57 protein-coding genes (2 of these 57 only partly in view) are annotated in these 54982 nt (G+C 69.0%); 41 read left to right on the forward strand and 16 right to left on the reverse strand.

Features of this window, described 5'->3' with window-relative positions; translation table 11 throughout:
• Nucleotides 1–1525, forward strand: the 3' end of a protein-coding gene (locus JQ639_RS27720) for a filamentous hemagglutinin family protein (RefSeq protein WP_211962503.1). Its footprint begins 10583 nt before the window's first position; the window shows 1525 of its 12108 coding nt (coding positions 10584–12108); its start codon lies beyond the left edge, outside the window; its stop codon occupies nt 1523–1525.
• Between the two features lie 31 nt (nt 1526–1556).
• Here the strand turns inward: JQ639_RS27720 and JQ639_RS27725 are convergent, their stop codons facing one another.
• A complete protein-coding gene (locus tag JQ639_RS27725) occupies nt 1557–2420 on the reverse strand; it encodes a class I SAM-dependent methyltransferase (RefSeq protein WP_211962504.1) in 864 nt (287 codons plus the stop codon).
• Nucleotides 2421–2495: 75 nt separating this feature from the next.
• Nucleotides 2496–2675, reverse strand: a complete 180-nt coding sequence (locus tag JQ639_RS27730; RefSeq protein ID WP_211962505.1) for a hypothetical protein — start codon at nt 2673–2675, stop codon at nt 2496–2498.
• On the opposite strand from JQ639_RS27730, the gene JQ639_RS27735 reads away from it, so the two are divergent.
• From JQ639_RS27735 to JQ639_RS27775, 9 genes are read left to right on the forward strand one after another with little or no spacing between them, the layout of a single operon-like run.
• Nucleotides 2674–4104, forward strand: coding sequence for an amidase (locus JQ639_RS27735; protein WP_211962506.1), 1431 nt, complete (start codon nt 2674–2676; stop codon nt 4102–4104). The genes JQ639_RS27730 and JQ639_RS27735 overlap by 2 nt on opposite strands.
• A complete protein-coding gene (gene atzF, locus JQ639_RS27740; protein WP_211962507.1) occupies nt 4101–5537 on the forward strand; it encodes an allophanate hydrolase in 1437 nt (478 codons plus the stop codon). Before JQ639_RS27735 ends, atzF begins: the two co-directional genes overlap by 4 nt.
• A complete protein-coding gene (locus tag JQ639_RS27745; RefSeq protein ID WP_349644646.1) occupies nt 5534–6523 on the forward strand; it encodes an ABC transporter substrate-binding protein in 990 nt (329 codons plus the stop codon). The genes atzF and JQ639_RS27745 overlap by 4 nt, the downstream gene beginning before the upstream one ends.
• Nucleotides 6524–6535: 12 nt before the next feature.
• Nucleotides 6536–7342 carry an ABC transporter ATP-binding protein gene (locus JQ639_RS27750; protein WP_349644647.1) on the forward strand — a complete coding sequence of 269 codons (807 nt, stop codon included), beginning with the start codon at nt 6536–6538 and terminating at the stop codon, nt 7340–7342.
• Nucleotides 7343–7346: 4 nt separating this feature from the next.
• Nucleotides 7347–8165: an ABC transporter permease gene (locus JQ639_RS27755; RefSeq protein ID WP_211962508.1), complete on the forward strand. Its 819-nt coding sequence runs from the start codon at nt 7347–7349 to the stop codon at nt 8163–8165.
• Nucleotides 8166–8187: 22 nt separating this feature from the next.
• Nucleotides 8188–8538 (forward strand): DUF971 domain-containing protein, encoded by a 351-nt coding sequence (locus JQ639_RS27760; protein WP_371744974.1) that lies wholly within the window; start codon nt 8188–8190, stop codon nt 8536–8538.
• Between the two features lie 11 nt (nt 8539–8549).
• Nucleotides 8550–10286, forward strand: a complete 1737-nt coding sequence (locus tag JQ639_RS27765; protein ID WP_211962510.1) for a fumarate reductase/succinate dehydrogenase flavoprotein subunit — start codon at nt 8550–8552, stop codon at nt 10284–10286.
• A 14-nt stretch (nt 10287–10300) separates the two neighbouring features.
• Nucleotides 10301–10534: a 4Fe-4S dicluster domain-containing protein gene (locus JQ639_RS27770; RefSeq protein ID WP_211962511.1), complete on the forward strand. Its 234-nt coding sequence runs from the start codon at nt 10301–10303 to the stop codon at nt 10532–10534.
• Between the two features lie 11 nt (nt 10535–10545).
• Nucleotides 10546–11514, forward strand: coding sequence for a HEAT repeat domain-containing protein (locus JQ639_RS27775; RefSeq protein WP_211962513.1), 969 nt, complete (start codon nt 10546–10548; stop codon nt 11512–11514).
• Nucleotides 11515–11528: 14 nt separating this feature from the next.
• Here JQ639_RS27775 and JQ639_RS27780 read toward each other — a convergent pair whose 3' ends face one another.
• On the reverse strand, nt 11529–12221 hold the full coding sequence (locus JQ639_RS27780; protein ID WP_249122819.1) for a Crp/Fnr family transcriptional regulator: 693 nt from the start codon (nt 12219–12221) through the stop codon (nt 11529–11531).
• A gap of 490 nt (nt 12222–12711) precedes the next feature.
• Here JQ639_RS27780 and JQ639_RS27785 point away from each other — a divergent pair, with 490 nt between their 5' ends.
• From JQ639_RS27785 to JQ639_RS27795, 3 genes are read left to right on the forward strand one after another with little or no spacing between them, the layout of a single operon-like run.
• On the forward strand, nt 12712–14136 hold the full coding sequence (locus tag JQ639_RS27785; RefSeq protein WP_211962517.1) for an ABC transporter substrate-binding protein: 1425 nt from the start codon (nt 12712–12714) through the stop codon (nt 14134–14136).
• Nucleotides 14137–14138: 2 nt separating this feature from the next.
• A complete protein-coding gene (locus JQ639_RS27790) occupies nt 14139–14942 on the forward strand; it encodes an ABC transporter permease (RefSeq protein WP_211962519.1) in 804 nt (267 codons plus the stop codon).
• Complete coding sequence (locus JQ639_RS27795; protein WP_371744975.1) at nt 14915–15781, forward strand: ABC transporter ATP-binding protein; 867 nt, start codon at nt 14915–14917, stop codon at nt 15779–15781. The genes JQ639_RS27790 and JQ639_RS27795 overlap by 28 nt, the downstream gene beginning before the upstream one ends.
• A 41-nt stretch (nt 15782–15822) precedes the next feature.
• Here the strand turns inward: JQ639_RS27795 and JQ639_RS27800 are convergent, their stop codons facing one another.
• Both JQ639_RS27800 and gcvA read right to left on the reverse strand, forming a co-directional pair.
• Nucleotides 15823–16575, reverse strand: coding sequence for a hypothetical protein (locus JQ639_RS27800; RefSeq protein WP_211962522.1), 753 nt, complete (start codon nt 16573–16575; stop codon nt 15823–15825).
• A gap of 92 nt (nt 16576–16667) precedes the next feature.
• Entirely contained in the window at nt 16668–17591 is a 924-nt protein-coding gene (gene gcvA / locus JQ639_RS27805; RefSeq protein ID WP_211962524.1) for a transcriptional regulator GcvA, read from the reverse strand.
• Nucleotides 17592–17713: 122 nt separating this feature from the next.
• Here gcvA and JQ639_RS27810 point away from each other — a divergent pair, with 122 nt between their 5' ends.
• Nucleotides 17714–17959 carry a tautomerase family protein gene (locus JQ639_RS27810; protein WP_211962526.1) on the forward strand — a complete coding sequence of 82 codons (246 nt, stop codon included), beginning with the start codon at nt 17714–17716 and terminating at the stop codon, nt 17957–17959.
• Between the two features lie 4 nt (nt 17960–17963).
• On the opposite strand, the gene JQ639_RS35575 is transcribed toward JQ639_RS27810, so the two are convergent.
• Nucleotides 17964–18098 carry a hypothetical protein gene (locus JQ639_RS35575; RefSeq protein ID WP_256442911.1) on the reverse strand — a complete coding sequence of 45 codons (135 nt, stop codon included), beginning with the start codon at nt 18096–18098 and terminating at the stop codon, nt 17964–17966.
• 54 nt (nt 18099–18152) lie between these two features.
• Here JQ639_RS35575 and JQ639_RS27815 point away from each other — a divergent pair, with 54 nt between their 5' ends.
• Nucleotides 18153–18941: a slipin family protein gene (locus JQ639_RS27815; protein WP_349644648.1), complete on the forward strand. Its 789-nt coding sequence runs from the start codon at nt 18153–18155 to the stop codon at nt 18939–18941.
• A gap of 438 nt (nt 18942–19379) precedes the next feature.
• Here JQ639_RS27815 and JQ639_RS27820 read toward each other — a convergent pair whose 3' ends face one another.
• Nucleotides 19380–19871: a GFA family protein gene (locus tag JQ639_RS27820; protein WP_211962530.1), complete on the reverse strand. Its 492-nt coding sequence runs from the start codon at nt 19869–19871 to the stop codon at nt 19380–19382.
• Nucleotides 19872–20023: 152 nt separating this feature from the next.
• Here JQ639_RS27820 and JQ639_RS27825 point away from each other — a divergent pair, with 152 nt between their 5' ends.
• From JQ639_RS27825 to JQ639_RS27920, 20 genes are all read left to right on the forward strand, one after another.
• Nucleotides 20024–20911, forward strand: a complete 888-nt coding sequence (locus tag JQ639_RS27825; RefSeq protein WP_211962531.1) for a helix-turn-helix domain-containing protein — start codon at nt 20024–20026, stop codon at nt 20909–20911.
• A gap of 152 nt (nt 20912–21063) precedes the next feature.
• Nucleotides 21064–22212, forward strand: coding sequence for a maleylacetate reductase (locus JQ639_RS27830; protein ID WP_211962533.1), 1149 nt, complete (start codon nt 21064–21066; stop codon nt 22210–22212).
• Nucleotides 22209–23111, forward strand: coding sequence for a dioxygenase family protein (locus JQ639_RS27835; RefSeq protein WP_211962535.1), 903 nt, complete (start codon nt 22209–22211; stop codon nt 23109–23111). Before JQ639_RS27830 ends, JQ639_RS27835 begins: the two co-directional genes overlap by 4 nt.
• A gap of 44 nt (nt 23112–23155) precedes the next feature.
• Nucleotides 23156–24958 carry an FAD-dependent oxidoreductase gene (locus JQ639_RS27840; RefSeq protein WP_211962537.1) on the forward strand — a complete coding sequence of 601 codons (1803 nt, stop codon included), beginning with the start codon at nt 23156–23158 and terminating at the stop codon, nt 24956–24958.
• Between the two features lie 196 nt (nt 24959–25154).
• Nucleotides 25155–26483 (forward strand): ABC transporter substrate-binding protein, encoded by a 1329-nt coding sequence (locus tag JQ639_RS27845; protein WP_211962539.1) that lies wholly within the window; start codon nt 25155–25157, stop codon nt 26481–26483.
• Nucleotides 26484–26678: 195 nt separating this feature from the next.
• Complete coding sequence (locus tag JQ639_RS27850) at nt 26679–27392, forward strand: ABC transporter ATP-binding protein (protein WP_249122820.1); 714 nt, start codon at nt 26679–26681, stop codon at nt 27390–27392.
• Nucleotides 27389–28093, forward strand: coding sequence for an ABC transporter ATP-binding protein (locus JQ639_RS27855; protein WP_211962541.1), 705 nt, complete (start codon nt 27389–27391; stop codon nt 28091–28093). The genes JQ639_RS27850 and JQ639_RS27855 overlap by 4 nt, the downstream gene beginning before the upstream one ends.
• A 7-nt stretch (nt 28094–28100) precedes the next feature.
• The gene (locus tag JQ639_RS27860; RefSeq protein ID WP_211962543.1) at nt 28101–28967 is read left to right on the forward strand and encodes a branched-chain amino acid ABC transporter permease; all 867 of its coding nucleotides are present in this window, start codon (nt 28101–28103) and stop codon (nt 28965–28967) included.
• Nucleotides 28964–30064, forward strand: a complete 1101-nt coding sequence (locus JQ639_RS27865; RefSeq protein WP_211962544.1) for a branched-chain amino acid ABC transporter permease — start codon at nt 28964–28966, stop codon at nt 30062–30064. The genes JQ639_RS27860 and JQ639_RS27865 overlap by 4 nt, the downstream gene beginning before the upstream one ends.
• Before the next feature lie 68 nt (nt 30065–30132).
• On the forward strand, nt 30133–30999 hold the full coding sequence (locus JQ639_RS27870) for an isocitrate lyase/PEP mutase family protein (protein ID WP_211962545.1): 867 nt from the start codon (nt 30133–30135) through the stop codon (nt 30997–30999).
• A gap of 360 nt (nt 31000–31359) precedes the next feature.
• Complete coding sequence (locus JQ639_RS27875) at nt 31360–31515, forward strand: hypothetical protein (protein ID WP_211962547.1); 156 nt, start codon at nt 31360–31362, stop codon at nt 31513–31515.
• 334 nt (nt 31516–31849) lie between these two features.
• Entirely contained in the window at nt 31850–32686 is an 837-nt protein-coding gene (locus JQ639_RS27880) for a VOC family protein (protein ID WP_211962549.1), read from the forward strand.
• Nucleotides 32687–32698: 12 nt separating this feature from the next.
• Entirely contained in the window at nt 32699–33559 is an 861-nt protein-coding gene (locus JQ639_RS27885; RefSeq protein WP_211962551.1) for a fumarylacetoacetate hydrolase family protein, read from the forward strand.
• A gap of 2 nt (nt 33560–33561) precedes the next feature.
• Nucleotides 33562–34341: an IclR family transcriptional regulator gene (locus JQ639_RS27890; protein ID WP_211962553.1), complete on the forward strand. Its 780-nt coding sequence runs from the start codon at nt 33562–33564 to the stop codon at nt 34339–34341.
• The gene (locus tag JQ639_RS27895; RefSeq protein ID WP_211962555.1) at nt 34338–35987 is read left to right on the forward strand and encodes a bifunctional 3-(3-hydroxy-phenyl)propionate/3-hydroxycinnamic acid hydroxylase; all 1650 of its coding nucleotides are present in this window, start codon (nt 34338–34340) and stop codon (nt 35985–35987) included. Before JQ639_RS27890 ends, JQ639_RS27895 begins: the two co-directional genes overlap by 4 nt.
• Nucleotides 35980–37269 carry an FAD-dependent oxidoreductase gene (locus JQ639_RS27900; RefSeq protein ID WP_211962558.1) on the forward strand — a complete coding sequence of 430 codons (1290 nt, stop codon included), beginning with the start codon at nt 35980–35982 and terminating at the stop codon, nt 37267–37269. Before JQ639_RS27895 ends, JQ639_RS27900 begins: the two co-directional genes overlap by 8 nt.
• 360 nt (nt 37270–37629) lie before the next feature.
• Complete coding sequence (locus JQ639_RS27905) at nt 37630–37995, forward strand: DUF1330 domain-containing protein (RefSeq protein ID WP_211962560.1); 366 nt, start codon at nt 37630–37632, stop codon at nt 37993–37995.
• Entirely contained in the window at nt 37995–39452 is a 1458-nt protein-coding gene (locus tag JQ639_RS27910; protein WP_211962561.1) for an amidase family protein, read from the forward strand. The genes JQ639_RS27905 and JQ639_RS27910 overlap by 1 nt, the downstream gene beginning before the upstream one ends.
• Nucleotides 39453–39531: 79 nt before the next feature.
• Nucleotides 39532–41148 carry an MFS transporter gene (locus tag JQ639_RS27915; RefSeq protein WP_211962562.1) on the forward strand — a complete coding sequence of 539 codons (1617 nt, stop codon included), beginning with the start codon at nt 39532–39534 and terminating at the stop codon, nt 41146–41148.
• A gap of 50 nt (nt 41149–41198) precedes the next feature.
• Nucleotides 41199–41795, forward strand: a complete 597-nt coding sequence (locus tag JQ639_RS27920) for a TetR/AcrR family transcriptional regulator (protein ID WP_211962563.1) — start codon at nt 41199–41201, stop codon at nt 41793–41795.
• A gap of 12 nt (nt 41796–41807) precedes the next feature.
• Here the strand turns inward: JQ639_RS27920 and JQ639_RS27925 are convergent, their stop codons facing one another.
• On the reverse strand, nt 41808–42842 hold the full coding sequence (locus JQ639_RS27925) for an aldo/keto reductase (RefSeq protein ID WP_211962564.1): 1035 nt from the start codon (nt 42840–42842) through the stop codon (nt 41808–41810).
• Nucleotides 42843–43049: 207 nt separating this feature from the next.
• Here JQ639_RS27925 and JQ639_RS27930 point away from each other — a divergent pair, with 207 nt between their 5' ends.
• The 3 genes from JQ639_RS27930 (at nt 43050) to JQ639_RS27940 (ending at nt 47025) form a co-directional block, all read left to right on the forward strand.
• Nucleotides 43050–44528, forward strand: a complete 1479-nt coding sequence (locus JQ639_RS27930) for an amidase family protein (protein ID WP_211962565.1) — start codon at nt 43050–43052, stop codon at nt 44526–44528.
• 32 nt (nt 44529–44560) lie between these two features.
• Complete coding sequence (locus JQ639_RS27935) at nt 44561–46189, forward strand: FAD-dependent oxidoreductase (protein WP_211962566.1); 1629 nt, start codon at nt 44561–44563, stop codon at nt 46187–46189.
• Nucleotides 46190–46269: 80 nt separating this feature from the next.
• Nucleotides 46270–47025 (forward strand): alpha/beta fold hydrolase, encoded by a 756-nt coding sequence (locus JQ639_RS27940; protein ID WP_211962567.1) that lies wholly within the window; start codon nt 46270–46272, stop codon nt 47023–47025.
• 508 nt (nt 47026–47533) lie between these two features.
• On the opposite strand, the gene JQ639_RS27945 is transcribed toward JQ639_RS27940, so the two are convergent.
• A complete protein-coding gene (locus tag JQ639_RS27945; protein ID WP_211962568.1) occupies nt 47534–48322 on the reverse strand; it encodes an IclR family transcriptional regulator domain-containing protein in 789 nt (262 codons plus the stop codon).
• Between the two features lie 92 nt (nt 48323–48414).
• On the opposite strand from JQ639_RS27945, the gene JQ639_RS27950 reads away from it, so the two are divergent.
• Nucleotides 48415–49314 (forward strand): alpha/beta fold hydrolase, encoded by a 900-nt coding sequence (locus JQ639_RS27950; RefSeq protein WP_211962570.1) that lies wholly within the window; start codon nt 48415–48417, stop codon nt 49312–49314.
• Here JQ639_RS27950 and JQ639_RS27955 read toward each other — a convergent pair.
• The 3 genes from JQ639_RS27955 to JQ639_RS27965 all read right to left on the reverse strand — a co-directional run bounded on the left by JQ639_RS27955 (nt 49271) and on the right by JQ639_RS27965 (nt 51567).
• Nucleotides 49271–50557 carry an MFS transporter gene (locus tag JQ639_RS27955; protein ID WP_211962572.1) on the reverse strand — a complete coding sequence of 429 codons (1287 nt, stop codon included), beginning with the start codon at nt 50555–50557 and terminating at the stop codon, nt 49271–49273. The two genes, JQ639_RS27950 and JQ639_RS27955, sit on opposite strands and share 44 nt — an antisense overlap.
• A gap of 45 nt (nt 50558–50602) precedes the next feature.
• Entirely contained in the window at nt 50603–51283 is a 681-nt protein-coding gene (locus JQ639_RS27960) for an NIPSNAP family protein (RefSeq protein WP_211962574.1), read from the reverse strand.
• Nucleotides 51284–51354: 71 nt separating this feature from the next.
• Nucleotides 51355–51567, reverse strand: a complete 213-nt coding sequence (locus JQ639_RS27965) for a hypothetical protein (RefSeq protein WP_211962576.1) — start codon at nt 51565–51567, stop codon at nt 51355–51357.
• Here JQ639_RS27965 and JQ639_RS27970 point away from each other — a divergent pair.
• Nucleotides 51544–52374, forward strand: coding sequence for a sugar phosphate isomerase/epimerase family protein (locus JQ639_RS27970; protein ID WP_211962578.1), 831 nt, complete (start codon nt 51544–51546; stop codon nt 52372–52374). The two genes, JQ639_RS27965 and JQ639_RS27970, sit on opposite strands and share 24 nt — an antisense overlap.
• Nucleotides 52371–53162: a shikimate dehydrogenase family protein gene (locus JQ639_RS27975; RefSeq protein ID WP_211962580.1), complete on the forward strand. Its 792-nt coding sequence runs from the start codon at nt 52371–52373 to the stop codon at nt 53160–53162. Before JQ639_RS27970 ends, JQ639_RS27975 begins: the two co-directional genes overlap by 4 nt.
• A 3-nt stretch (nt 53163–53165) precedes the next feature.
• Here JQ639_RS27975 and JQ639_RS27980 read toward each other — a convergent pair whose 3' ends face one another.
• From JQ639_RS27980 to JQ639_RS27995, 4 genes are all read right to left on the reverse strand, one after another.
• Nucleotides 53166–53627: a hypothetical protein gene (locus JQ639_RS27980; RefSeq protein ID WP_211962583.1), complete on the reverse strand. Its 462-nt coding sequence runs from the start codon at nt 53625–53627 to the stop codon at nt 53166–53168.
• Nucleotides 53628–53679: 52 nt separating this feature from the next.
• Nucleotides 53680–54090, reverse strand: coding sequence for a hypothetical protein (locus JQ639_RS27985; protein WP_211962585.1), 411 nt, complete (start codon nt 54088–54090; stop codon nt 53680–53682).
• 181 nt (nt 54091–54271) lie between these two features.
• On the reverse strand, nt 54272–54559 hold the full coding sequence (locus JQ639_RS27990) for a hypothetical protein (protein ID WP_249122822.1): 288 nt from the start codon (nt 54557–54559) through the stop codon (nt 54272–54274).
• Nucleotides 54560–54756: 197 nt separating this feature from the next.
• Nucleotides 54757–54982 carry the 3' portion of a hypothetical protein gene (locus JQ639_RS27995; RefSeq protein ID WP_211962587.1) on the reverse strand. It continues 41 nt past the right edge of the window, so only the last 226 of its 267 coding nucleotides appear in the window; the start codon falls outside the window, past its right edge; it ends in the stop codon at nt 54757–54759.

Genomic DNA, 54982 nt, shown 5'->3' on the forward strand with positions numbered 1-54982 from the left:
CCTTCAGGGCATGATCATGCACCAGGCGACGACGGATGTGTCCGTGGTCGCCGCGGGCGGCAGCTTGATCTATGCCGGCGTCAACAATCTCAGTTCCGGGACGAGCGTGGCGGGTCTGCAAATTGCGGGGCCGGGCACGCTCGAGCTGACTGCGGGCAAGGACATCCTGCAGGGCTCGCGCGCGAGCGTCGAGAGCATCGGCTCGCTCATCGGCGGCGACAAGACGCCGGGCGCCGGCGTCGTATTGCAGTCCGGTGTCGGCACCGGCGTGCCCGGCATCGGTCAGGTGAACTGGGATGGTTTTGCCAGTCTCTATCTCGATCCGGCCAATCTCGCCGGCAATGGTTCGCTCGCGGCCCAGCCGGGCAAGGTCGCCAGGACGTATGACCAAGATCTCGCCAACTGGCTGCAGTCGCGTTTCGGCTACAGCGGCGACCCGAAGGGGGCGCTGGCCTACTTCCGGTCGTTGCCCGGTGATCAGCAGCGGATCTTCCTGCGCCAGGTCTACTACGCAGAATTGACGGCCGGCGCGCGCGAGTACAACGATCAGAGCGGGCCGCGCTTCCATAGTTATCTGCGTGGCCGCGAAGCGATCGCGGCGCTGTTCCCCACCGCTGGCGCCGGTGGTCAGCCGACGAACTTTGCCGGCAACATCACCATGTACAGCACGCTGGACAGCCTCGGAAAGACCATCGTCTCCGGCTCCGTGCACACGGACAAGGGCGGCAGCGTGCAACTGCTGGCACCGGGCGGCCAGGTGATCCTCGGCACCGAAGGCCTGTCGCCGGGCGCCGATGCCGGCCTCGTTACGGCGGCCGCCAACAGCGACATCGACATCTATTCGCTCGGCAGCATCCTGCTCGGCCAGAGCCGCATCATGACGATGTTCGGCGGCAACATCCTCGCCTGGTCGGCGCAGGGCGACATCAACGCCGGCCGTGGCGCCAAGACCTCGACCATCTATACCGTGCCGCAGCGCATCACCGATGCCTATGGCAACGTTACGGTGTCCCTGACGGCGCCTGGTAGTGGCGCCGGCATCGCCACGCTCAAGCTGCTGGCCGGCGTGCCGCCGGGCGACGTCGACCTGATCGCCCCGCTCGGTACCATCGACGCGGGCGAGGCTGGTATCCGCGTCTCCGGCAACGTCAACCTCGCGGCGCTGCAGATCGTCAATGCCGCGAACATCGAGGTGAAGGGCACGGCGAGCGGCATTCCCACCGTCCAGGGCCCGCCGACCGCGGCGCTGACCGCCGCCGGCAACACCAGCGCGGCGACCCAGCAGGCGACGCCGCCGCAGCAGGGCAACCGCGATGTTGCCTCCATCATCATGGTCGAGGTGCTGGGCTATGGCGGCGGTGGCGATGGCGCCGGCGACAACGGCGATGCGCGCCGCAAGCGCCCCGACCAGCAGAGCTTCTACGATCCGTCGGGGTCGGTGCAGTATGTCGGTGCCGGCGCACTCACCGCGGACGAGCAGAAGAAGCTGACGCCGGAGGAGCGTCGCAATCTCGCCGCGCGCTGAGCGCGCGGGGGGCGGCGGTTCGGCGTGCGTGTCAGGCCGGCTTTACCGCGGTGACGATCCAGATCGCGGCGGGCAGGTCGACGCGGTCGCCGTGATGGAACGGGCCGAGTGCCTCGCGGATCGACTGCGCGGTGGCCGCGGCCTTCTCCGGCGGCTGGCCTTCGAGCGCCCGCCCCGCGGGGCCGATCGACAGCGCGACAGCGACAGCGTGGTCGAGGCCCTGTCCTCCGGCGAGGTCCAGCGGCGTGTCGAACGGTTCGAGCGCGATCGCGCCGAAGCCGGCGGCATTGAGGATGTGCTCGACGCGCTCGCGCGCAGCGAATGCGAACGGGCCGGGATCGTCGGGCTTCATCTCCGGCAGTTTCGGCACGTGCTTGTAGGCCTGCTGCAGCGGCAGCATGAAGTAGGGATTGTCCCGCGGCTGTCGCCAGCAGGCGAACGCGACGCGGCCGCCGGGCCGTAGCGCCGTGGCGAGGTTGGTGAACGCCGCCACCGGATCGGCGAAGAACATTACGCCGAAACGGGACACCAGCACGTCGAAATGGCCAGCCGCGAAGCGATGCGACGCGGCGTCTGCCTCGAGATAGCTCAGCGGCGCCCCGGTCGGGATGCGCGCGCGGGCGCGCGCCAGCATCTCGCTGGAGATGTCGATGCCGAGCACCTCGCCGGACGCGCCGACGGCCTTCGCCAGCACGACGGAATAGGCGCCGCAGCCACAGCCGACGTCGATGACGCGTTCGCCCGGCCGCACCGTCGCGCGCTCCAGCATGTGCTGCAGCACCGGCGCGAAGGTGGTGTCGAGCGTGTCCTGGAAATCGGTCCACTGCCGGCCCGCCTCGCCGTTCCAGAACGCCAGCTGGTCGATCGGGGCCGGAGTCGGGGACGATGACGTCATGGCGTTCTCCCTGTGGGCTGTCCGTTCGCTGCGGTGGCGCGACGCAGGCGCGGCGGCACGGCGACGGATCATTTGTCAGGTTGCATCCTGCGCGGCACGCGCGGTGACGTCGAGAGATTTATTCTCATGGATGTCGTCGCCGCAGGCGATCTGTTGCTTTTCAGGCCTGCGCCCCTGGCGGCCGCAATTAATTGCTGCATTCCGTCGAAGGCGCGCCGTAGCCACGCTCATCATGCAGGCGAGGGGACGCGACATGCCGACACCATCATCATCCACCATCACGGCGCCCGCAGCGGCGGACGACCTGGCGCGGCTGTCGGCGCTGGAGCTTGTCGCCGGCTATCGCGCCGGACGTTTCTCGCCGGTCGAGGTGACGCAGGCGGTGATCGACCGCGTGCGGCGGCTCGATCCGAAGGTCAACGCGTTCGCGGTGTTCGATCCGGAGACCGCGCTGGAGGCGGCGCGGCAGTCGGAGCAGCGCTGGCGGCGCGGCACGCCGCTCGGTGCGCTCGACGGCGTGCCGGTGACGCTGAAGGATCTCATTCTCGCCAAGGGCTGGCCGACGCTGCGCGGCAGCCGCGCCGTCGATCCGGCGCAGGCCTGGGACGAGGATGCGCCGGCCGCCGCGCGGCTGCGCGAGGACGGCGCGGTGCTGCTCGGCAAGACCACGACCTCCGAATTCGGCTGGAAAGGGCTCGGCGACAGCCCGCTCACCGGCATCACCCGCAATCCCTGGAACACGGCGCATACGCCCGGCGGCAGCAGCGGCGGTGCCGCGGCCGCGGCGGCGTTCGACTTCGGGCCGCTGCATGTCGCGACCGACGGCGGCGGCTCGACCCGCCTGCCGGCGGCGCACAGCGGCGTGTTCGGCTTCAAGCCGAGCTTCGGCCGCGTGCCGGTCTATCCGCCATCGCAGAACGGCACGCTCTATCATGTCACGCCGCTGACGCGCTCGGTGCGCGATGCCGCCGTGCTGCTCAATGTCATCGCGCGGCCCGACGCGCGCGACTGGCACGCGCTGCCGCCATCGGCCACCGCGCTCGACGACGGGCTGGAGCAGGGCGTCAAGGGGCTGCGCATCGCCTTCAGCCCGGCGCTCGGCTATGCGCAGGTCAATCCGCAGGTCGAGCGGCTGGTGGCCGACGGCGCGCGGGTGTTCGCCGATCTCGGCGCCACGGTCGAGTTGGTCGATCCCGGCATCGACGATCCGTTTCCGATCTTCGACACGCTGTGGGCGGCGGGGGCGGCCAAGCTGCTCGCCTCCTTCGCGCCGGAGCGCCGTGGGCTGGTGGAAGCGGGCCTGCAGGAGGTCGCGGCACGCGGGCAGGCGATCGATGTCGTGGCGTATCTGCGCGCGGTCGACGCCCGCGAGGCGCTCGGCCGGCATTTCAACCAGTTTCACCAGACCTGGGACCTGTTGATCACGCCGACCACGGCGCACCCGGCCTCGGCGATCGACGCGACGCAGGCCGATCTCGTCCGCCGCCCGATCCGCTCGCCCTTCACCTATCCCTTCAACCTCACCCAGCAGCCGGCGGCCTCGGTGCCGGTCGGGCTGACGCCCGAGGGCCTGCCGGTTGGCCTGCAGATCGTCGGCGCCAGGTTCGCCGATGCCACCGTGCTGCGCGCGGCGCGTGCCTTCGAAATCGCGCGTCCCTTTGCCCGCCCCGGTGAGCCGCGATGACCGCGACCGTTCCGCTGCATCTCGACCTGCCGAGCCTGCGCGCGGCTTACGCCGATGGCACGCTGACGCCGACGGCGCTGGTCGAAACGATCTTCGACACCATCACCCGGCGCGGTGACGACGCGGTGTGGGTCAGCCTCGCCTCGCGTGACGCGGTCCGCGCCCGTGCCCGTGCGCTCGAGGCACTGCCGGCGCTGGCGCGCGCGAGCCTGCCGCTGTGGGGCGTGCCGTTCAGCGTCAAGGACTGCACCGACGTCGCCGGCGTGCCGACGAGTTCGGCCTGTCCCGGCTTCGCCTACGTGCCGACGGAGAACAATCCGGCGGTCGGGCGATTGCGCGATGCGGGTGCGATCTTCATCGGCAAGACCAACATGGACCAGTTCGCCACCGGGCTCGTCGGCGTGCGCTCGCCCCATGGCGTGGCACGTAATCCGTTCGATGCGCGTTTCATCCCCGGTGGTTCGAGTTCGGGCGCCGCGGTTTCCGTCGCGGCCGGGCTGGTCAGCCTGGCACTCGGCACCGACACCGGTGGCTCCGGGCGGGTGCCGGCGGCGCTCAACAACGTGGTCGGGCTGAAGCCGACCCGCGGCCTCGTCAGCGGTGTCGGCAACGTCGCCGCCTGTCGGTCGATCGAGACGCTGTCGGTGTTCGCGCTGACCGTGCCGGACGCCCAGGCCGCGTTCGAGGTGATCCGTGGCTTCGATGCGCGCGATCCGTTCGCGCGGCAGGCGACGCTGGCGCCGCGGCAGCTCGGCGACACCTTTCGTTTCGGCGTGCCGAGGGCGGACCAGCTCGATTTCTTCGGCAATGCCGATGCGGCCGCGCTGTTCGATGCCGCGGTGCGCCGCCTGGAGGCGCTCGGCGGCACGCGGGTGGACGTCGACTACAGCCCGTTCCTCGAGATCAACGACCTGCTGTTCCAGGGGCCCTGGCTCGCCGAGCGCTATGGCGCGCTGCAGTCGTTCGTCGACGCGCAGCCGGAGGCGATCCTGCCGGTCACCCGCGACATCCTGCGCGGCGGGGCGGGCATCTCCGGCGCGCAGGTATTCGCCGCCCAGCAGCGTCTCAATCTGCTCAAGCGCGAGATCGACGGGCTGTGGCTGGACATCGACGTCTTGGCAGTGCCCACCACGGGCACGGCCTACACCATCGCGGAGCTTGCGGCCGATCCCATCACGTTGAACTTCCGGCTCGGCACCTACACCAATTTCGTCAACCTCGCGGATCTCGCCGCGGTCGCGGTGCCCGCGGGCTTCCTGCCGAATGGGGTGCCGCAGGGCATCAGCCTGATCACGCCAGCGTTCGCCGATCTTGACGCGGCGGCGCTCGCCGAGCGCTTCCATCGCCACCAGAACCTGCCGCTCGGAGCGCGCGCCGTCGCGGCCGCCGACGCGGCAGCACCTTCCCATCGACAAGAGGAGACAACGACGTGACCAGCAGCAAGCGGACCGCAGGCCTGCGGGCGAATGTCCGGCGCATCGGGGTTGCGCTGGCGATGGCCGTCGCGATGGTCGGGGCGGCGACGCCCTCCCGCGCGCAGGACATCACCATCGGCGAGGGCATCGCGCTCGGCTGGGCGCAGTTCTTCGTCGCCGATCACGACAAGACATGGCAGAAGCAGGGCCTCACCCCCAAGGCCACGACGTTCGCCAGCGGCCGGCTCGTGCTCGACGCGCTGGTCGGTGGCGGCGTCGTCATCGGCACCGCGGCGGAGACGCCGGTGGTGTTCGCTGCGCTCAACGGCCTGCCGGTGCGGATCATCGGCACGCTGAACAGGCATGAGCCGTTCGACCTCGTCGCCATCAATGCGATTAAGACGGCCGGGGATATCAAGGGCCGCCGCATCGGCTATTCCCAGGGCACCAACGCCCACTACTACCTGCTCAAGCTGCTGGCGTCGGAAGGCCTGACGCTGTCCGACATCACGCCGGTCAGTCTCAATCCCGGCGACTTCGTCTCCAGCCTGTCGGGCGGCGCCATCGACGCCTTCATCTGGACCGAGCCGCACCTGTCGCAGGCGCTGGCGCAGGGCCCGGACCGCTTCCACGTCATTCGCTCGCCGGGGCTCTATTCCACCTATTCGAGCATCATCACCCTGCAGTCGACCATCGACAGCAAGCCCGATCTGCTGGTGAAGGCGCTCAAAGCCCTGATCGAGGCCGACGACATCATTCGCCGGGATCCCGACGCGGCGGCGGCGCTGACGGCCGAGCGGATCAAGCTCGACCCGGCGGTGGCGCGGGCGTTCTGGCCGCGGGCGAACTTTCGCCTCGCGCTCGACAAGCCGGCGCTGGTCGCCGAGCTCAAGCGGCAGGCCGCCTGGGCGGTCGAGAACAAGCTGGTGCGGCCCGACGCCAAGGTCCCTGACTTCGACACCGTCGTGGTGCAGGACCTGTTCGAGCGCGCACGCGGCAACTAGGCGAGGCTTGACGTGCACGGCACCTCCCAGCAGGCGGCCCGCGCATCATCGCCGGTGTCCGAGCCGCCGCTCATTTCCTGCGTCGAGGTCGGGCATGTCTATGCCTCGGGCCGTGGCGAGACCACGGCGCTCGATCGCGTGTCGCTCCGTGTCGCACGGGGCGAGTTCGTCTGCGTGCTCGGCCCCAGCGGCTGCGGCAAGACCACGCTGCTGAACATTCTCGCCGGCTTCGTCGCGCCGTCCCACGGCACGGTGCGCATCGACGGGCGGGCGATCGATGGTCCCAGTGCCGAGCGTGGTGTCGTGTTCCAGGACTATTCGCTGTTTCCCTGGCTGACGGCCGAGGCCAATGTCGCGTTCGGCCTGCGCATGGCGGGACGGCCGGCGCGGGAGCGCCGCGAGACAGCTCATCGTCTTCTCGACCTCGTCGGATTGCCGGAGGCCGGCGGACGCTATCCGTCGGAGCTGTCCGGCGGCATGAAGCAGCGCGTCGCCATCGCGCGGGCGCTGGCGACGCGGCCGGCGCTGCTCTTGATGGACGAGCCGTTCGCGGCGCTCGATGCCATGACGCGCAGTTCCCTGCAGTCCAAGCTGATCGACATCAGGGCACATGAGGCCCAGACCATCCTGTTCGTGACCCACAATATCGCGGAGGCCATCAGCCTCGGCACGCGCCTCGTGGTGATGTCGGCCCATCCCGGCCGCATCGCCGAGGACATCACCGTCGATCTGCCCTATCCGCGACGCCGGACATCGCCGGCGTTCAATGCGCTGTACGCACGCGTCGCGCGGGCCATCGGGCTTGAGGCGGCGGAGTAGGGCGATGGCGGCACGCATCGACCGGTCGGCCGTGGCCGGCATCCTCGGCACTTCGGCGTTCTTTGTCGCCTGGGAGGCACTGAGCCGCAGCGGCCTTGTCAACGCCGTGATGCTGCCGGCGCCCAGCATGATCCTGACCTCGGCGTGGGATCTGCTGGCGAGCGGCGAGCTGCTGCGCCATCTCGGCGCCAGTGTGCTGCGCGCGGCGGCAGGCTTTGCCGCCGGCGCTGCGCTTGCCGTCGCGCTCGGCACCGCCATGGCGCGGCTGCCGCTGCTGCATGGCGCCATCAACCCGCTGGTGCAGATGTTCCGCGCGGTGCCTTCACTGGCCTTCGTGCCGCTGGCGATCTTCTGGTTCGGCATCGGCGAGACATCAAAAATCTTCCTGGTGGCGTGGGGCGTGTTCTTCCCGGTGTGGGTCAACACCTATCTGGGCGTACGCGACGCCAGCCCGCTGCTTGGACGCGCGGCGGCGAGCCTCGGCGCCAGGGGATGGCGCAACGTCGTGTTCGTCGTCCTGCCCGGCGCGCTGCCGTTCATCATCGCCGGGCTGCGTGTCGGGCTGTCGGTGGCGCTGGTGGTGCTGGTCGCGGCGGAACTGGCGGGGGCGGCCTACGGCGTCGGCTATCTCATCCAGATGTCGCAGCAGGTGTTTCGGGTCGACCACATGTTTGTCGGCCTCGCGGTGCTCGGCCTGATGGGGTTCGGCGCCGATGTCCTGTTCGAGCGCGCGGTGCGCGCGCTGCTGCCCTGGTACGGCGTCGAGCGGGCGCCGCGCCGCCGCGACGGTGACGAGACGGCCGGCGCGCCACGCGCCCGCTGATCGTGCCTCGGGAAGCAATTTATTGCGCGCCTCCGCGCAGGGCGCGCCCTACAACAACGACGACGTCAACGGAGAGATCCCCATGGAGCCGAGCGACATCACACTGGACGACCCCGGCACCACGCTGGTGCTGACCTGGCCGGACGGCACCGGCCGCCTCGACGCACAGGCGCTGCGCCGTGCCAGCCGGGCGGCGAGCGAGATCCGGCGGCAGGCCGAGGGCATCGAGCTGCACCTGCCCGAGGACCTTCGCGTCGAACTGGCGGAGCCGATCGGCAATTACGCACTGCGGCTGGTGTTCTCCGATGGGCACAACCGCGGCATCTATCCCTGGTCCTACCTGCGCGCGCTGGCGGGCCTCGAGGCGGCGTGAAGGAAAGCAACATGGACGAGATTCAGGACGGCATCTCGGAGGTCGAGTGCGACGTGCTGGTGATCGGTGGCGGAACCGCCGGGCCGATGGCCGCCTACAAGGCCAGGCGCCGCAATCCGGCGGCGCGCGTCGTGCTGCTGGAGAAGGCCAACGTCAAACGCTCTGGCGCCATCGCGATGGGCATGGACGGGCTGAACAACGCCGTCGTGCCGGGCTATGCGACGCCCGAGCAGTACACCAAGGAAATCACCATCGCCAACGATGGCATCGTCGACCAGGCGGCGGTCTACAAATACGCCTCGCGCTGCTTCGACATGATCCAGGAGTTGGACAGCTTCGGCATCAAGTTCCAGAAGACCGAGAACGGCGACTTCGACGTCAAGAAGGTGCACCATCTCGGCTCCTATGTGCTGCCGATGCCGAACGGCGACACCATCAAGAAGGCGCTGTACCGCCAGCTGCGCCGCGAGCGGGTGCTGATCTCCAACCGTTTCATGGCGACGCGGCTGCTGACCGCCGCCGACGGCCGCATCGCCGGCGCCATCGCGGTAAACACCCGCACGGCCGAGATCTTGGTGCTGCGGGCGAAGGCGGTGATCCTGTGCGCGGGTGCCGCCGGGCGGCTCGGCCTGCCGCATTCGGGCTATCTCTGGGGCACCTACGAGAACGCCACCAACTCCGGCGACGGCTATGCCATGGCCTATCACGCGGGCGCGGCGCTCGCCAACCTCGAGTGCTTCCAGATCAACCCGCTGATCAAGGACTACAACGGTCCGGCCTGTGCCTATGTCGCCGGCCCCTTCGGCGCCTACACCGCCAACAGCGAAGGCCGCCGCTTCATCGAGTGCGACTACTGGTCCGGCCAGATGATGCAGGAGTTCTACAACGAGCTGCAGTCGGGCAAGGGGCCGGTATTTCTCAAGCTCAACCATCTGCACAGCGACACCATCGGCCAGATCGAGGCGGTGCTGCACAAGGTCGAGCGGCCGAGCCGCGGCCGCTTCCATGACAACCGCGGCACCGACTATCGGGCGCAGATGATCGAGATGCATATCTCGGAGATCGGGCTGTGCTCGGGCCACAGCGCGTCCGGCGTGTTCGTCGACGAATTCGCCCGCACCACGGTGCCCGGCCTCTACGCCGCCGGCGACATGGCGAGCGTGCCGCACAACTACATGCTGGGCGCCTTCACCAACGGCGCGGTGGCCGGCGAGCACGCCGCCGACCATGCCGCCGACATCGACCTGCCGGCCTATGACCACGACGACGTCGTGCGCGAGCAGGCGCGGGTGCTGGCGCCGACCCGGCGCGACGACGGCATTCCGCCGAACCAGCTCGAATACAAGGTGCGCCGTCTGGTCAACGACTACCTGCAACCGCCCAAGGTGACGGCGCGGATGCAGCTCGGGCAGGCGCGGTTCGCGGAAGCGCGCGACGACCTCGACACCGCGGTGGTCGCGCGCGACGCCCACGAGCTGATGCGCGCGCTGGAGGTGTCGTCGATCCTCGACTGCGCCGACATGGCGGCGTTCGCCTCGCTGTACCGCACCGAGAGCCGCTGGGGGCTTTATCACCACCGCGTCGACCATCCCGACAAGAATGATGCCGAGTGGTTCTGCCACAGCCTGGTGCGCAAGGTCGACGGGCGCATGACCGCAAGCAAACGCGCGGTCGCGCCCTACATCGTGCCGATCGACGAGGCCGAGCGCGGCGCCTACGACCGCCAGCGCATCCGCCAGACCGCCTGACAGAAGGAGCCGCCATGCCGCTAGCCCATGCGCCCACCACCGTGCCTGTCGTCGTCGACGATGCCAAATGCATCGCCGACAAGGGCTGTACCGTCTGCGTCGACGTCTGCCCGCTCGACGTGCTGCGGATCAGCGATCTCACCGGCAAGGCCTATATGAAGTACGACGAGTGCTGGTACTGCATGCCCTGCGAGACCGACTGCCCGACCGGCGCGGTGACGGTCAACATTCCCTACCTCCTGCGCTGAGGAGAAGCGAGATGGCGAGCCCAGATCCCTTCGAGGCGTTCGGCGACGTCGCCGAGATCGCCGAGGATCTCGACAGCCCCGACGCGTCTGTTCGCCGCCTTGCGGTCATCGCGCTGGCGGAAACCTCAAGCGAGGAGGCGGTCGCCCATCTCGCGGGAGCGATCGGCGATCCGGCGCCGGAGGTGCGGCTGCAGGCGGCACGGGCGCTCGGCGAGTTCGACGGCCCCGACGTCGCGGCGGCGCTGGCGCGCGGACTGCTGGATGGCAACCGCGAGGTGGCGGAGGCCGCGGCCGGCAGCCTCGCGGAGCTGCGCGCCGTGGAGGCCGCGGCGGCGCTGCTGCCGCTGGCGACGCATCCGCAGGCCTTCGTTCGCGCCGCCGCCTTCCGGGCGTTGAAGGCCCTACGCGCGCCGCCGGCGCTGGCGCCGGCGATCGCCGCGCTTGGCGACGCGGATGCGGAGGTGCGCGGGCAGGCGGTCGGCGTCATCGGCTACCTCAAGCCGAACGAGGCGCTGCCGGCGCTGATCGGCGCCGTTGCCGATCCCAACCCCCGGGTGCGCCTCGCCGCGGTCAACGCGCTGTGCTTCGCACGAACGGCGGAGGCGGCACGCGGCGCCGCGGCGGCGCTGCACGACGCCGACTGGGAGGTGCGCGCGGCGGCAGCGGAAGCGCTCGGGCGCATCGGTGCGCCGTCGGCGGCCGCGCCGCTGGTGGCCGCGCTCGGCGATGCGTTCTGGCAGGTGCGCCAGAAGAGTGCGCAGAGCCTCGGCAAGCTGCGGGCGCGCGAGGCGGTCGTGGCGCTGGTTGCGCTGCTCGATCACGACCTGCCGTCGCTGCGCAAGGAGGCGGCTGCGGCGCTCGGCGAGATCGGCGATCCCCGCGCATCCGCTGCGCTGGCTGCCCGGGCGCAGGACGGCGATCCCGACGTGCGCAAAACGGCGGCGTGGGCGCTTGGGCGGATCGACAGCGCGGGCGGTTAAACGACCGGCCGCGGTCAGTCCCTGAACAGGATGGCTTCGAGCTGGTCAATACGCAGGATGCGGATCGCGCCGCCCTCAATGGCGATGATGCGCTTGGCCTGGAAGCGCTTGAGCATCATCGTCACCCACTGACGGGTTGAGCCGACCATGGCGGCGATCTGGTCGTGGGTGGTCTTGCGGCCGAGCAGCACGGTGTCGCCTTCGGCGATGCCTTCGAGCTCGGCGAGATTGAGCAGATACTGCGCCAGCCGCTCGATCACCGAGCGGGTGCCGAGCATCTGCGCCATCGATGAATAACATTTTCCCTTGGCCACGAGGCCGTCGATCAGCGCCAGCGCGAACGCCGGGATCTCGCGGAGCACGCGCTGCAGCGCCGCGCCCGACAGTGCGACGACCTCGCAGTCGTCGATCGCGATGCCCGACCACATGTGGACGCCGCCGCCGCTGATCTCCGGCCCGCCGATGAAATGGCCCGGCGTCCAGTAGGCCAGCGTGATCTCGCGGCCCGATGGCGCGGTGTAGTACACCCGCACCTGGCCGCGGGTGATGATGAAGATGCCGTCGTGGGCGTCGCCCTGGTTGAACACCATCTCGTTCTGGCGTGCCGCGAGCGTGCGGCCGGACGCCAGCAACTGCTCGCGTTCCCGCGGCGACAGGCGGTCGAGGAAATGCGCACCGACATTCAGCCCCTCGATGCTTTCGCTCATGAACAACGCCGAGCTGCGCGGTGCGGCGACGCTGCGGCCGCGCGTGGTCCGTGCCGCCGGCGCCGCAACGTCATCCCAGGCGGATCGGCAGGGCGAAGCGGCCGGTGGCGCGGGGCCGTCAAGGGAGGCGTCGGAAGCAAGTTTGAGTTGGGTCATCGTCGCCATGTCTGCTGCGGATGCGCGGCGCATCGCCGCAAAGTAAGGATGGCCTTGCGCCGAAGTCCACTGCTTTGACGCACCGCAACGCGAGTTGGGACAGTCGTGCATGAAACCGCGGAGCGTGAAGGCGTTTCGTCTGTGCGATGCGCGTGTCGGGAAAGATTGTTTTCCGCCGCCAGCACGACGATCCGGCGGATCGCGCACGCCCGACGCGCAGTCGCCGGCGCGGGTGCAACTAATTGCTTCAGCGGCAGGGGCGCAGGGCTACGGTGTCGGCGGGATGATGCGACCGCCGTGCGGTAATGGCGGCATGTGTGACGGGGATCAGAAAATGAAGCGTGTTCGAGCGAGGCTTGTTGGGCTGGCGACGGTCGTGGTCACGGCGCTTGGCGTGGCCGGAACTGCACGTGCGGAGACCATCCGTGTGGCGATCGGCACGCAGGACACCACGATCAACTGCGCCACGGGAGGGCTGCTGATCCGCGAGCTCAAGCTGCTGGAGAAGTACCTGCCGCGCGATGGCAAGTACAAGGATGTCACCTACGACATCCAGTGGCGCAACTTCACCAGCGGCGCGCCACTCACCAACGAGATGGTGGCGGGCAAGCTCGACTTCGGCGCGATGGCCGATTTCCCCGGTTCGCTGAACGGTGTCGCGTTCCAGAAGGCCGGCCGCCGCAGCCTGTTTATCACCACGCTGTCCGGCAGCCCGAAGGGCAGCGGCAACGGCATCGTCGTTCCCAAGGAATCGCCGATCCAGTCGGTCGCCGATCTCAAGGGCAAGACCATTTCGGTGCCGTTCGCCTCGACCGCGCACGGCATGCTGCTGCGCGCGATCAAGGCGCAGGGCTGGAATCCCGAAACCGACGTCAACATCATCACCCAGGCGCCGGAAGTCGCCGGGCCCGCGCTTCAGGCCGGCAAGATCGAGGCCCATGCCGACTTCGTGCCGTTCGCCGAGCTGTTTCCCTGGCGCGGCTTCGCCCGCAAGATCTTCGACGGCGCGCAGGCCGACGCGCCGACCTTTCATGGCGCGCTGGTCGATGGCGAGTTTGCGGACAAGTATCCGGAGATCGTGACCGCCTACCTGCGCGCCGCGCTCGAGGCCGATCGCCTGATCGCCGCGGAGCCGGAGACCTATAGCGAGCTGATCGCCCGCGTCACCGGCATCGAAGCCGAGGTCGACTACCTGTTCCACGGCCCGCTCGGCCTGCAGACCCGCGGCCTGACCTGGAAGGCGGAGTATCGCCAGGCGGTGCAAACGTCGCTGGAGACACTGAAGCTGCTCAAGCGCGCCGACAGCGATGTCGCGCTCGACAGCTTCGTCACCGACAAGTTCATCCGCGCCGCGTTCGTGCAGGCGGGGCGCGATTACGACGCCGAGCTCAGGAACTACGCGCCATCGCCGCTGAGGGCCAATGACGCGACGACCGGCGCGCCGATCACCGACGCTTCGCGCGTTGCGCAGATCTGGGTCAAGGGCGAGCCGCTGGTGCGCCATTACGCGTCGCCGGAAAATGCGCTGCGTGCGCTCGCGGCGCTGGACAAGGAGGGCAAGGCCGTCCGCGTCGTCTATGCCCAGGATCGCGAGAGCGGCATCAAGCTGTTCGCGCAGCAGGCGTGGTTCGTGCGCGGCGCCCGTGACGAGCTCAGCGCATTCCTCGGCAGGGGCAGCGCCGAGGCCTGGGCGAAGGCGCATGGCGGCGAGGTGCTGGACTTCGCCGGCGCCCGTGCCGCGCTGGTCGCGAGCCGCTGACCATGGCGCAGGCCCCGGCGATCCCCGCGCGGCCGTCGGCGCGCCTCGCGCTGCGCGCCGGCTCGATCGTCGCATGCCTCGTCCTGTGGCAGGTTGCGTCGTCGCTGCGGCTCAATCTCGGCATCGTCACGTTCCGCAACGTGCCGACGCCGGTCGAGGTCGCCGAGGCGCTGCTGGTCCTGCTGCGCTCGCCGAAGCTGCTGTCGCATGTCGGCGCGAGCCTCGGCCGGGTGTTCGCCGGCTATCTCGCCGCGGTCGTGGCGGGAGTGGCTCTGGGCTTCGCGATCGGCCGCTCGCGGCTCGCCAGCGATGTCCTGCTGCCGCCGCTGGAGCTGCTGCGGCCGATCCCGGCGGTCGCCTGGATTCCGCTGGCGATCCTGATCTTTCCATCGTCGGAACTGTCGATGATCTTCATCACCTTCATCGGCGCGCTGTTTCCGATCATTCTCAACACCGTCCATGGCGTCGCCCATGTCGACCGGCGCCTCGTGGCATCGGCGCGCAGCCTTGGCGGCGGCTCCCGCGCCATCCTGTGGGAGATCGTGCTGCCGGGCGCCGCGCCCAGCATCGTCACTGGCCTCGCCATCGGCATGGGGACGTCGTGGTTCTGCCTCGTCACCGCCGAGATGATCGCCGGCCAGTTCGGCATCGGCTACTACACCTGGGAGGCCTACACCCTGCAGAACTATGCGGACATCATCGTCGGCATGCTGGTGATCGGCCTGTTCGGCATGGGCAGCAGCTGGGTGCTGACGGCGCTCGGCCGCGTGCTGACGCCATGGCAGCAGCCCGCGGTGGCGCGCTGATGGATGCGGTGGTGACACGGCAGGCGGTGACGGCAGGGCGAATCGTCGCCGATGGGCTGTCAATCCGGCTCGGGCAGGGCGCCGCCGCCTTCGCGGCACTCAGCGATTTCAGCGTGACCATCGAGCCCGGCGAACTCGTCTGCATTCTCGGGCCGTCCGGCTGCGGCAAGTCCACGCTGCTCGGCGCGATCGCCGGACATCTGCCGGCGACCGAGGGCCGTCTGACGGTCGACGACCGGGATGTCACGGCGCCGAGCCCGGATCGCGGCATCGTGTTTCAGCACCATACGTTGTTTCCCTGGAAGAAGGTCCGCGACAATGTCGCGTTCGGCCTGAAGATGCGTGGCGTCGGCCGGGCCGAGCGTCATGCGGTGGCCGATGCGCTGCTGCGGCGCGTCGGGCTCGCGGGTTTCGAGGCGGTCTATCCGTCCCAGCTGTCCGGCGGCATGCAGCAGCGCGTCGAGATCGCCCGCGTGCTGATCAACCATCCGCGCGTGCTGCTGATGGACGAGCCGTTCGGCGCGCTCGACGCGCTGACGCGGGCGCGCATGCACGATCTGCTGCTGGAGATCTGGAGCGAGATCCCGACCACCACGGTGTTCGTGACCCACGACATCGACGAAGCGCTGTTTCTCGGCGACCGCGTGCTGATGCTCAGTCCACGCCCGGGCCGGATCATCGCCGACCTGCGGCTCGACTTTCCAAGGCCGCGCAGCCGGGACCTGCTGACCGACATGGCGTTCGTCCGCCTCAAGCGCGAGCTCATCGCGCTGTTGGGAGCGCCGGCCGGCGCCCCGCCGCTGCCCCGCCTCAGCCCGCTCGGGCTTCCGGCGGCCTAGCGTGCCGCGCGCCTGCAGGCGCGAGCCGGGAATCAGGCGGATCAGTTCACGGCCGCGAGTGCGGCGGTGAAGGTGCCGATGTCGTCGCGGGCGGTCTCGTCCGGCACCCGCGCGGGCAGGTCCGCGAGCTGCGCAAGGACGCGGGCGCGGTCCTGTGGCAGGAAGAAGCTGGCCCAGACCTCGCGCGTGTCGCGGATCGCGGCGGCGACAAGGCGGGCGTTAGCGGGTTTGCCGCCGCTCATGATCACCGAGCAGACCACGCCAAGGATCAACTCGGCGGTGGCATGGCGGGCGCCGGTGAACCCTTCCTCGCGAATCCGCGTGCGCTGTTCCGGCGCGAGGCCGGCCATAAACATCCTGATCGAGATCGCCTCGCGCGCCTGGCAGCGGATCAGGAAATTCATCATCGCCGCGTACTGGTCCTCGTACGCCAGCATGTTGCGCTCGATCGCCGCGAGATCGGGCTGCGGCCCCGGCCGGGAGCCGTTGAACATGAGCAGCTTGTTGGCGCCGTTCGCCGCTTCCATCCAGTCGAGCAGCCAGGGGATGTCGTCCGCCTCCGCGGGCGGCAGCGCGTTGAGGGCGTCGAGGTCGAAGATGCGGCCGAGCAATGCGGCGATTTCCGGCCGGGTCGGATCGGGGCGCTCGCCCCTCGCCGTGACGCTCTGGATGTAAGTCCGCAGCGTCTGCGTGGCCTCGCGGGCGTCGGCTGCGCTGCGGGCGCCATCGCCGGCGCGTGCGGGCAAGGCAAGGGCGAGCAGCATCAGGAGAGCTCTGACAAGCGGCAGCGGCATGGACGACCTCTGGTCGGCGCCGTGCGGCCGGCGCGTCAGGCTTCGCCATTACGACGATGGTGGTTGTCTGTCGTGGCCCGGGACGCAAAGGTTCAGGAACCCGCCGCTTGGCTGCGCGGCGCCTCGATGTGCGTAGCGCCGCCGGCCTGCGCCAGCAGCCAGTCGCGGAACAGCCGGATCTTCGGCAGGTCGTGCGACGCCGGCGGGCAGACGATGTAGTAGGCGTAGGGTCCGTGTGCGCTGACGTCGAACAGCCGCACCAGCCGCCCTGCGGCGAGATCGTCGCGCAGCAGCGTACCGCGGCCGAGGGCGACGCCGTGGCCTTCCGTGGCCGCGCGCAGCAGCAGCGTGGCGTCGCTGAACGAGGGGCCGCGCAGCGGCGTGTCGACGACGAGGCCGGCGACGCGAAACCACACGTCCCAGGGAATCCAGTCGTCCTTGAGCAGCGGCATGCACAGCATGTCGGCGGGCACGCGCGGGCCGTGGGCGTCGCGCAGCCGCGGCGTGCACACCGGGAAGAACTCTTCCTCCAGCAGCCGCGTCGCCTGCAGCCCCGGCCAGATGCCGGCGCCGAAGCGCACCGCGAGATCGACGCCGTCCTCGCGGAAGTTGGCGGCCGCGGCATCGGTGACGATGTCGACGTCGATATCCGGATGGCGGTTGACGAAGTCGAACAGCCGTGGAAACAGCCACAGCCCGGAGAACGCCGGGGGCACGCTGACCTTGAGGCTGCGTTGCTCGTCGCGGTCGCGCACGGCGTCGAGGCAGCGGGCGAGGTCGTCGAGGATGCGGCCGATCTCCACCAGCAGCATCTTGCCCTTTGCCGTCAGCAGCATGCTGTTGCCGCTGCGCTCGAACAGCCTTGCGCCGATGCGCGCCTCCAGCTCGCGCAGGCGCTGGCTGACCGCGCCATGGGTGACGTTGAGCTCGGCTGCGGCCTTGCTGAAATTCTGATGCCGGCCGGCGGCCTCGAAGGCGCGCAGCGTTTCCAGCGATGGCAGGTGGCGCAGCAGCATGGCGCGATCCTACACGACAACCGCGCTGGGAGGAGAGCTAACAGCGCTTGTCAGGAGATATCGATGGCCTTGATGTCATGGCGTGGGCAGGTTGGCGCGGTGGTCATTACCTGGAGTTGTCCATGCCTCTCGCCCAGATCTTCGTCCCCGAGGGCGCGCTTACCCTCGAGCAGCGCCGCGCCATGATCAAAGGCGTCACTGATGTCATCGCCGGCGTCGAGGGCCTGCCCGATTCCGGCCGCCCGTTCGTCACCGTGCTGATCATCGAGACGCCGAACGGCGGCTGGGGCGTCGCCGGCCATGGCTACGTGCTGCAGGAGTTCCCGCAACTGATCGCCGGCAAGCCGATCCTGCCACCGAAATCCTGAGCGATCACACCATCATGCGCGGGCGGGTGTCGATCGCCTTGCCTGTGCACGCGTTCTGGCGTGATGCGTCGGTAACGCGGCCGTGCCGCACGGCAAAGTGATGGCTGCGCGGCTCTTGAAAGTCCACGGCAATGTTCATATTTTGTTCTCATTTGGTCGGATCGCGACCAAAGACATTATATGGGAGCGTGTCGTGGACTACCCGTTCGTTTTCCCCCTGATCATTGTTCTTGTCGCCGCCATCGTGCTCTTGGTGAAGAGCGTGAACGCCGCGAACCAGTACGAGCGCAGCGTCGTCTTTCAGCTCGGCAATTTCGATCGCATCGCCGGGCCCGGCCTGTATTTCATCTGGCCGTGGCTGGAGTGGCAGACCAGGATCGATCTGCGCACCGTCACCGCCGACGTCGAGCAGCAGGAAGGCATCACCCGCGACAACGTGCCGATCAAGGTCGACGCGGTGATCTGGTTTCGCATTGTCGAGCCCGAGCGCGCGGTGATGGAGGTCAAGAATGTCGGCAACGCCGTGGTGCAGGTGGCTATGACGACGTTGCGCACCGTGCTCGGCCAGCACTCGCTGGACGAGATCCTCAAGGCGCAGGATTCCATCGCCAGCCAGATCCAGGCGACGGTCGATGGCATCACCGAGCCGTGGGGCGTCAAGGTCGAGCTGGTGCAGATGAAGAATGTCGAAATCCCGCCGACAATGCAGCGCGCGCTGGCGCAGGAGGCCGAGGCGCTGCGCGAGCGTCGCGCCCGGGTGATCAAGGCCGGCGCCGAGCTCGAGGCCGCCGAGCAGTTGCGCCAGGCGGCGGAGGTGATCATGCAGAACCCGGCCGGCCTCGAGCTGCGCCGCATGCAGATGATCACCGAGGTCGGCGCCGAGCAGAACACCATGACGCTGGTGATGATGCCGAGCGAGTTCGTCTCCATGGCCCGCGGCATTGCCGATGCCGCCAAGACGGTGGTTGCGAAGGCATCGTAGTTGCGTCTTTCGGATGACAAGCTGTCGGGCCGGTGCGCAAGCGCCGGCCCGATGGTCGTTTGTCATGGGTTTCGTTTGTGGTTTTCGGCATCCTCGTTCTCCTCGTCCTGAGGCGCCCGCGCAGCGGGCGTCTCGAAGGATGAGGCCGGGGCGCAGCGCAGGACAACGTGCAGCGCCGCCCGGGCCTCATGGTTCGAGACGCGCGGCGCATTCAATCGCATGGTTCTATCGCATCGCCTCGGCGCCGCGCTCCTCACCATGAGGGGGGAGGCGTAGATGGGGTAACGGGCGGGCGGCGCCGGGATTCCGGCGGCTTGGCGAGGAGGGCGGTCGTCCCGGATGAGCACAGTCACATGCGGGGGGCTTTCGCGAATGGCTTCGTCACGGCATTCCCGGATATTGCTGTGCTCATCCGCGCCAGCGATGCGCGCGTCACGCCTACATCACACGGCCATCGTCGTCGCGGCCGCGTCGGCGCTTGCGCGGGCGCTCCCACACCACGCCGGGGAATCCCTTCAACGGCACCAGCGGTTCGCCGGCATAGGTCCACTCCTGCAATTCGTCGATGCCGATGTGATAGAGCGGCTGGCGGCCGGTGCGGCTGCGAAACAGCGCACGGGGAATGTTGACCATGTGCGGCGAGCGCGCGCGCTCGTAGGTGAGCGGCGTGCCGCAGCGCATGCAGAAGCTGCGCGTCGCGCCGCTCGTCGCATCCTGATAGCGTGTGATGTGTGCCTCGCCGTCGAGCACGCGGAACCGCTTGCGCCAGCTGCCGACATAGGTGGCATAGGCGGCGCCATGGGCGGTGCGGCTCGCGGCGGTGTGGTCGTGCCAAGCCCAGCGCGCCGGCGTGTCGATCGACAGCCTGACCGCGCCGCACAAGCATTCGGCGATGGCGGCGGCAGGCGTCGCGAGGGGACGTCGGGGCATGGGGCGACCGTGAGCGCTGGAGGGCGGGCCCGCTCAACCTAGCCGGGTGACAGCCGCGCCGGAAGCCTGCTGCGTCGCAGCATGGCGCTGTCTGTTGAAATCCGCCAGCCGTTGCGCTTCACTCGCCGCCACCATTGCCCCGCGAGCGGTCCATGCACGCGAAACCGGTTTTCGGCATCGAGGATACGCACCGTATCCTGCATCGGTTCGACGCGGACATTCGCGGTTCGAGCGAGGGGCTCGGCTGGTCGTCGGCGTTCGCCTCGGTGCAGCGCGAACGTCCCTATGACGGCAAGCTGCATGCGCTGTCCGACAGCCTGATGGTGCTGCATCGTGGCGGCCCCGTGGACATCACCTATACGGTCGAGGGCAGGTCGATCGTCCGTCACATCCCGCGCGGCGGGGTGTTCTTCCTGCCGGCGGGGCAGGAGTGCGACGTGCTGCTGCACGATGCGCTGGAATCGACCCACATCTATCTGCGTTCAGACCTGTTCGCCGATCCCGAGCTGCCACGCAGCCTGATCGGGGGGCTGGCGCCGATGCTCGGCGAGAAGGATGCCGTGCTGGAGCATCTTGCCGCGGCGGTCGGCGACACCATCACCGGCAACCTGCCGGGGTCGTCGCTGTTCGTCGATCCGATCGCGCGCGCCATCGCCAATCGTTTCATCGCCATCAACTATCACCAGCGTCCCGCCGGGACCGGCAAGTCGCCGCAGACGCTCAGTGCGCGGCAGATGCAGCGCGTGCGCGACTACGTCGAGGCCAACCTCTCGGACGATATCCGCCTCGATGCGCTGGCCGGCCTGTGCGGCCGCAGCACCGAGTATTTCGTGCGGCTGTTCAAGGCGGCGACCGGCGTGTCGCCCTATCAGTACGTGCTCAACCTGCGCATCGAGCGCGCCAAGGCGCTGCTCGCCGATGAGCGGCACAGCATCGCCGACGTCGCGCTGCAGTGCGGTTTTTCCCATCAGGAACATCTCACCCGCATGTTCCGCCGTTTCACCGGCGTGACGCCGGGGCGCTACCGCCGTAGTCACTAGCGGCCGTGATCCTGCCGCGGGGCGGCCCCGGCGATTTTCTCAACTTCGTGCAGAATTCCTCCGGTTTCGTGCAGGCCGCCGCTGGTCGCGGGCGGCTAGCCTTCTCCCCATAACGACAATCCGCCGGGCGACCGGCAGGGGAGACGACGCCGATGACGATCGCGGATCTGGCCGCCGCGCCTGCGCGCGCGGGCATTGTGGCCGCCGGGCTGGCCGCCCCACCGCCAGCGTTTTCCTACTGTTCGCAGCAGTACCGCGTGCTGTTCGGCTCCGGCACGACGGCGCGTCTCGGCGAGGAGGTCGATCGCCTCGGCATTCGCCGCGCGCTGGTCCTCACCACCCCGCAGCAGCAGGACGACGGCCGCCGTCTTGGCGCCACCCTCGGCGCGCGGCTCGCCGGGCAATTCTCCGGCGCGCGCATGCACACCCCGGTGGAAGTGACCGAAGCCGCGCTGCAGGTCGTCGAGGCGCAGGAGGTCGACGGCCTCGTCGCGCTCGGCGGCGGCTCGACCATCGGGCTCGGCAAGGCGCTGGCGCTGCGCACCGGGCTGCCGCATATCGCGGTCCCCACCACCTATGCCGGCTCGGAGATGACGCCGATCCTCGGCGAGACGCACCACGGCGTGAAGACCACCCGCAAGTCCCAGGACGTCATTCCCGACACCGTGATCTACGATGTCGACCTGACATTCGGCCTGCCGCCGCGCGTGTCGGCGGCCAGCGGCCTCAACGCCATCGCCCATGCGGTCGAGGCGCTCTATGCCGCCGATGCCAATCCGCTGACGTCGCTGATGGCGGAAGACGGTATCGCCGCGCTGGCGCGCGCGCTGCTGCGCATCATGGTCGATCCGGTCGATGCCGCCGCGCGCCACGACGCGCTCTATGGCGCCTGGCTGTGCGGCGCCTGCCTCGGCGCCGTCGGCATGGCGCTGCATCACAAGCTTTGCCATGTGCTCGGCGGCACGTTCGACCTGCCGCATGCCGAGACCCATGCGATCGTGTTGCCGCATGCCGCCGCCTACAATGCAGCTGCCGCGCCTGCCGCCATGGCGCGGGTCGCCCGCGCGCTTGGCGCCGCGGATGCGCCGCGCGGCCTGTTCGAACTCGCCCGTCGCCTCGGTCTGCCGACGGCGCTCGGCGCCATCGGCATGCCGGAAGACGGCATCGACCGCGCCGCCGGTCTTGCCGTGCAGAGTCCCTATCCCAACCCGCGGCCACTGGAGCGCGCCGCGCTGCGCGACCTGATCGCCGCCGCCTGGCGCGGCGACGCTCCCGTCCCATTCGAGGAGATCCGCCGATGACGACCTTCGACGATCACGCTCTCTCCGCCGAGGTGCTGCAGGCCTTCGCCGCCACGCCCAACCCGCGGCTCAAATACCTGCTGCAGGAGACCATTACCGCGCTGCACGATCTCGTGCGCCGCACCGGCCTGACCTTCGGGGAATGGAACGAGGCGATCGATTTCCTCACCCGCACCGGGCAGACGTGCACGCCGCTGCGCCAGGAATTCATCCTGCTGTCCGACGTGCTCGGCGTGTCGATGCTGGTCGACGCGGTCAACCATCGCGAGCGCGAGGGCGCGACCGAGACCACGGTGCTCGGCCCGTTCTATGTCGGCGATCATCGCCAGACGCCCCATGGCAGCGATATTTCAAAGGGCATCGACGGCGCTCCGATGGTCGTCGAGAGCCGCGTCACCGATCTCACCGGCAAGCCGATCGCCGGCGCCGAGGTCGATGTCTGGCACGCCGACGACGACGGCTTCTACGACTCGCAGAAGCCGGAATACGCCACCGCGGGACCGTCGCTGCGGGCGCGCTTCGTCACCGATGACGACGGCCGGTTCTCGTTCCGCACCATCCTGCCGTGCAGCTATCCGATCCCGACCGACGGCCCGGTCGGCGATCTCATCCGCGCCAGCGCGCGCCATCCGATGCGGCCGGCGCATGTCCACTTCCTGGTCAAGGCCGCCGGTTTCGAGCCGCTGATCACCCACGTCTTCCTCGAAGGTGACGAGTATCTGCGCTCCGACGCGGTGTTCGGCGTCAAGGACGAGTTGGTGGCGAAGGTCGAGACCCACGATGCGCCGATACTGCCGAACGGCGAGCGGGTCGAAGGCCCCTGGCACCGCATGACCTATCACTTCCAGATGAAGCCGGGCAGCGGGGCGGTGCCAAAGCCGCTGATGGCGGCGGAATGAGCGCGGACGACGACACGACACACAACAACAACCGGAGAGAGGGAATGACCAAGGCAGGACAGCCGATCGTCGAGACCGACGTGCTGGTGGTGGGCAGCGGCCCCGCCGGCGCCACCGCCGCCGCGCTGCTCGGCACCTATGGCGTCAGGCATATGCTGGTGACGAAATACGGTTGGCTTGCCGATACGCCGCGCGCCCACATCACCAACCAGCGCGCCATGGAGGTGCTGCGCGACCTCGGCCTCGAGGACCGCGCCAAGGTCTACGCCACGCCGCAGCATCTGATGGCCAACAACGTGTTCTGCGAAAGCCTCGCCGGCGAGGAGCTTGGACGGCTGTATTCCTGGGGCAACCATCCCGCGCGCAAGGCGGACTACGACCTCGCCAGTCCGACCAGCCATTGCGACCTGCCGCAGAACTTCCTCGAGCCGATCCTGATCGAGGCCGCCGGCCAGCGCGGCACTTCGTTGCGCTTCAACACCGAGTTCATCGACCTCGTGCAGGATGCCGACGGCGTCACCGCGACGGTCAGGGACCGCCTGAGCGGCGAGACCTCGCAGATCCGCGCCAAATACCTGATCGGCGCCGACGGTGGCCGCAGCCGCGTCGCCGAGGTAATCGGCCTGCCGATGGAAGGCCAGATGGGCCGCGCCGGCAGCATGAACATCGTGGCGAACGTGGATCTGACCAAATACGTCGCCCACCGCCCGAGCGTGCTGTACTGGGTGCTGCAGCCCGGCGCGCAGATCGGCGGCATCGGCGCCGGCGTCATCCGCATGGTGCGGCCGTGGAACGAGTGGCTGTTCATCTGGGGCTACGACATCTCGCAGGGCGAGCGGCGGCTGAGCGACGACGAGGCGGTGTCGATCGTGCGCAATCTCGTCGGCGACGACAGCCTCGACGTCACGATCCGCTCGACCTCGACCTGGACGGTCAACGAGATGTACGCCGGGCACTATGCCGTCGGCCGTGTGTTCTGCATGGGTGATGCGGTACACCGCCATCCGCCGAGCAATGGCCTGGGCTCCAACACCTCGATCCAGGACGCCTATAACCTCAGCTGGAAACTCAAGCTTGTGCTGGAGGGCAAGGCCGCGCCGTCGCTGCTCGACAGCTACAGCGCCGAACGCCAGCCGGTGGGCGCGCAGATTGTCAAGCGCGCCAACAAGAGCATTGGCGAGTTCGAGCCGATCTTCGATGCTGTCGGCCTGCTGTCGTCGAGCGATCCCGCACAGGCGCGGCGCAACATGGACGCGCGCAAGGCCAACACGGCCGATGCGCGCGAGCGCCGCCGCCGCTTCTATGACGCCGTGGCGCACAAGAGCTACGAGTTCAACTGCCACGGTGTCGAGATGAACCAGCGCTATGCCTCGGCCGCCGTGGTGCCGGACGGCACGCCGGCGCCGGCCTTCGCGCGCGACGCCGAGCTCTACTATCAGGCGACGACCTGGCCGGGCGCCCATCTGCCGCATGTCTGGGTCGAGCATCAGGCCCAGCGCAAGTCGACGCTGGATCTCGCCGGCCGCGGGCGCTTCACGCTGTTCACCGGCATCGGCGGCGACGGCTGGCGCCATGCCGCCGCGGCGGTCGAGGCGGCCTATGGCGTGCCGGTCGAGGTCGTGACCATCGGGCCCGCCGGCTGCGACGCGCTCGACATCTATGCCGACTGGTTCCGCCAGAGCGAGGTCGACGAGGACGGCTGCGTGCTGGTGCGCCCGGACATGTACGTCGCCTGGCGCGCGAAGACGGCGCAGGTCGATGCGTCCACGAAGCTCGTCGAGGTATTCGGCACGATCCTGGGCCGTGGCGCCGAAGGGCGGCAACCGAAGGCGTCGGCGGCGGCATGAGATGATCGGCCGCCCGCTCATCCTCGTCTCGAAGGATGAGGGCACTGGCGGTGCGGCATCGGCCTCATGGTTCGAGACGGCGCTACGCGCTTCCTCACCATGAGGAGCAATGCAGCGTGCGAGGCCGACCGGGACGAGAGAATTTGAGCAAGCAACGCGGCCGGCAATGCATCGGCTGCAACACATGGAGGGAACGATGGACCACAAGCTGACGACAGCGACGCCATGGCGGATCGACCGCCGCCGTCTGCTGCAGGGGATCGCCGGCGGCATCGCCGCGGGCGCGACGACGTTCGCAAGCCCGGCGGTGCGCGCCGCCGCCAAGCCGATCCGCATCGGCTACGTGTCGCCGAAGAGCGGCCCGCTCGCCGCCTTCGCGGAGGCCGACGATTTCGTACTCGGCGAATTCCGGAAAGTGGTGAAGGACGGCCTCAAGCTCGGCGGCCAGACCGTGCCGGTCGAGGTCGTCACCAAGGACAGCCAGTCCAACCCCAACCGGGCGGCGGAGGTCGCCAAGGAACTGATCACCCGCGACAACGTCGCAATGATCGTGGTCGGCGCGACGCCGGAGACCAACAATCCGGTCGCCACCCAGTGCGAGCTGGAGCAGGTGCCGTGCCTGTCCAGCGTCGCGCCGTGGCAGACCAACTTCATCGGCCGCCAGGCCAATCCGGCCGACCCGAAGAGCTGGAAGCCGTTCGGCTACACCTTCCATTACTTCTGGGGGCTGGAAGACGTCATCGCGGTGTTCACGGGGATGTGGAGCCAGGTCGCGACCAACAAGTCGGTCGGCGCGCTGTTCCCTAACGACGCCGACGGCAATGCCTGGGGCGACGGCGCCATCGGCTTTCCACCGGTGCTGGCCAAGGGCGGCTACAAGCTGACCGATCCCGGCCGCTTCCAGAATCTCACGGACGACTTCAGCTCGCAGATCGCCGCCTTCCGCGGCGCCGATGCGGAGATCGTCACCGGCGTCATCATCCCGCCGGACTTCACCACGTTCTGGAATCAGGCGCGCCAGAAAGGCTACAAGCCGAAGGTGGTGTCGGTCGCCAAGGCGCTGCTGTTCCCGACCACGGTGCAGGCGCTGGGCAAGGGTGGCAACAACATCTCGACCGAGGTGTGGTGGACGCCGAGCCATCCCTACAAGTCGAGTCTGACAGGCATCAGCGCCGCTGAACTCGCCAGGGGATACGAGCAGGCCTCCGGCAAGCAGTGGACGCAGCCGATCGGTTTCGTGCATTCGCTGTTCGAGGTCGCGGTCGATGCGCTCAAGCGCGCGGCCGATCCGAACGACGGCGCGGCGCTGGCGAAGGCGATCGGCGCGACCAGGCTCGACACCATTGTGGGCCCGGTGGCGTTCGGCTCCGACAAGGTGCCGCCATTCGCCGCGAAGAACATCGCCAAGACGCCGCTGGTCGGCGGCCAGTGGCGTCTCAACGGCGACAGGTACGACATGGTCATCACCGAAAACCGCACGGCGTCGCAAATCCCGCTCGGCGGCGAGATGCAGGCGCTGAGCTGATGGTCGCGGGGACCAACGTAGGAGGCGATGCGCGTCCTCATTTTCTGCGTCATTGCCGGGCTTGACCCGGCAATCCATCTGACGCGCGGCTCTTGGCCGGGCCGCAAAGATGGATACGCGGGTCAAGCCCGCGTATGACGCTGAGACTGTCGATGGGCTTGATATCTCATTCGTGCTGAACGACGGACCATCTTCATGCTTCAACTCCACAGCGTCTCCAAACGCTTCGGCGCCATCGTGGTCGCCGACGGCATCGACCTCGCACTGGCGCCGGGCGAGGCGCTCGGCGTCATCGGGCCGAATGGCGCGGGCAAGTCGACGCTGTTCAACCTGATCACTGGCATGCTGCGGCCGGATGCCGGTCGCGTCATGCTCGATGGCGCCGATATCACGGCGCTGCCGCCGGAGGCGCGCTGCCGCGCCGGCATCGGTCGCTCGTTCCAGATCCCGCAGCCGTTCGATCATCTCTCGGTCTACGAGAACCTCGCGGTCGCGGCGCTGTTCGGCGGCAACCTATCGGAAGCCGAGGCGGTGCAGCACTGCGGAACGACGCTCGCGCTCACCGGGCTCGAAGGCCGGGCCAACCGTCTCGCCGGCAGTTTGCCGCTGCTCGACCGCAAGCGGCTGGAGCTGGCGCGGGCGCTGGCGACGCGGCCGCGCCTGCTGCTGCTCGACGAGATCGCCGGCGGCCTCACCGAAGGCGAGTGCCGCGAGCTCGTCGCTACCATCCGCGGCATCCATGCGCAGGGCGTCGGCATCGTCTGGATCGAACATGTCGTGCATGCGCTACTCGCCGTGGTCGGCCGCTTGATGGTGCTCGACTTCGGCCGGGTGGTGGCGGAGGGCGATCCGGCGACGGTGATGCGCTCGCGCGAGGTGCAGACCATCTACATGGGCGTGCCGGCATGACCGCGTTGCTCAGCGCCAGTGCGCTCGATGCCTTCTACGGCGACTTCCAGGCGCTGTTCGGCATCGACTTCGAGCTCAAGGCGGGCGAGGCAGTGGCGGTGATCGGCGCCAACGGCGCCGGCAAGTCGACGCTGCTGAAGTCGCTCGCCGGCCTCGTGCGCAACCACGCCAACGCCATCCGCCTCGGCGGGCGACCGATCGGCGACGCGCCGGCGGCGCGTGTCGTCCGGCTCGGCCTCGCCCTCGTGCCCGAGGGGCGGCAGCTGTTTCCCTCGCTGTCGGTGGAGGAAAATCTTTTGATCGGCGCCTATGGCGGCGAACGCACCGCGCCATGGGATCTCGCCGCGGTCTACCGCATGTTTCCGGTGCTGCACGAGCGGCGGCGCGGCGCGGTCACCGTGCTGTCCGGCGGCCAGCAGCAGATGGTGGCGATCGGCCGCGCGCTGATGTCGAATCCGACGGTGCTGTTGTGCGACGAGATCAGCCTGGGGCTGGCGCCGATCGTGGTCGAGGACATCTACCGCATGTTGCCGCAGATCCGGGACAACGGCACCGCGGTGGTCGTGGTCGAGCAAGACATCGCCCGCGCGCTGCGCGCCACCGACCGCTTCTACTGCCTGCAGGAGGGGCGGGTGACGCTGCAGGGTGCCAGCCATGGCGTCGATCGCGACGCCATCCACGCCGCCTATTTCGGAACATGAGGGCGTCATGAGCGGACTGGATACGGTCATCGAAGGCGTGCTGCTCGGCGGCGTCTATGCGCTGTTCGCGCTGGGGCTGTCGCTGATCTTCGGCATCATGCGGCTGGTCAACCTCGCCCATGGCGATCTCGTGCTGCTTGCCGCCTATCTCGTGCTCAGCCTGACCACGGCATTCGGCCTGCCGCTCGCAGCGGCGACGCTGGTCGCTGTCGCGGCGATGTTCGTGCTCGGCTTCGCCCTGCAGCGCTTCGTGTTGCAGCGGGTGCTCGGCGACGACATCCTGCCGCCGCTGCTCGTCACCTTCGGCCTGTCGATCGTGATCCAGAACGGCCTGCTGCTGAGTTATGGCGCCGACAGCCGCCGGCTGCAGGCCGGGGCGTTCGACGCGGCGTCCGTGACGCTCGCCCCCGGGCTGAGCGTCGGGCTCGCGCCGCTGATCGCCCTCGTCATCGCCATTGCCGCGGTGGTGCTGCTGCAGCTGGTGTTCTATCGCACATCGCTCGGCCGTGCCTTCCGCGCCACCGCCGACAATCCGGCCATCGCGCAACTGATGGGCGTCAATGAGCGCAGCGTCTATGCCATCGCTGTCGGGCTGTCGCTGGCGGTTTCGGTGATCGCGGCCATCGTGTTCGGCATCCGCGCCAACTTCGATCCTTCGATCGGGCCGGCGCGGCTGCTCTACGCGTTCGAGGCGGTGATCATCGGCGGCCTCGGCAGCCTGTGGGGCACGCTCGCCGGCGGCATCGTGCTGGGGCTGGCGCAGAGCGTCGGCGCGCGGCTCAATCCGGAATGGCAGATCCTCGCCGGCCATCTCGCCTTCCTCGCGGTGCTGATGGTGCGGCCGCGCGGCCTGTTTCCCGCGAGGCGGCCATGACCGTGCACAGCGTCTCCGAGCGCGTGGCAGTGTCCACGGATGCGGCAGAGTGCAGCGACGCGCCGCTGTGGCAGGTCCGCGTCGGCACGCGGCTGTCGCGCATCGCCGCGATCGCCGGCGTCGTGGTCGTCGTCGGCCTCGCCGTGCTGCCGACGGTTGCCTCGCGTAACCTCATCCAGGACCTGATCTTCGTCTTCACCATGCTGGCGCTGGCGCAGCTCTGGAACGCGCTCGCCGGGTGGGGCGGCCTCGTCTCGGTCGGCCAGCAGGCGTTCGTCGGCCTCGGCGGCTATGCGCTGTTCGGCGCGATCGTCATCGCAGGCTGCGATCCGCTGCTCGCGGTGTTGCTCGCGGGCGTCGCCGCGGCGGTGGTTGCCGCCGTGCTCGGGCCGCTGCTGTTCCGCCTGGAGGGACCGTATTTTGCGATCGGCAGCTGGGTCGCGGCGGAGGCACTGCGGCTGGTCTGCGCCCAGGTCAAGTCGCTCGGCGGCGGCACCGGCATGTCGATCGCGCCGGCGGAGCTGTCGCAGATGGCCGGCCTCAAGGCGGTGCAGGCGCTGCTCGGCCTGCGCCCGGCGGCAGCGCGCGACGTTCTGGTGTACTGGCTGGCGCTCGTGCTCGCCGTCGCGATCACGCTCGGTCTCTACGTCTTCGTGCGCTCGCGCCTCGGGCTTGCGCTCGCCGCAAGCCGCGACAATGCCGCCGCGGCACGCAGCGTCGGCGTGCGCACCGGCCGCATCCGCTATGGATTGTGGGTGGTGGTGGCGTTCGCCACCGGTATCGTCGGCGCGGTCGTCTACCTGCAGAAGGCGCGCATCTCGCCGGATGCCGCCTTCAGCGTTACCGACTGGACGGCCTATGTCATCTTCATCGTGGTGATCGGCGGCGTGCGCACCATCGAGGGGCCGATGGTCGGTGTGCTGCTGCTGTGGGGGCTGCAGACCTACCTGTCGCAGTACGGCAGTCTCTATCTCGTGGTGCTGGGCACGCTGGCGATCCTGATCATGCTGTTCATGCCGCGCGGCGTCGGCGGCGAGGCGGCGCGGCGCTGGCAGCTCCGCCTGTTCCCGACGCAGCGCTGGCTGGAACGTCGCTGATTTCTCCGAGACGGACGCCGTGATTGCCGCTAAACGGTGGCGGACGGACCACAGGAGATCTTCGACCGATGACCACGTTTCGACAGCTGGTGGCCAGCGAGCGGCCGCTGGTGCTGCCCGGCGCCCACGATGCCATCAGCGCGCGGCTGATCCAGCGCGCCGGCTTCAAGGCCTATTTCATCGGCGGCTTTCCGCTGGTCGGCGCGCGCTACGGCGTCCCGGATATCGGTCTTGTCGCGCTCGGTGAGATCGGCGCCGGCATCCGCGACACCATGGCCGGCTCCGACCTGCCGGTGCTGGTCGATGCCGACAACGGCTATGGCGACGTCAAGACGGTGGTGCACGCCATCAACTTCTACGAGCGGCTCGGCGCGCAGGCGGTGTTCTTCGAGGACCAGGTGTCGCCCAAGCGCTGCGGCCACATCGCCGGCAAGCAGCTGTTGTCGAGCGCGCAGATGGAAGCCAACATCCGCGCTGCGGGCGAGAACCGCATCAACCGCGACACCTACATCATCGCCCGCACTGACGCGCGCGAGGTCTATGGCCTCGACGAGGCGCTGCGCCGTGGCGAGCGCTACGCCCGCGCCGGCGCCGACGCGCTGTTCATCGAGGCGCCGACCAGCGTCGAGGAGATGGCGGTGATCGGCCGCACCTTCGACGTGCCGCAGCTCGCCAACATGCTGGAAGGCGGCCGCACGCCGCTGCTGCGTCCGGCGGAACTCGAGGACCTCGGCTTCCGCATCGTGATCTACGGCATCTCGGCGCTGATGCATGCGGTGCGCGCCATGCAGAACGTCTACCACAGCCTCGCCCGCGGCGACATCGGCTTCGCCGGCAAGGGCGTCGGCTTCGAGGACTACAAGTCGATCGTCGGCTTCGAACGGTGGGCGGAGATCGAGGCGCGGTACCAGCCGAAGGAGGGGGAGCGGAGCTGAGGAGAGGCGTTCGGCGACACACCTTGCTGTTTGGCATGCATTGCGGGGGTCCATGTCGGATGCACCTTGGCCTCATGGTTCGAGACGCGGCCCTGCGGGCCGCTCCTCACCATGAGGAGGTTGAGCTCATCCTGGGGAGGTTCACCTCATCCTGAGGAGGCTGCATTGCAGCCGTCTCGAAGGATGAGGCCCGTGCGCCCGTTACTGCATCTTGCAGCGCGCGACACGGAATCTGCGCGCAGGCACCGGATGCGCAATTCCACGTAGTGACGGGCCCGCCGCAAATCAGCGAGAAGGAACGATCCGTTAACCGGATGCTCACCATGATGGGCGGGCCGGGCGAGCTGTGTGAGGAAACACATGGACGCGCAGAAGATGGCCGTCGAGGCCGTGGTGTCGTTGACCGGATGCGACCGCAAGGCGGCGTCCGATTGCATCATGAAGCTCTATCTGTCGGGGATCCATGATCCCAAGCGGCTGACGTTCCGCGCGCTGCGGATCGTGTCGGATCGCTGACGCCGGCTGTCGAAGCCGGCCTGACTGTTCGCAATCGCCGACCTGACCGTCGTGCGGCGCTCCGCGCCGCGCGATATCTCGTGCTTGCCGCATCGCGCGTATGACCGTGCGGCCGCGGGTCGTCGTTGCTCGCCGTCACAGCGTCGCCGTTGTCGTTGCCATGGCCACCATCCCCGCCGGGCGGGCGCCGCGAGGGGCGTCCGCTATCTGTTTGATGTTGTTGTTCAATACCTGCATTTATCATAATTATTATCAAAATATGATAATCTGGTTGATCTGATATCTCCATTGTGCTGAATAATGATAATCAGAATCATCAGACGGGATGTCTTTCATGCCTCTCACAGCCCTGCAGGCGAGTGCCTACCTGCACCACCTTCATCTCCACAGCCCCGATCCGGAGCGGCTCGCGGCGTTCTATGCCCGGGCGATGGAGATGACCGCGCAGCGCGCCGACGGCGGCTTCCGCCTCGACGGTCCGTCGCGCCGCCTGCTGATCAGCGAGGGACCGGCGAAGCATCTCGCGCACGCGGCGTTCGCGGTGCGCGATGCCAAGGGGCTCGCCGGCCTGCGCGCCCATGCGGCCGGCAACGGCCTAGCGCCGCGTGATCTCGCTTCACCGCTGCTTTCGGACGCGTTCGAGGTCACCGATCCCGACGGCAACGCCATCGTGTTCGGCCTCGCCACCGAAGCGCCCCATGCTGCCGACCGGCGGCTGCGCGGACCGCTGCAGCATCTCACGCTCGCGACGCGCGACGTCGGCGCGATCGAGGCGTTCTATGCCGGCAAGCTCGGCTTTGGCGTGTCCGATCGCGTCGTGCGCGAGGATGGCAAGGTGATGACCTGCTTCATGCGCGGCAACCACGAGCACCACAACCTCGCGTGCTTCTACCAGGATCGCCAGGGCATCGATCATCACTCCTACGAGGCTGGCGAGTGGGGCACTCTGCGCGACTGGTGCGACAACCTCGCGGCGCAAGACATTCAGCTGATGTGGGGCCCCGGCCGGCACGGCCCCGGCAACAACCTCTTCATCTTCATCGAGGATCCGGACGGCAACTGGATCGAGATCTCGGCCGAGCTCGAAGTGGTCCATGACCGTCCCGTCAAGCATTGGCCCCATGCGCCGCGGACGCTCAATCTCTGGGGCAACGCGATCATGCGGGCTTGAGGGGAGGGCGCGATGCGGTTCGTTTCTTTTATTGCCGAAGGCCGTGCGAGCTACGGCATCGCCCATGACGGTGGCGTGTTCGATCTCGGCGTGCGCCTCGGCGCTGTGCTGCCGGATCTCAAGTCGCTGCTGGTCGCACGCGCGCTCGGCCTTGCGCCGGAACTGCCGCGGCCGACCACGGTCGACTACGCCGGCGGCCAGTTCGCCTACGCCCCGGTCATCTCCAACCCTGACAAGATCCTGTGCGTCGGCCTCAACTACGAGGAGCATCGCAAGGAAACGGGACGGCCGGAGGCGGCGTATCCCGCGATCTTCACCCGCTTTGCCGACACGCTGATCGGCCATGACCAGCCGCTGCTGCTGCCGCCGGTGTCCAGCGCGTTCGACTACGAGGGCGAGCTCGCGGTGGTGATCGGCAGGGCAGGCTTCCGCGTGCCGGAGGATCGCGCGCTGTCGCTCGTCGCCGGCTATGCCTGCTTCAACGATGCCACGCTGCGCGACTGGCAGCGCCACACCCACCAGTTCACGCCAGGCAAGAACTTTCCCGGCACGGGCCCGTTCGGTCCGGAGCTGGTGACGCCGGACGAGATCGCCCGCCTCGACGACCAGCCGATCGTCACGCGGCTGAACGGCGCGGTGGTGCAGCAGGCGAGGCTCGGCGACATGATTTTCCCGATCGCCCGCGTCATCGCCTATCTCAGCGGCTTCACGCCGCTGCGCCCCGGCGACGTCATCGCCACCGGTACGCCCGGCGGCGTCGGCTTCAAGCGAGAGCCGCAGCTGTTCATGACCGCGGGCGACCGCGTCGAGGTCGAAATCGGCGAGATCGGCCGTCTCGCCAACCCCGTCGCCCGCGAACCCGCCGGAGCCTGAAGATGTCGGGATTGAGCCGTTATGTCGACGTTCTCCGCCTGTTTGGCGAGAGCCGCAGCGAATGGACGGTGCCGGATATCTCCGAGGCGATGGGCGTGCCGGCGAGTACGGTCTACCGCACCGTGCGCGAACTGGTGGCCGAGAACTTCCTGGAGGCGTCGACCGAGGCGAACTATCGTCTCGGCCCGGCCTTCATCGAGTTCGACCGCCTGATCCGCCTGACCGATCCGCTGGCGGCGATCGGCACCTCGCTGCTGCGCGAGTGCGCGCTGCAGGCGCGCGTGCCCTGCGCCGCCGTGCTGGCGCGTCTCTACGGCGACACCGTGATGTGCGTCGCCGACGCCACCACCAAGGATGCCGCGATCCCGACCAGCTACGAGCGTGGCCGGCCGCGTCCGCTGCTGCAGGGCGCGACCTCCAAGGTGATCCTGGCACAGCTGCCGACGCGCAAGCTGACGCGGTTGCTCGAAGGTCACGTGCCGCGCCGCAAGTTCGAGCCGACGACGGAGGAGCTGCGCGAGCAGCTCGCCGCCGTGCGCAAGCGCGGTTACTGCGTCACCCGCGGCGAGGTCGACAAGGGACTGATGGGCATCGCCGCGCCGGTGACGCTGCCCGAGCGCGGGCTGGTGGCGAGCCTCAGCGTCATCGTCGAGGCCGCTGCCGTCGACGACGCCGTCGAACGGCGGCTGGTGCTGCTGGTGGTGTCGACCGCGAGCCTGCTCACCGAGGAGCTCAAGCGGATCGCGGTGCCGGATGCCGCCGGCCGTCGCGCCGTGTCATGACCGCGGCCTTCGATGTCGCCATCGTCGGCGCCGGGCCGACCGGGCTGACGCTCGCCAACGCGCTCGGACAGCAGGGCTTGCGCGTGGCGCTGATCGAGCGCAACACCACGACGGTGCGCGAGCCGCGCGCCGTTTCGATCGACGACGAGTCGCTGCGCACCATGCAGGCGATCGGCCTTGCCAATGAAGTGGTCGCCGACGTCGCGCTCGACTACGGTTCGCGCTACTTCACGGCCGCGGGGCGCTGCTTCGCCCGCGTCGAGCCGACGACCACGGACTACGGCTTTCCCAAGCGAAACGCCTTCACCCAGCCGAAGCTCGAGGCGACGCTGCGCAAAGGTCTCGATCGCTTCGCGTCGGTGCGGGCGCTGTTCGGCCATACCTGCGAGTCGGTGCGCGAGGACGGCGACGGCGTGCGCCTCGCGCTGCGCGATCCGGACGGCGCCGCGATAACGATCACTTCCTCCTATGTGGTCGGCGCCGACGGCGCGCGCAGCCTGCTGCGCAAGGAGATCGGGGCGACGCTCGGCGGCGCGACCTATCGCCAGCGCTGGCTGATCGTCGACCTCGCCAGCACCCGCGAGCGGCTGCGCCAGACCCGCGTGGTCTGCAATCCGCACCGCCCGCTGATCACGCTGCCGGGGCCGGGCGGCATCCGCCGCTACGAGTTCATGCTGCATGATGGCGAGGACGAGGCGGTCGCCGACGATCCGGCGTTCGTGCACGCTCTTCTGGCGGCAAGCGGCCCCGACGCCGATGCGCCGATCGTGCGCAGCCAGGTCTACACGTTTCACGCCCGCATCGCCGACCGCTGGCGGCGCGGCCGCATCTTCCTCGCCGGCGATGCCGCGCACCTGTCGCCGCCATTTGCCGGGCAGGGCATGAACAGCGGCGTCCGCGACGCCCACAATCTCGCCTGGAAGCTCGCCGCGGTGCTGCGCGGGCAGCTTGGCGAAGGCGTGCTCGACAGCTACCAGGCGGAGCGCGAGCCCCATGCCCGCGCGCTGGTGCAGCTCGCCATCAACATGGGCCGGGTGATGATGCCGACCTCACCGCTGCAGGCGCGTCTCGTGCAGGGCGCATTTCGCGCTGCCGCGCTGGTGCCGGCGGTGCAGGCCTATTTCGCCGAGATGAAGCACAAGCCGAAGCCGTTCTATCGCACGGGTTTCCTGACGCCGTCGGCGGCGCCGCTGGTCGGCCGCATGCTGCCGCAGCCGCTGGTCGAGCGCGTCGACCGCAGCCGGGTACGGCTCGACGAGGTGCTGGGGGCTGGCTTTGCGCTCGTCGCCCATGGGCCGGATGCCGAGCGCGTGCTGGCGGAGATCGCGGCCGACGCTGCGCCGTTCGACAGCGCGCGGATTGCGGTGCTGCCGTCATGGCAGAATCCCGATCCGCTGCCGCCGGCAGCGGGCGCGTGCGTGGTGCGGGATGTCGCCGGGCTGCTGGCGAAGACGATGCCTGATAACGCGACCACGTTGCTGTTGGTGCGCCCGGACCGCTATGTCGCCGCCGGCGCGACTGGCGCCGCGATAAAGACGTTCTCTACGACGTTGCGCGGGCTCGCCGCATCCGCAGGGCCGCCGCGCCCGCCGCATGCAGCCGCCAAGGCCGACCACACGACAGACGAGGTGATATCCCATGCTTGAACCGCGCCGCATCGAAATCGCCGCGACGCCGCCACGGAGCCGCGTCATCGCGGCCGACCTCTGCGTCGTTGGCGCCGGCGCGGCGGGCGTCACGGCGGCGGTGGAGGCGGCGCGGCAGGGCTTGCGCGTCTGTCTGATCGACGGCCTGCCGCAGATCGGCGGCCAGTCGGTCAACGGCCTGATCGGCACGCTGTGCGGCTTCTATTCCACGGGCGATGCGCCGTACCAGCTAACCTACGGCTTTGCGTCCGACGTGCTCGCCGACCTGCGGCAGGCCGGTGCGATCTCGCATCGTCCGGGCCGCCGCAGCTATGTCGCGCTCTACGACGAGGCAGAGCTGGCGGCGATCTATGCCCGGCATCTCGTGCGCGCCGGCGTCGAGGTGGTGCTGGGCGCCGTGCTGACGGAGGTGACGCGCGAGGGCGATCGTATCGGCGCGTTGCTGGCCCAGACCCGCTACGGCCCGGTATCGGTGACTGCGACGACCTATGTCGATGCCAGCGGCGATGCGGTGGTCGCTGCGCTCGCCGGCCTGCCGTTGCAGCAACCGGACGTGCCGGTCTACGGCACGACCATGTTCTCGGTCGCCGGCGTGCGCACGCCGGTGCCTCTGCGCGCCGCGATCATCGCGCGGCTGGAGCAGGTGGCGGAGGCTTATGGCCTCACCCGCAAGGACGGTTTCGTGTTCGCGTTCCCGGCGCGCGACCTCTGTCTCGTCAACCTCACCCACTACGACACGCCGCTCGACGCAGTGGCGATGACGGCGCGGGCGCTCGACGCCCACCACACCATCGCCCGCGTCATGGATTTCCTGCGCGGCGAATTTCCCGACGCCTTCGGCGCGGCGCGGGTGCAGTCGGTCGGCCAGCCCGGCGTACGGCAGACGCGCGGCATCGTCGCGCAACGCTGCCTGACCACGGCGGAGGTGCGCGCCGGCATCCGTCCCGACGACGCCGTCGGACGCTGCGCCTGGCCGATCGAATTCCACGGCAGCGCCGAGGGCGTGCACTGGGAAGAATTTCCCGACGGCCATCTGACCTGGATTCCGCTGTCGGCAATGATCGCGCGCGACGTGCGCAACCTCGTCGCCGCCGGGCGCTGCATCGATGCGGAGCCATTTGCGCTCGGCGCGGTGCGGGTGATCGGGCCCTGTATGGCGATGGGCGCAGCGGCGGCTGCCGCGGCGCGTCTCGCGAACGGCGATCTTCATGCCGTCACGCCGGGAAACGTGCAGGCGATCGTCGCCGACAACCTGCAGCGCACGGATCCGGCGATCGTCTAGCCTCGGGCGCCAGCCATACCGACTGCGTCATTGCCGGGCGAAGACCCGGCAATCCAGCTTGCTCGCTGTATGAGAGTGATTTGAAGCTGGATCCATAGCAACTCGGCTATGCCGAGTTGCGTTCTTTTGTTGGCTCAAGCCGGAAACATCCGGCTTGGGCTGTCTCGCCGCTGCGCGCACGCCCGGCGATGACGCAAAAAATATGCGGAAGCACGGCGCGCGTGTGTTCGTTCGTATGTTCGCGCGCCGACAGCATCGTCATCGTGCGTTTGCGGTGACGCGAGGAAGAATCCGTTTGACAGCGTCATGGACGCTTCATACAAAATAAGGAACGATAATTCCTAAATAAGGGAGAAGAGGATGCCGGCCTATTTCGTGATCGAGCTCGATGTGGAGAACGGCCCGAGCCTCGACGAATACGAGCGTGAAGTCACCGAACATGTCGTCGCCGCCGGCGGCCGCTTTCTGGTCCGCGGCAACGACTATCGCCCGATCGAGGGCGACTGGCATCCCAAGCGCCTCGTCATCGTCGAGTTTCCCGACGTCGACGCCATCGAGCGCTATTACCGTTCAGATGCCAACCAGACGCTCAAGAAGAAGCGCCTCGCGGGCACCGCAGGCAAGCCGGCGCGCGCCATCGCGATCGCGGGCCTGTCGCGCGGCGAGGGGCAAGGCGCGCCGCAATATGTCGGCGTCGATGCCAGCGGCGCGGCGGTCTGGCGCTGATGGCCATGGGCGCCGCGGGGCCGATGCTGCAGGGCGAGACCGTTCGCGCGCCGCAAGGCCATGCGGCGGATCTCGCTGCCCTGACGCTGACGCAGGCGGCGCAGCTTCTGCGCGCGGGCGATCTCACGGCAGAACGTTACGCCACGGTGCTGCTGCAACGTTGCGGGGAGCGCGCGGATCTCAACGCCTTTATCGCCATCGATCCCGCAGCGACGCTGGCCGCGGCGGCGGCCGCCGACGCGGCGCGCCGTGAGGGCGCCACACTCGGGCCGCTGCACGGCGTGCCCATCGCGATCAAGGACAACATCAACACGCGCGAGCTGCCGACCAGCGGCGGCACCGCGGCGCTGCGCGGCCATCGTGCGACATGCGATGCCGCGGTGATCGCGCGGTTGCGCGCGGCCGGCGCCGTCATCCTCGGCAAGACCAATCTCCACGAACTGGCGATGGGCTGGACCGGCAACAACGCAGTGTTCGGCGCGACCGTTAATCCTCATGCGCCGGGCCACATCGCCGGTGGCAGCAGCGGCGGCAGCGCAGCAGCGGTCGCCGCCCGCCTTGCGCCTGCGGCCATCGGCACCGACACCAACGGCTCGATCCGGATCCCGTCGTCGTTCTGCGGCGTCGTCGGCTTCCGCCCGTCGCTCGGGCGCTATCCCCTCGACGGCGTCATGCCGCTGAGCCCGGTGCTCGACACGGTCGGGCCGCTCGCGCGCACCGTCGAGGATATTGCTCTGCTCGACGCGGTGATGCGCGGTGCGCCCGTGCCTGCCGGTCACATCGCGGCGCCGTCCTTGCGGGGCGCGCGCATCGGCGTCGTGCGGGACGTCCATCTCGCTGGCCTGTCGGCCGACGTCGCCGGCGTCTTCGAAATCGGCCGGGACCGGCTCGCCCGCCATGGCGCGGTGCTCGTCGATCTCGACATGCCGGAACTCGCCGCGCTCATCGATGGTGTTGCGCCGGCTCTGATCCGTCATGACGCCACGCGCACGCTGCCGGCTTATCTCGCTGCCCACGCGCCGGGGGTGTCGATGGCGGCGCTTGTGGTTGCGGCGGGGCGCGACCTGCGGCTCGGCGACCTCGCTGCGGATGATGACGCCTACGCTCGCGCGCTTGCCCGCAGCGCACGGGTGCGCGCCGTTCGCGGCGCCGCATTCGTGCGTCATGGCCTTGCGGCATTGCTGCATCCGGTTGTGCCGATGGCCGCGCCGCCCGCCGATCCTCGCTTCGTCTCGCCGGCCCCCGATGTCGTGATCGACGGCCGTCAGGTGACGGCGCGTGAGGCGTTCGGTCGTCCCGTCGCGCCGGCGAGCCTCGCGGGGGCGCCGGTGCTGGTGTTGCCCGCGGGATCGACGCCGGCGGGCCTGCCGGTCGGCGTCGCGCTCGAGGGCGAGGCCGGCGGCGACGACGCGTTGCTGCGGCTTGCGGGAGCGGTCGAGGCCGCGCTGGCCGGTTGAAGCCTTTGATCTTTGTTGGGAGGGAAAACGAAAAATGTCGGCCTTGGAAAATTTATCCTCGCGTGTTCAGGTGGCGCCGATGACGAGGGACGAGCGGCGGGTCATCGTCGCGTCGAGCGTCGGCACCATCTTCGAATGGTACGACTTCTTCCTCTATGGCGCGCTCGCCACCATCATCGGCGCCAAGTTCTTCAGCCCGTTCGACGAGTCGACGCGCAACATCTTCGCGCTGCTGACCTTCGCCCTCGGCTTTCTGGTCCGCCCGTTCGGTGCGCTGGTGTTCGGCCGTTTCGGCGACCTGTTCGGCCGCAAATACATCTTCCTGACCACCATCGCGATCATGGGCGCATCGACGCTGATCGTCGGCCTGCTGCCGACGTCGGACCAGATCGGCATTGCCGCGCCGATCATCCTCGTCGCCCTGCGCATCCTGCAGGGCCTTGCGATCAGCGGCGAGTTCGGCGGCGCGGCGATCTATGTCGCCGAGCACGCTCCGCCAGGCCGGCGCGGCTTCTACACCGGCTGGATCCCGGCCTGCATCGCCTTCAGCCTGCTGCTGTCGCTGGCGGTGATCCTGCTGACTCAGAGCGTGCTCGACGATGCACAGTTCAAGCAATGGGGCTGGCGTATTCCTTTCCTCGCCTCCGCGCTGCTGCTGGTGCTGTCGCTGTGGATCCGCCTGCGGCTCAAGGAGAGCCCGGCGTTCCTCAAGATGAAGGCCGAGGGACGCCAGTCGCGCGCGCCGGTGCGCGAGGCGCTGGGCCGCTGGCGCAACATCCGCCTCGCGCTGATCGCGCTGTTCGGCATGAGCACCGCGACCGCGGTGCTCGGCTACACCGGCACGTTCTATACGCTGGTGTTCCTGACCTCGACGCTCAAGGTCGACGGCTATTCGGCGAACCTGCTGTTCGCCACCGCGATGATCCTCGGCGCCGCCGGCTGCGTGTTCTTCGCCTGGCTGTCCGATCACATCGGCCGCAAGCCGATCATCCTCGCCGGCTGCGCCATCGCGGTCGTCGCTTATTTCGGCCTGTTCCACGCGCTTGCCGAACTGGTCAATCCCGCGCTCTATCATGCGCAGCGTGCGGTGCCCGTCAGCGTCAACGCCGACCCCGCGACCTGCTCGTTCCAGTTCAATCCGGCAGGCACGGCGAAATTCACCAGCCCCTGCGATGTCGCCAAGGCGACGCTGGCGCGTGCCTCGGTCGCCTACGCCAATGTGCGACTGCCGGCAGGCGCGCCGACGACGGTGACGATCGGGCGGGACACGGTGACGGCGGGACCTTCGTTCGCCGCTGATCTCGCCGCGCGCGTCAAGGCCGCCGGCTATCCCGCGGCGGACGATCCGGCGATCCTGCGGCTGTCGTCGGCGGCCGATCTGCTGCAGGGACGCTCGCTGCAGGTGATCGGCCTGCTGCTCGTGCTGGTGCTGCTGGCGCAGATGGCGCAGGGGCCGGCGGCGGCGGGCATCGTCGAGCTGTTCCCGACCAACATCCGCTACACCGCGATGTCGCTGCCTTATCAGATCGGCACGGGCTGGATCGGCGGGCTGCTGCCGGCAACGATGTTTGCGATGAATGCGGAGTCCGGCAACATGTTCTTCGGCCTGTGGTATCCGATCGCGTTCGCGGCCAGCACCTTCGTCGTCGGGCTTTTCTTTCTGCCGGAAACCAGCGATAGGGATATCGCCAGTTGACGGACCATCGCGTGGCGAGGCCTCCGTCTTCATCAGCGCGGAGCGCAACCATGACGGCCGGACGGCCTCGCCAGTTCGACGAAAAGACCGCGCTCGCGGCGGTGACGCGGGCGTTCTGGGACAACGGCTATCACGCCACCTCGATCGCCGATCTGGTCGAGGCCACCGGCGTTCACCGCAACAGCCTCTACGCCACCTATGGCGACAAGCACCAGCTGTTCCTGGCGGCGCTGGAATCCTATATCGCCGAGGCCGGCGCGCGCTTTCGCCAGCGCATTGGCGCGTCGAGTAACGTGATCGCGAACCTGCGCGATGCGCTGTTGCATTATTCCTACGTCTCGGCGACGGCGACGGGGCCGCGCGGCTGCCTCGTCACCAACACCACCATCGAGCTGCGGCCCGACGACGCCGACATCGCCCGCCTGATCAAGGCGGGCATGCGCCAGATCAGCGCGATGCTGGACACGGCGATCCGCGACGGGCAGGCGAGCGGCGAGATCGCGGATGATCTCGATCCCGCTGACACCGCGCTGTTTCTCTACAGCTTCGGCCAGGGCCTGCGCGTCACCGGTCGTGTCGCCAGGCTTGCCGATCTCGAACGCACCGTCGACATCGCCCTGCGCGCGCTGTTGCCGCGCACCCGCTGACGACACCCGGCCTCACACCGCCGGCGGATTGATGCGCGCGAAGCCCTCCTGGCGGCGGTACGGGAAATAGGGGTAAGGCGCGGTGACCTCGCTCGCGGCGTCGAGCCGGGCGACCTGCCCGGCGGTCAGCTCCCACCCCACAGCGCCGAGGTTCTGGCGCAGCTGCTCCTCGTTGCGGGCGCCGATGATCACGGACGAGACGGTCGGGCGGCGCAGCAGCCAGTTGATGGCGATCTGAGGCACGCTCTTGCCCGTCTCCTGCGCGATCGCATCGAGCACGTCGATGACCGCATAGAGCCGCTCGTCGTCGACCGGCGGGCCGAACTCGGCGGTCTGGTGCAGCCGGCTGCCGGCGGGCAGCGGCTGGCCGCGGCGGATCTTGCCGGTGAGACGGCCCCAGCCGAGCGGGCTCCACACCAGCGCGCCGACGTTCTGGTCGAGACCGAGCGGCATCAGCTCCCACTCGTAGTCGCGGCCGACCAGCGAGTAGTACACCTGATGGGCGACATAGCGCTGATAGCCGTGGCGCTCGGCGGCCGCCAGCGACTTCATCAACTGCCAGCCGGCAAAGTTGGAGACGCCGACATAACGCAGCTTGCCGGCGCGCACGAGGGTGTCGAGGGTCGACAATACCTCCTCGACCGGGGTGTAGGCGTCGAAGGCGTGCAGCTGCAGCAGGTCGATGTGGTCGATGTTCATGCGGCGCAAAGCGTTGTCGACCGCGGTGATCAGGCGCGGCCGCGACGAGCCGGCGTCGTTGGGGCCATCGCCCATCGGCAGCGTCGTCTTGGTCGAGATCAGCACCTTGTCCCGCCGGCCCTTGATGGCTTCGCCGAGCACTTCTTCGGACGCGCCGTTGGAATAGACGTCGGCGGTGTCGAACAGGTTGAGCCCGGCATCGAGGCAGATGTCGATGAGCCGCCGCGCTTCCTTCGCGTCGGTCGTGCCCCAGGCGCCGAACAGCGGGCCGGAGCCGGCGAACGTGCCGGCTCCGAATGACAGGGCGGGCACCTTGAGCCCGGATGCGCCGAGACGCCGATAGTCCATTGTCGTTCTCCTGTGTCTGAGCGCGTTGATGTGGCCAGCGCGCGGTCGCCTGCCAGACCAGAGGCGGGAACATGATCTGTGAACTGAAGGCACGAATGCATTTTGTGCGATAATCGCACATATGAGCGATAATTTGACATGATGGAGGCCCGGCGATAAGGCTTCCCTCCAACAGGCGCGAACGGCGCGTGCGGCAGGGAGACGGCGATGGGCGGACGCGGGGCGAGGCTGGCGATGGCGGCGACGATGGGATGCATGGTGGCGGGGGGCGCGGGCTTGGCGGCGGATGGACCCGATATCACCGCGCTGTCGGCGCGCGAGATCGTCGCCGGCGTCGCCGCGAAGACCTGGGACGCCTGTGTGGTTACCACGGCGACGCTTCAGCGCATCGCCGCCGATGGCCACAACGCCTTCATCAGCACCCGCGCGGCCAAGGACCAGCCGGCCTGCAGCGGTGGCGCGGGCCGGGGCGCGCTCGCCGGCCTGCCGATCGCGATCAAGGACAATGTGCTGGTGGCCGGGCAGGGCGCGACCTTCGGCACCTCGGCGACCAAGGGCTTCGTGCCGACGGAGACGGCGTCCGCGGTGCAGCGCCTGATCGACCAGGGCGCGGTGATCGTCGGCAAGCTCAATCTCCATGAGCTCGCCGGCGGTGTCACCAGCAACAACGCCGTATTCGGCCCGGTGCGCAACGCCTATGACGCCCATGATTTCGCCGGCGGCTCCAGCGGCGGCGCGGGCGCGGCCGTCGGTGCGCGGCTGGTGCCGATCGCCATCGGCACCGACACCGGCGGCTCGGTGCTGATCCCGGCGGCGCTCAACGGCGCGATCGGCTATCGCCCGACGGTCGGCCGCTACCCCATGGACGGCGTGCTCCCGGTGTCGCCGACCCGCGACACGCTGGGACCGATCGCCCACTCGGTCGCGGACATCGTCCTGGTCGACGCCGTGCTGGCGCAGAGCAGCGAGACGATCGCACCCGTAGCGCTCAAGGGCCTGCGCATCGGCGTGCCGCGCCGCCTGTTCGTCGATGTCGCCGACAAGGACAGCCGCGCCTGGTTCGAGGATGTGCTGGTGCAACTGAAGAAGGCCGGTGTCGAGGTCATCGACGTCGATCTGCCCGGCCTCGTCGAGGCGGAGAAGGGCTTCGGGCCGATCACGCCCTATGAGCTGAAGACGCAGGTGCCGGCGTTCCTCGCGCGCCATCACGTCGGCGTGTCGTTCGATCAACTGGTCGCAGGAATTCGCAGTCCTGATCTCGTAAGGGATTACCAGACCCGGATCGTCGGACCGGCGAGCCCGACGCGAGAGGCCTATGATGTCGCGCTCACCTTCAAGCCGGTGATCGAGAACGTGTTCCGCGATGCCTTCGCCGCCAACAAGCTGACGGCACTCGCGTTCCCGACCACGCTGACCGATGCGCGGCCGATCGAAGGCTCCGACGATACCATCTCCATGGACGGCGCGGTGCTGCCGACATGGAAGGCTTACATCAACAATACCAACTTCCTCACCAAGGGCTCGCTGGCGGCGCTGACGCTGCCGATGGGGCTGTCGAGCCGGCAGCTGCCGCTCGGCGTGTCGTTCGCGGTACTGCCGAAGCATGACGGCGAGCTGCTGGCGCTCGGCCTTGCGGTCGAGCCGCTGCTGCCGCGGTTGCCGCCGCCGCCCGCGGCGACGAAGTAACGACATCGGCCGATACGAGAGGAATGAGAAGCGTGACGGAGCTTGCAACGGATATCGTGGTCGTCGGCGGTGGGCTCGGCGGTGTCTGCGCGGCGCTGACCGCAGCGCGCCTCGGCCGCCGCGTCGTGCTGGTCGAGGAGCTCGACTGGCTCGGCGGCCAGCTCACCGCCCAGGGCGTGCCGCTCGACGAGCATCCGTGGGCGGAAAGCGTGATCACCTCGCAGAGCTATGCCGAGCTGCGCCGCGCGATCCGCGAGATCTACCGCGCGCACACTCCGCTGACAGCGGAAGCGCGGGCGCGGCTGATCCTCAATCCCGGCGGCGGCAATGTCGGCACGCTGTGCTGCGAGCCGATCGTGGCGGTGCGCGCGATCGATGCGCTGCTGGCGCCGTTCATCGGCGCCGGCCGGCTGACGATCCTCCGGCGCCATCGCGTCACGGCGGTGCCGACCGATGGCGATCGCGTGCGGGGCGTCGAGGCGCTCGATCTCGAAAGCGGTCGTGCGGTGGTGATCTCCGCGGCCATCGTGATCGACGCCACCGAGACTGGCGAACTGCTGCCGCTTGCCGGTGTCGAACATGTCGTCGGCGCCGAGGCGCAGGCCGACACCGGCGAGCCCAACGCCATCGCGGGCCCGGCCGATCCGCTGGACCAGCAGGCGCTGACCTGGTGCTTCGCGCTCGATTACCGGCCGGGTGAGGACCATCGCATCGACAAGCCCGCGGACTACGCGCGCTTCCGCGACCTCGCGCTGCCGTTCTGGCCAGGGCCGCAGTTCGGCTGGACGGTGAGCGATCATGTCACCCATCGCCCGCTCGACCGCAAGCTGTTCACGGGCGATACGGATGAGGAGTATCTGTTCGACCTCTGGCATGCCCGCCGCATCGCTTACCGCAGGAATTTCCTGCCCGGCGCCTATGCCAGCGACATCACCATCGCCAACTGGCCGCAGATGGACTACTGGCTCAAGCCCGCGGTCGGGGTGTCGGCGGACGAGAGCGCGGCCGCGCTCGCCGAAGCCCGCCAGTTCAGCCTCGCGTTTCTCTACTGGATGCAGACCGACGCGCCGCGCGCCGATGGCGGCACCGGCTATGCCGGCCTGCGGCTACGCGGCGACGTGCTCGGCACCACTGACGGTCTCGCCAAGCAGGCGTATTATCGCGAGGGCTATCGCATCCGCGCTGAGTTCACCGTGCTGGAGCAGCACATCGGTGTGGCAGCGCGGCCCGGTCACGACCGCGCCGAGAGCTTTGTCGACAGCGTCGGCGTCGGCGCGTACCGCATCGACCTGCATCCCTCGACCACCGGCACGCGCGACACCGTCGACATCGACACTTATCCCTTCGAGATCCCGCTCGGTGCGCTGCTGCCGGTGCGTGTCCAAAATCTCATTCCGGCGTGCAAGAACATCGGCACCACCCGCATCACCAACGGCGCCTATCGCGTCCATCCGGTGGAGTGGAGCATTGGCGAGGCCGCCGGCGCGCTGGCGGCGTTCGCGCTCCAGCGCGCAGTGCCCGCGGCGGCCGTGCGCGCGGTGCCCGGCCATCTCGCCGACTTTCAGGCGCTTCTCGACGGCCTCGGCGTCGTCAGGCACTGGCCGGTCTATGGCGCGCTGACGCCGCGCAGCCGCCGCGGTTACCGCCCGCCGGCGGTGTGACGGAGGCCGCAATGGATCGTCGGCGGGTGTTGCAGCTCACGGCCGCGAGCGTCGCGCTCGCGGCAACGAAAGGACAAGCGATGGCGTCGACTCCAGCCTTTCCTTCCGCATCTTCACAGCAGCTCCGCGACATCGTGCTGGTGCACGGCGCCTGGCACGGCGGCTGGTGTTGGCGGCATGCCGCGCGCCTGCTCGCGGCGGCTGGTCATCGCGTCTCGGCGCCGACGCTCACAGGGCTCGGCGAGCGCGCGCATCTGCAGTCGGCGGCAGTCGATCTCGACACCCATATCGCCGATGTGGTCGCGCACATCACGGCGGAGGAACTCGACCGCGTCGTGCTGGTCGGCCACAGCTATGGCGGCTTCGTGGTGCGCGGCGCCGCGGCGCGGTTGCCGGACACGGTCGCGCAGGTGATCTATCTCGACGCCTTCGTGCCGGAGCATGGCGATGTTGTCGCGACCTATGCCGGCGATGCCCGGGCGCAGGAGATCCGTGATAGCGTCGCGCACGACGGCGCCGCGACCTTGCCGCCGCTGCCGGCGGCGGTGTTCGGCCTGTCTGATCCGGCACAAGCGGCCTGGGTGACACGCCGCATGACGCCGCAGCCGGCGAAGACCTATCTGCAGCCGCTCGACCTCGGCGGCCGCCACGCCCATCCGCCGCATCCGGCCTATATCGCCTGCATGGCGCCCAAGCTGGACGTCTTCGACGCCACCCGCGCCCGCATCAAGGCCGCGCCGGACTGGCGTTATGTCGAGCTGCAGCAGGGCCATGATGTCATGGTGTCGGCGCCGGAGCTGCTGGCGAAGACGTTGCAGGAGTTGATCGGTTCGTGACACGGGATGAGAGGCTGTTGTCGCCGTTCGTTCCTCTAAGCGTAGGCTACGATGATCCTCACTCGCGCAGACGATCCTGTTCTCTCCGTCATGCCCGGCCTTGTGCCGGGCATCCACGTCTTTTTTGACGAACGGCAGCGAAGACGTGGATGGCCGGGACGAGCCCGGCCATGACGGAATAATGCGGCGTAAGCATCGTTCTGAGCGGGCCGCGCGTACATCTACTCCTCATCCCGAGGAGCCCGCGCAGCGGGCGTCTCGAAGGATGAGGCCTGATCAGTGCGATCAGTGTATGCGTCGCGTCCCATCTCTCGGCGTCATCACCGGGCCGACGCGCAAGCGTCGAGACCCGGTGATCCAGCTTTCGGGCGGATTGGCAGGGAAGCTGGATGGCCGGGTCAAGCCCGGCCATGACGCAGACATGGGAGCGACGGCATTCGTTTCGGCAGGGAGCGAATATGTCGTGCAGCAGCGCGCCTTGTATCGACGTCTCCTACAGCGACGCGCCCTACAGCAGCACGCCGGAAATGTCCTGGGCGCAGACGCGCATCGCCGGCAGCAGCGTGTCGGTGATGCGCTTGGCGGTGACGCGGCGGGCCTGCGAATTGACGTTGAGCGAGGCGACGGTGCCGCCGGCGCGGTTGCGGATCGGCACGGAGAGGCCGAACAGCTCGAGCTCCAGCTCCTGGTCGTTGGTGGCATAGCCGCGCTCGCGGGCCTTGCGCACGAGATCGAGTACCTGTTTGCGGTCGGTGATGGTTTTGGGCGTGCGGGCCTCGATCTTCGTCGCCTGCAGCAGCGCGGCGATGTCGTCGTCGCTTTTCGCCGCCAGCAGCACACGGCCCGACGACGAGGAGAACGCCGGCAACTTGAGCCCGGCCTTGAGAACATAGGCGATGCTGCCGCCGGGCGCTTCCGAGCGCGCGACGAACACGACCTCGTTGCCGCTGAGCACCGACACCGACACCGCTTCGCCGACCACGCCGGACAGCTTGTCGAGATGTGGCTGCAGGCGGCTGTCGAGGCCGAGGGATGCAAGATATGTGTAGCCGAGTCGCAGGATGTTGCTGGTCAGCGCGAACTGTTTCTTCTCCACGGTGGCAAACCCGAGTTCCACCAGGGTCAGCAGCAGCCGGCGCGCCACCGCACGGTCGAGGCCGGTGAGGGCCGCGACCTCGGCGACGCTGAGGCTGCGGTGCTCCGGCCCGAACGCCTCGATCACCGCGAGCCCGCGGGCGAAACCAGCGACGAATTTCTGGCCGTCGCGGTCAGGGATCGTTGGGGAGGCGTCGGCCATGGATGTCATCAACCTGTTCGGGCGCAGCGTCCGCGCCGGTCCGCAACCCGGCGACGAAGCAATCGTCGCCACCACGTGAGAAAGTAATAGCCATGAGCGAGCGTCTTTTCGAGCCCTTTGTGCGCCATGACATCGACACCGGCGATGCGCGCATCGCCGCGTGGACCGCGGGCGAGGGGCCGCCGCTGCTGCTGCTGCACGGCTATCCGCAGACCCATCTCGCCTGGCACCGCATCGCGCCGCGCCTTGCCGAGCGCTACACGGTGGTGGCGACCGACCTGCGTGGCTATGGCGACAGCCGCGGGCCGCGGGGCGACGCCGGCCATGTTCACTATTCCAAGCGCGCAATGGCCGCCGACCAGCGCGCGGTGATGCGGCATCTCGGCTTCGATCGCTTCGCCATCATCGGCCACGACCGCGGCGCGCGGGTCGGCTATCGCCTGGCGCTCGATCATCCCGATGCAGTCGCGGCCTTCGTCTCGCTGACCGTGATTCCGTCGATCGAGATGTGGGAGCGGGTCGACAAGGCGTTCGCGCTCGGCGCCTGGCACTGGTTCATGTTCGCGCAGCCCTATGATTTGCCCGAGCGGCTGCTGGCGGGCGATCCCGACTACTTTCTGGAATGGACGCTGCGCAAGATGGCGCGCTTCCGCGACCGCCTGTCGGAGACGGCGGTCGCCGCCTATCGCGACGCCTTTCGCCGTCCCGAGGTGCGTCATGCGATGATGGAGGATTACCGTGCCGGCGCCGGCATCGACCTCGATCATGATATTGCCGACCGCGCCGCCGGCCGCCGTCTCGCCTGCCCGGTGCAGGTGCTGTGGGAGGAGGGGCGGCTGATGTTCGACAAGGATCCGGTCGCTGTGTGGCGCGGCTGGGCCGACGCGGTCGAGGGGCACACCATCGCCGCGGGCCATCTCCTCGCCGAGGAGACGCCCGCGGAGGTGCTCAGCGCGGTTCTGCCATTCCTGGCGCGAACGTGGCCGGCGTGACCGCTGCCGTGGTGGCCGCATCGGGTCCGATGCGGCCGACCACGAACAGGTAGTTGAGCGCGCCGAGCAGCGCGCAGGCGGCCACCGCCAGCGTCGGCGCGACATAGGAGCCGTGGTTGATCTCGACGACCACGCCGATCAGCCAGCTCGAGATGATGCCGGCCAATGTGCCGCCGACGGTCTGGATCGCCGCCACGGTGCCGACGCGGTCGGCGCTCTCAGCCACCTCCGGCGGCAGCGCCTGCAGGTTGGAGCTGGTGAAGGCGATGCCGGCATAGGCGATGCAGAACAACCCGATGGCGAGCGGAATGTCCGCCGTCATCGCCGCCGGGCCGATCAGCGACGAGGCAATCAAGCCGCCGACGAGGCAGGTCTTGCGTGCCGCGGTCAGCGACCAGCCGCGCCTGTAGAGCGCGTCGGCCACGACGCCGCCGAGCAGGCCGCCGACGATCGCCGACACCGACGGCAGCGCGCCGACGGTCGCGATCTGCTTCAGCGAGAAGCCGCGCGCGTCGCTGAGGTAGAGCGGAAACCACAGCAGGAAGAACGAATTGATGACGTTGACGAAGAAGAAGCCGATGGCGAGGCCGAGCACCGTCTTCTGCCGCAGCAGCGTCCACCACGGTGCGTGCCGGCGTGATGCTGCGGGCTGTGCAGCAGCCGGTGAAGGCGCCGCATCCTCGGCGACCCTGGGATCGCGGTAGGCGATGATCCAGATCAGGCCGAACACCACGCCCATGAAACCGGTGATGACGAACGAGGCGCGCCACCCGAACGTGGCGATGAGGTAGGCGACGAACGGATAGGACACCGCCGAGCCGATGCCGATGCCGGCGTGCCACAGCGATGTCGCGGTGCCGCGTTGCGGCCGCGGAAACCAGCGGCTGACCACCTTGGCGTTGGCCGGCCACGACGCCGACTCGCCGCCGCCCATCAACAGGCGCGCGGTGAAGATCGAAGCGACGCCCTGGCCGAGCGCGGTGGCCGCCGAGGCCAGCGACCAGAAGATCATCGCTGCGGGATAGATGGTGCGCACGCCAAAGCGGTCCATCAGCGCGCCGACCGGCAGCAGCGCCAGCGTGTACAGCCAGTAGAACGCGCCAAGCAGCAGGCCCATGGTGGCCGGGCTGAAGCCGAGCTCGCGCGCCATCAGAGGCGCGCCGAGGCTGAAATTGGTGCGGTCGATGTAGTTGATGAGCACGCCGACAAAGCACAGCGTCAGCATCGTCCATTTGGTTCGCATGGGTCCTCCGGTGCGAAGAGTATCAGGGGCTGGCTGCGCTGCGCGTCAGCGCAACAGCGACCATGTGGTGGGCCGCAGCACAAGCCCGGTGTGGGTGACGGTTTGGGTCCGCACGCGCTCCAGGAAGGCGGCATAGGCCGGAAAATCCGCCGGCCGGCGCTCGGCGCGGGTCAGCGTCGTCATATCGGGGAAGCGCCACAGCAGCAGCGCCTCGGTGCCGTGGCGAAATGCCGTGCGGTAGCCGCCGATGATGCCGAACGGACAGCTCTGTTCGATCGCCGCCTTGGCGTCGCCGAGGCGGGCGAGATAGTCGTCGGCGCCGCCGGCGCGCAGGCTCACGATCTCCTGCAGCACCACCGGGGCGCGCAGCGCTGTCGCCGCGATCTCCGCGCGGTTCGGCGTAAAGTCCGTGCCCTCCAGCACGCGGTCGAAGCCGCCGGTGCGCTCGCCGTACCAGCGCTCCAGCGGCTTGTGGAAGAGATCGTTGTGGCCATCGAAATGGCGGCCGAAGCCGTCCCAGCCGCCGGGCATCTCCCAGAAGGTGACGATGCGCGGCCAGTCGCCGGTCAGGAACACCGGCGCCCACGCGGCGATGCATTCGCCGCCGGCGGAGCCTTCGGCATTGCCCTCGCGGCGCACGACCTCGTCGAGTTCGTCGAGATAGCGCGTGTGCGCGCCGGCGGCGCGCACCGGGTCGAGTGTCTCGTGCAGAAACAGGTGGCCCATCGGCGGCCGTCCTCCCGGATATGATGATTTCTTGTCGGATCAATTTGTGCGATAATCGCACGTTTGAGCGATTATTGTTTACAGCTGGCGGCGCCGCTGTCAATATCGCGGTGCTGGCAGCGGCGTTCCGCCGCGCGGTCCGTGCCGCCCTGCGGGCGGATTTGCGCCAGCACACCCATCTTGATCTTGCGCGGCGCCTTGCCGATGGTCGCGGTCCAAAGCCGCGGCGCGTCGCACGCCGCGGAGAAGGAGCCCGCGCCTTGCGAATTCTCTCCCTCGCGCATCTGACGCTGATATCAGCCGATGCGCTCGCCCTGATCGATGCCGCGGCCGCGGCGCGTTTCAGCCATGTCGGCCTGCGCATCGTGCCCCCGACACCGGATGCGCCGATGCGGCCGGTGATCGGCGACAAGCCATACCAGCGCGACATCCTTGCGCGCCTTGCCGAGACGGGCCTCAATGTGCTCGACATCGAGGCGTTCTGGCTGACGCCGGACACCGACATCGCCGCGATTGCGCCGGCGTTCGCGTTCGGCGCCGAGCTCGGCGCGACCTATGTGGTGGTGGTCGGCAACGATCCGGAGCGTACTCGGCTTGTCGAGCGCTTCGCCGCGCTCAGCGAGCTGGCACAGCGCCACGGGTTGAAGACCTCGCTCGAATTCATTCCCTACAGCACCGTGGCCAGCCTCGACGATGCCGCCAGCGTCGTGCGTGCGGCGGCGCAGCCCAATGCGGGGCTGCTGGTCGATGCGCTGCATCTCAGCCGTTCGGGCGGCACGCCGGCGCAGCTTGCCGCGCTGCCGCAGGGCCTCGTCCACTACCTGCATCTGTGCGATGCGCCCGCCGTGCCGCCGCCGGACGTCGCCGGCATGAAGCGGGAGGCGCGCGGCGAGCGCTGCTATCCCGGCGAAGGTGGCCTGCCGCTCGCCGCCTTCCTCGGCGCGGTCGCGGCCGATGTGCCCGTCGGCATCGAGGCGCCGGACGGCCGCCGCGCCGCATTGTCCTTTGCCGAGCAGGCGCGCCAGGCGCGCGCTGCCGCGCTCGCCCTCGCGCCGCTCGGCGCTCTGGCTTCCCCTGGAGACCCGCAATGACCGTTCAGCTCGACGGCGCCAGCCGCCTCATTCCGATTCTCGGCGATCCCATCGGCCAGGTGAAGGCACCCGCCGGCCTGTCGGCGGAGTTCGCCCGCCGCGGCCACAACATCCTGGTGGTGCCTTGGCATGTCGCGCCCGCGCAGATCGATGGCGCGATCGCGGCGCTCGCGATGGTGCAGAACGTTGCCGGCTTCATCGCCACGGTGCCGCACAAGTTCGCCGCCGCCGCGCGCTGCACGACGCTGTCTGACCGCGGCCGCTTTCTCGGCGCGGTCAATGTCGTCAGGCGCAGCGCCGACGGCTGGCACGGCGACATGGTGGACGGCCTCGGCTATGTCCGCGGCCTCGCTGCGTCGGGGTGCACACTTCAGGGCGCCCGGGCGCTGTTGGTCGGCGCCGGCGGCGCCGGCAGTGCGATCGCGCTCGCCGTGCTCGATGCCGGCGCGGCATCGCTCGCGGTGCACGATACGGACGTGGCCAAGCGCGATGCGCTGATTGCGCGGCTGTCGCAGGTCCATGCCGGCAAGATCGTCGCCGGCTCGGCCGATCCCGCGCCGTTCGATCTGGTGATCAACGCCACCCCGCGCGGCATGCGCGCCGACGATCCCCTGCCGTTCGACGCCGACCGGCTGCGGCCGCAGACCTTCGTCGGCGATGTCATCACCGTGCCGGAGATCACGCCGCAGCTCGCGATCGCGCGCGCGAAAGGCTGCCGCATCTTCACCGGCGTCGGCATGTTCGAGAATTCGCTGGCGCTGATGGCCGAGTTCTATCTCGGCGGCTGAGCGTCAGCCCAGCCCGCGCCACAGCGCGGCGCGCGGCGGGGCGGCGCGACCGCCGGATGATCGCTGGGGTGCCGTGCGGTTCGCCGGCGTCGGCGAGCGGTCGGTGGCCGTCGCCGGCTCGATGTCGACGGCCGCGGCGAAGGCGCGGCGCAGGCGCAGGTCGGCGATGCGGCCGATGTGCCGCCGCAGGATATCACGGCGATCGGGCCGCGCGGCGTCGACGATCGCCGTGCACAGCGTGGTGCTGAGATCGGCGAAGAAGCGGAACGACGGCGCTGCGCCCTTCGGTGCGCGGAGGCGGTCGAGCCCGCGCGCGGCGGTGAGCACCTCGGCGCGATCCATGTCGTCATGGGTTACCGCGAGGCGCAGCAGCGCCAGTAGCCAGCCGCGCAGGGCGGTGGCGTGGGCGGCATCGCCTTCGTCCGCGGCGGACGCTGTGGCCTCGTTCGGTGAGAGAGACGACATTGGCGCGTGGGTCATGCCGGCGCCGCCGGCGTCATTCGACGCGCGGGCCGCGTCAGAAGAAGCCGTCGAGATACGCGGCGGTCTCGTCGGAGATGCCGACGATCTTGTTGGTGGCCTGGCGATAGAACTTGAAGTTCAGCTCGGTCTGCGGCCGGCCGTCGTCCCAGTCGGCATAGGGCTTGAGCTCGTTGCGGCCGAGCCGCCGCCGCGCCAGCGCCGTGCAGGTGACGCGGATGCTGACGCGCGGCGTCTGCCGCGCGAGCCCCGGTTTGCGCGTCAGCGCCTCCGCGGAGATGACGACGGCGCGGGCGATCAGACCCTGGCCGCCCTCGTTCTCGCTGGCGAACACGAACACGGTGTCGCCCTCGGCGATGTTCTTGCCGCCATACATCGTTTTCTGTGACGGAAACGCCAGTGTCGTCAGCGGCGGGCTCGCCACCTGGGCCTTGATCGCGAACACCATGCAGCCTCCCTCGCGCGCAGCGCGCGCGGCTCCGGATCGGCGGTCCGATCCGGGCAGCGTTGCCGCCGGCAACCTGCGCCGGGATCAAGACAGTGGAACGGCGCGGGATCATGTCCGTACATGCCGGCAAGTTCATGGAAGGCTGTGGAGATGTGGCGATGCCGGTGTCGCGCGGGAGCGGTCAGGCCGCGTGGCGCACGGGCAGCGGTGGCTGCGCCGATGGCGGCGCGCGATCGAGGAGGGAACTCTGGGCGGGCCCGGAGAGGTCGAGTTCGATGACGTCGGGCGCCGTGATGATGGCTTCGGGGTGGTGGCCGTTCTCGAACAGCGCGTAGCGCACGGCTTCGGAGCGATTGATGAACAAGCCGCCGTAGAGACCGTTCTGCGCCTGCGCGACCCACTGGCCGCGGCGATTGCGGCCGATCAGGAACAGTGCGGCGCCGCACGAGGGAGGTTTGGTCGAGTCCATGATGGTCTTCCGATCACGTTGATGCCGGTCCGGGTGAGTCCGGGCCGGCGCGGAAAACGTGGCATCGGGGCCATAGGAATTCGAGACGGGCGGCGCGGTCGCCGCATAGGAACGTCATAAGGACGATGCCGCGAGGCGCCCCGCGGGCAGGGCCGACATCATGGGATGGTGAGCGATTCGTTAACGGGCCGTGGTGGTCAGATGTTCTCGAGCAGGCTGGCCGGGCGGTGGTCGAGTGTGGCCGGACGCGATGGCAGGCGGCAGACGCCGTGGGCCGGCGTCTGCAGGGTGAGGACCGGCTCGTAGGCGTCGAGGTCGACGGTGATGGCGTCGTCGAATGCCAGCCACGCGAATGTGAGGACGGCAAAAGCGGCGCCGGCGATGAACGCGGCACGGAGCAGGCTGGCAAGCAGCCCGCGCGGG

It is taken from the genome of Bradyrhizobium sp. U87765 SZCCT0048 (assembly GCF_018131225.1).
GTDB lineage: Bacteria > Pseudomonadota > Alphaproteobacteria > Rhizobiales > Xanthobacteraceae > Bradyrhizobium_A.

Bases quoted from the DNA above. Each gene is read 5' to 3' on its own strand.
- JQ639_RS27725 (WP_211962504.1), bottom strand. From the start codon at position 2,420: ATGACGTCATCGTCCCCGACTCCGGCCCCGATCGACCAGCTGGCGTTC.
- JQ639_RS27735 (WP_211962506.1), top strand. From the start codon at position 2,674: ATGCCGACACCATCATCATCCACCATCACGGCGCCCGCAGCGGCGGAC.
- JQ639_RS27730 (WP_211962505.1), bottom strand. From the start codon at position 2,675: ATGTCGCGTCCCCTCGCCTGCATGATGAGCGTGGCTACGGCGCGCCTT.
- atzF (WP_211962507.1), top strand. From the start codon at position 4,101: ATGACCGCGACCGTTCCGCTGCATCTCGACCTGCCGAGCCTGCGCGCG.
- JQ639_RS27755 (WP_211962508.1), top strand. From the start codon at position 7,347: ATGGCGGCACGCATCGACCGGTCGGCCGTGGCCGGCATCCTCGGCACT.
- JQ639_RS27765 (WP_211962510.1), top strand. From the start codon at position 8,550: ATGGACGAGATTCAGGACGGCATCTCGGAGGTCGAGTGCGACGTGCTG.
- JQ639_RS27770 (WP_211962511.1), top strand. From the start codon at position 10,301: ATGCCGCTAGCCCATGCGCCCACCACCGTGCCTGTCGTCGTCGACGAT.
- JQ639_RS27775 (WP_211962513.1), top strand. From the start codon at position 10,546: ATGGCGAGCCCAGATCCCTTCGAGGCGTTCGGCGACGTCGCCGAGATC.
- JQ639_RS27780 (WP_249122819.1), bottom strand. From the start codon at position 12,221: ATGAGCGAAAGCATCGAGGGGCTGAATGTCGGTGCGCATTTCCTCGAC.
- JQ639_RS27785 (WP_211962517.1), top strand. From the start codon at position 12,712: ATGAAGCGTGTTCGAGCGAGGCTTGTTGGGCTGGCGACGGTCGTGGTC.
- JQ639_RS27790 (WP_211962519.1), top strand. From the start codon at position 14,139: ATGGCGCAGGCCCCGGCGATCCCCGCGCGGCCGTCGGCGCGCCTCGCG.
- JQ639_RS27795 (WP_371744975.1), top strand. From the start codon at position 14,915: ATGGCAGCAGCCCGCGGTGGCGCGCTGATGGATGCGGTGGTGACACGG.
- JQ639_RS27800 (WP_211962522.1), bottom strand. From the start codon at position 16,575: ATGCCGCTGCCGCTTGTCAGAGCTCTCCTGATGCTGCTCGCCCTTGCC.
- gcvA (WP_211962524.1), bottom strand. From the start codon at position 17,591: ATGCTGCTGCGCCACCTGCCATCGCTGGAAACGCTGCGCGCCTTCGAG.
- JQ639_RS27810 (WP_211962526.1), top strand. From the start codon at position 17,714: ATGCCTCTCGCCCAGATCTTCGTCCCCGAGGGCGCGCTTACCCTCGAG.
- JQ639_RS35575 (WP_256442911.1), bottom strand. From the start codon at position 18,098: ATGAACATTGCCGTGGACTTTCAAGAGCCGCGCAGCCATCACTTTGCC.
- JQ639_RS27820 (WP_211962530.1), bottom strand. From the start codon at position 19,871: ATGCCCCGACGTCCCCTCGCGACGCCTGCCGCCGCCATCGCCGAATGC.
- JQ639_RS27825 (WP_211962531.1), top strand. From the start codon at position 20,024: ATGCACGCGAAACCGGTTTTCGGCATCGAGGATACGCACCGTATCCTG.
- JQ639_RS27830 (WP_211962533.1), top strand. From the start codon at position 21,064: ATGACGATCGCGGATCTGGCCGCCGCGCCTGCGCGCGCGGGCATTGTG.
- JQ639_RS27835 (WP_211962535.1), top strand. From the start codon at position 22,209: ATGACGACCTTCGACGATCACGCTCTCTCCGCCGAGGTGCTGCAGGCC.
- JQ639_RS27840 (WP_211962537.1), top strand. From the start codon at position 23,156: ATGACCAAGGCAGGACAGCCGATCGTCGAGACCGACGTGCTGGTGGTG.
- JQ639_RS27845 (WP_211962539.1), top strand. From the start codon at position 25,155: ATGGACCACAAGCTGACGACAGCGACGCCATGGCGGATCGACCGCCGC.
- JQ639_RS27850 (WP_249122820.1), top strand. From the start codon at position 26,679: ATGCTTCAACTCCACAGCGTCTCCAAACGCTTCGGCGCCATCGTGGTC.
- JQ639_RS27855 (WP_211962541.1), top strand. From the start codon at position 27,389: ATGACCGCGTTGCTCAGCGCCAGTGCGCTCGATGCCTTCTACGGCGAC.
- JQ639_RS27860 (WP_211962543.1), top strand. From the start codon at position 28,101: ATGAGCGGACTGGATACGGTCATCGAAGGCGTGCTGCTCGGCGGCGTC.
- JQ639_RS27865 (WP_211962544.1), top strand. From the start codon at position 28,964: ATGACCGTGCACAGCGTCTCCGAGCGCGTGGCAGTGTCCACGGATGCG.
- JQ639_RS27870 (WP_211962545.1), top strand. From the start codon at position 30,133: ATGACCACGTTTCGACAGCTGGTGGCCAGCGAGCGGCCGCTGGTGCTG.
- JQ639_RS27875 (WP_211962547.1), top strand. From the start codon at position 31,360: ATGGACGCGCAGAAGATGGCCGTCGAGGCCGTGGTGTCGTTGACCGGA.
- JQ639_RS27880 (WP_211962549.1), top strand. From the start codon at position 31,850: ATGCCTCTCACAGCCCTGCAGGCGAGTGCCTACCTGCACCACCTTCAT.
- JQ639_RS27885 (WP_211962551.1), top strand. From the start codon at position 32,699: ATGCGGTTCGTTTCTTTTATTGCCGAAGGCCGTGCGAGCTACGGCATC.
- JQ639_RS27890 (WP_211962553.1), top strand. From the start codon at position 33,562: ATGTCGGGATTGAGCCGTTATGTCGACGTTCTCCGCCTGTTTGGCGAG.
- JQ639_RS27895 (WP_211962555.1), top strand. From the start codon at position 34,338: ATGACCGCGGCCTTCGATGTCGCCATCGTCGGCGCCGGGCCGACCGGG.
- JQ639_RS27900 (WP_211962558.1), top strand. From the start codon at position 35,980: ATGCTTGAACCGCGCCGCATCGAAATCGCCGCGACGCCGCCACGGAGC.
- JQ639_RS27905 (WP_211962560.1), top strand. From the start codon at position 37,630: ATGCCGGCCTATTTCGTGATCGAGCTCGATGTGGAGAACGGCCCGAGC.
- JQ639_RS27910 (WP_211962561.1), top strand. From the start codon at position 37,995: ATGGCCATGGGCGCCGCGGGGCCGATGCTGCAGGGCGAGACCGTTCGC.
- JQ639_RS27915 (WP_211962562.1), top strand. From the start codon at position 39,532: ATGACGAGGGACGAGCGGCGGGTCATCGTCGCGTCGAGCGTCGGCACC.
- JQ639_RS27920 (WP_211962563.1), top strand. From the start codon at position 41,199: ATGACGGCCGGACGGCCTCGCCAGTTCGACGAAAAGACCGCGCTCGCG.
- JQ639_RS27925 (WP_211962564.1), bottom strand. From the start codon at position 42,842: ATGGACTATCGGCGTCTCGGCGCATCCGGGCTCAAGGTGCCCGCCCTG.
- JQ639_RS27930 (WP_211962565.1), top strand. From the start codon at position 43,050: ATGGGCGGACGCGGGGCGAGGCTGGCGATGGCGGCGACGATGGGATGC.
- JQ639_RS27940 (WP_211962567.1), top strand. From the start codon at position 46,270: ATGGCGTCGACTCCAGCCTTTCCTTCCGCATCTTCACAGCAGCTCCGC.
- JQ639_RS27945 (WP_211962568.1), bottom strand. From the start codon at position 48,322: ATGGCCGACGCCTCCCCAACGATCCCTGACCGCGACGGCCAGAAATTC.
- JQ639_RS27950 (WP_211962570.1), top strand. From the start codon at position 48,415: ATGAGCGAGCGTCTTTTCGAGCCCTTTGTGCGCCATGACATCGACACC.
- JQ639_RS27955 (WP_211962572.1), bottom strand. From the start codon at position 50,557: ATGCGAACCAAATGGACGATGCTGACGCTGTGCTTTGTCGGCGTGCTC.
- JQ639_RS27960 (WP_211962574.1), bottom strand. From the start codon at position 51,283: ATGGGCCACCTGTTTCTGCACGAGACACTCGACCCGGTGCGCGCCGCC.
- JQ639_RS27965 (WP_211962576.1), bottom strand. From the start codon at position 51,567: ATGCGCGAGGGAGAGAATTCGCAAGGCGCGGGCTCCTTCTCCGCGGCG.
- JQ639_RS27975 (WP_211962580.1), top strand. From the start codon at position 52,371: ATGACCGTTCAGCTCGACGGCGCCAGCCGCCTCATTCCGATTCTCGGC.
- JQ639_RS27980 (WP_211962583.1), bottom strand. From the start codon at position 53,627: ATGTCGTCTCTCTCACCGAACGAGGCCACAGCGTCCGCCGCGGACGAA.
- JQ639_RS27985 (WP_211962585.1), bottom strand. From the start codon at position 54,090: ATGGTGTTCGCGATCAAGGCCCAGGTGGCGAGCCCGCCGCTGACGACA.
- JQ639_RS27990 (WP_249122822.1), bottom strand. From the start codon at position 54,559: ATGGACTCGACCAAACCTCCCTCGTGCGGCGCCGCACTGTTCCTGATC.